The organism is Streptomyces sp. NPDC014882, from assembly GCF_043081325.1.
In the GTDB taxonomy this organism is placed as follows: Bacteria; Actinomycetota; Actinomycetes; order Streptomycetales; family Streptomycetaceae; genus Streptomyces.
Window position 1 is genome coordinate 1 of record NZ_JBIBWL010000024.1, and the last position, 50,135, is coordinate 50,135.

General features: G+C 70.1%; 50 protein-coding genes, 1 tRNA gene and 4 pseudogenes. 21 read left to right on the plus strand and 34 right to left on the minus strand.

Features of this window, described 5'->3' with window-relative positions; translation table 11 throughout:
• Nucleotides 1–348: 348 nt before the first annotated feature.
• Entirely contained in the window at nucleotides 349–543 is a 195-nt protein-coding gene (locus ACF09K_RS33485) for a hypothetical protein (RefSeq protein WP_392249112.1), read from the minus strand.
• A gap of 315 nt (nucleotides 544–858) precedes the next feature.
• Between ACF09K_RS33485 and ACF09K_RS33490 the strand changes: the two genes are divergently transcribed.
• From ACF09K_RS33490 to ACF09K_RS33500, 3 genes are read left to right on the plus strand one after another with little or no spacing between them, the layout of a single operon-like run.
• A complete protein-coding gene (locus tag ACF09K_RS33490; RefSeq protein WP_392249113.1) occupies nucleotides 859–1,173 on the plus strand; it encodes an ankyrin repeat domain-containing protein in 315 nt (104 codons plus the stop codon).
• Nucleotides 1,163–1,639: a hypothetical protein gene (locus tag ACF09K_RS33495; RefSeq protein WP_392249114.1), complete on the plus strand. Its 477-nt coding sequence runs from the start codon at nucleotides 1,163–1,165 to the stop codon at nucleotides 1,637–1,639. The genes ACF09K_RS33490 and ACF09K_RS33495 overlap by 11 nt, the downstream gene beginning before the upstream one ends.
• A complete protein-coding gene (locus ACF09K_RS33500) occupies nucleotides 1,636–4,422 on the plus strand; it encodes a Helicase associated domain protein (RefSeq protein WP_392249115.1) in 2,787 nt (928 codons plus the stop codon). The genes ACF09K_RS33495 and ACF09K_RS33500 overlap by 4 nt, the downstream gene beginning before the upstream one ends.
• 164 nt (nucleotides 4,423–4,586) lie before the next feature.
• Here the strand turns inward: ACF09K_RS33500 and ACF09K_RS33505 are convergent, their stop codons facing one another.
• Entirely contained in the window at nucleotides 4,587–5,594 is a 1,008-nt protein-coding gene (locus tag ACF09K_RS33505) for a DUF4238 domain-containing protein (RefSeq protein WP_392249116.1), read from the minus strand.
• 161 nt (nucleotides 5,595–5,755) lie between these two features.
• Nucleotides 5,756–6,220, minus strand: coding sequence for a hypothetical protein (locus tag ACF09K_RS33510; RefSeq protein ID WP_392249117.1), 465 nt, complete (start codon nucleotides 6,218–6,220; stop codon nucleotides 5,756–5,758).
• A 561-nt stretch (nucleotides 6,221–6,781) separates the two neighbouring features.
• On the opposite strand from ACF09K_RS33510, the gene ACF09K_RS33515 reads away from it, so the two are divergent.
• Entirely contained in the window at nucleotides 6,782–8,275 is a 1,494-nt protein-coding gene (locus ACF09K_RS33515) for a PIN domain-containing protein (protein WP_392249156.1), read from the plus strand.
• A gap of 191 nt (nucleotides 8,276–8,466) precedes the next feature.
• Here ACF09K_RS33515 and ACF09K_RS33520 read toward each other — a convergent pair whose 3' ends face one another.
• From ACF09K_RS33520 to ACF09K_RS33535, 4 genes are all read right to left on the minus strand, one after another.
• Nucleotides 8,467–9,186, minus strand: a complete 720-nt coding sequence (locus ACF09K_RS33520; protein ID WP_392249118.1) for a hypothetical protein — start codon at nucleotides 9,184–9,186, stop codon at nucleotides 8,467–8,469.
• 49 nt (nucleotides 9,187–9,235) lie between these two features.
• The gene (locus tag ACF09K_RS33525; protein WP_392249119.1) at nucleotides 9,236–9,580 is read right to left on the minus strand and encodes a hypothetical protein; all 345 of its coding nucleotides are present in this window, start codon (nucleotides 9,578–9,580) and stop codon (nucleotides 9,236–9,238) included.
• A gap of 243 nt (nucleotides 9,581–9,823) precedes the next feature.
• The gene (locus ACF09K_RS33530) at nucleotides 9,824–10,432 is read right to left on the minus strand and encodes a hypothetical protein (RefSeq protein ID WP_392249120.1); all 609 of its coding nucleotides are present in this window, start codon (nucleotides 10,430–10,432) and stop codon (nucleotides 9,824–9,826) included.
• Between the two features lie 85 nt (nucleotides 10,433–10,517).
• Entirely contained in the window at nucleotides 10,518–10,865 is a 348-nt protein-coding gene (locus tag ACF09K_RS33535) for a hypothetical protein (RefSeq protein ID WP_392249157.1), read from the minus strand.
• Nucleotides 10,866–11,908: 1,043 nt separating this feature from the next.
• Between ACF09K_RS33535 and ACF09K_RS33540 the strand changes: the two genes are divergently transcribed.
• Nucleotides 11,909–12,160, plus strand: a complete 252-nt coding sequence (locus ACF09K_RS33540) for a hypothetical protein (protein ID WP_392249121.1) — start codon at nucleotides 11,909–11,911, stop codon at nucleotides 12,158–12,160.
• Between the two features lie 302 nt (nucleotides 12,161–12,462).
• On the opposite strand, the gene ACF09K_RS33545 is transcribed toward ACF09K_RS33540, so the two are convergent.
• Together ACF09K_RS33545 and ACF09K_RS33550 are read right to left on the minus strand one after the other, a co-directional pair.
• Entirely contained in the window at nucleotides 12,463–13,344 is an 882-nt protein-coding gene (locus ACF09K_RS33545; RefSeq protein WP_392249122.1) for an arylamine N-acetyltransferase, read from the minus strand.
• A gap of 183 nt (nucleotides 13,345–13,527) precedes the next feature.
• A complete protein-coding gene (locus ACF09K_RS33550; RefSeq protein WP_392249123.1) occupies nucleotides 13,528–14,556 on the minus strand; it encodes a recombinase family protein in 1,029 nt (342 codons plus the stop codon).
• Nucleotides 14,557–14,813: 257 nt separating this feature from the next.
• Between ACF09K_RS33550 and ACF09K_RS33555 the strand changes: the two genes are divergently transcribed.
• Entirely contained in the window at nucleotides 14,814–15,911 is a 1,098-nt protein-coding gene (locus ACF09K_RS33555) for a MerR family DNA-binding transcriptional regulator (RefSeq protein ID WP_392249158.1), read from the plus strand.
• Nucleotides 15,912–15,970: 59 nt separating this feature from the next.
• On the opposite strand, the pseudogene ACF09K_RS33560 reads toward ACF09K_RS33555, so the two are convergent.
• Nucleotides 15,971–16,252: pseudogene (locus tag ACF09K_RS33560) on the minus strand (Tn3 family transposase); the annotation flags it as partial.
• A 98-nt stretch (nucleotides 16,253–16,350) separates the two neighbouring features.
• Nucleotides 16,351–16,830 (minus strand): nuclear transport factor 2 family protein, encoded by a 480-nt coding sequence (locus ACF09K_RS33565; protein ID WP_392249124.1) that lies wholly within the window; start codon nucleotides 16,828–16,830, stop codon nucleotides 16,351–16,353.
• A 210-nt stretch (nucleotides 16,831–17,040) separates the two neighbouring features.
• On the opposite strand from ACF09K_RS33565, the gene ACF09K_RS33570 reads away from it, so the two are divergent.
• Complete coding sequence (locus ACF09K_RS33570) at nucleotides 17,041–17,814, plus strand: transposase (protein ID WP_392249125.1); 774 nt, start codon at nucleotides 17,041–17,043, stop codon at nucleotides 17,812–17,814.
• A gap of 212 nt (nucleotides 17,815–18,026) precedes the next feature.
• On the opposite strand, the gene ACF09K_RS33575 is transcribed toward ACF09K_RS33570, so the two are convergent.
• Nucleotides 18,027–19,211, minus strand: coding sequence for a serine hydrolase domain-containing protein (locus tag ACF09K_RS33575; RefSeq protein WP_392249126.1), 1,185 nt, complete (start codon nucleotides 19,209–19,211; stop codon nucleotides 18,027–18,029).
• A gap of 370 nt (nucleotides 19,212–19,581) precedes the next feature.
• Between ACF09K_RS33575 and ACF09K_RS33580 the strand changes: the two genes are divergently transcribed.
• The 4 genes from ACF09K_RS33580 to ACF09K_RS33595 all read left to right on the plus strand — a co-directional run bounded on the left by ACF09K_RS33580 (nucleotide 19,582) and on the right by ACF09K_RS33595 (nucleotide 21,918).
• A complete protein-coding gene (locus ACF09K_RS33580; RefSeq protein WP_392249127.1) occupies nucleotides 19,582–19,887 on the plus strand; it encodes a hypothetical protein in 306 nt (101 codons plus the stop codon).
• 42 nt (nucleotides 19,888–19,929) lie between these two features.
• Nucleotides 19,930–20,406: a hypothetical protein gene (locus tag ACF09K_RS33585; protein WP_392249128.1), complete on the plus strand. Its 477-nt coding sequence runs from the start codon at nucleotides 19,930–19,932 to the stop codon at nucleotides 20,404–20,406.
• A 401-nt stretch (nucleotides 20,407–20,807) separates the two neighbouring features.
• Nucleotides 20,808–21,467, plus strand: coding sequence for a hypothetical protein (locus ACF09K_RS33590; protein ID WP_392249129.1), 660 nt, complete (start codon nucleotides 20,808–20,810; stop codon nucleotides 21,465–21,467).
• An 82-nt stretch (nucleotides 21,468–21,549) separates the two neighbouring features.
• On the plus strand, nucleotides 21,550–21,918 hold the full coding sequence (locus ACF09K_RS33595) for a peptidoglycan-binding protein (protein ID WP_392249130.1): 369 nt from the start codon (nucleotides 21,550–21,552) through the stop codon (nucleotides 21,916–21,918).
• 40 nt (nucleotides 21,919–21,958) lie between these two features.
• Here the strand turns inward: ACF09K_RS33595 and ACF09K_RS33600 are convergent, their stop codons facing one another.
• Nucleotides 21,959–22,603 (minus strand): response regulator, encoded by a 645-nt coding sequence (locus ACF09K_RS33600; RefSeq protein ID WP_392249131.1) that lies wholly within the window; start codon nucleotides 22,601–22,603, stop codon nucleotides 21,959–21,961.
• Nucleotides 22,594–22,890 (minus strand): sensor histidine kinase, encoded by a 297-nt coding sequence (locus ACF09K_RS33605; RefSeq protein WP_392249132.1) that lies wholly within the window; start codon nucleotides 22,888–22,890, stop codon nucleotides 22,594–22,596. The genes ACF09K_RS33600 and ACF09K_RS33605 overlap by 10 nt, the downstream gene beginning before the upstream one ends.
• Before the next feature lie 280 nt (nucleotides 22,891–23,170).
• On the opposite strand from ACF09K_RS33605, the gene ACF09K_RS33610 reads away from it, so the two are divergent.
• The gene (locus ACF09K_RS33610) at nucleotides 23,171–23,578 is read left to right on the plus strand and encodes a hypothetical protein (protein WP_392249133.1); all 408 of its coding nucleotides are present in this window, start codon (nucleotides 23,171–23,173) and stop codon (nucleotides 23,576–23,578) included.
• 587 nt (nucleotides 23,579–24,165) lie between these two features.
• Here the strand turns inward: ACF09K_RS33610 and ACF09K_RS33615 are convergent.
• The 12 genes and pseudogenes from ACF09K_RS33615 to ACF09K_RS33670 form a co-directional block, all read right to left on the minus strand.
• A pseudogene (locus tag ACF09K_RS33615) lies at nucleotides 24,166–24,249 on the minus strand (transposase); the annotation flags it as partial.
• 250 nt (nucleotides 24,250–24,499) lie between these two features.
• Nucleotides 24,500–26,257: an ABC transporter ATP-binding protein gene (locus tag ACF09K_RS33620; protein WP_392249134.1), complete on the minus strand. Its 1,758-nt coding sequence runs from the start codon at nucleotides 26,255–26,257 to the stop codon at nucleotides 24,500–24,502.
• Nucleotides 26,254–27,993 carry an ABC transporter ATP-binding protein/permease gene (locus tag ACF09K_RS33625; RefSeq protein ID WP_392249135.1) on the minus strand — a complete coding sequence of 580 codons (1,740 nt, stop codon included), beginning with the start codon at nucleotides 27,991–27,993 and terminating at the stop codon, nucleotides 26,254–26,256. Before ACF09K_RS33625 ends, ACF09K_RS33620 begins: the two co-directional genes overlap by 4 nt.
• A complete protein-coding gene (locus tag ACF09K_RS33630; RefSeq protein WP_392249136.1) occupies nucleotides 27,990–28,883 on the minus strand; it encodes a SagB/ThcOx family dehydrogenase in 894 nt (297 codons plus the stop codon). Before ACF09K_RS33630 ends, ACF09K_RS33625 begins: the two co-directional genes overlap by 4 nt.
• Before the next feature lie 389 nt (nucleotides 28,884–29,272).
• Nucleotides 29,273–30,652 (minus strand): YcaO-like family protein, encoded by a 1,380-nt coding sequence (locus ACF09K_RS33635; protein ID WP_392249137.1) that lies wholly within the window; start codon nucleotides 30,650–30,652, stop codon nucleotides 29,273–29,275.
• Nucleotides 30,649–32,130: a CocE/NonD family hydrolase gene (locus tag ACF09K_RS33640; RefSeq protein WP_392249138.1), complete on the minus strand. Its 1,482-nt coding sequence runs from the start codon at nucleotides 32,128–32,130 to the stop codon at nucleotides 30,649–30,651. The genes ACF09K_RS33635 and ACF09K_RS33640 overlap by 4 nt, the downstream gene beginning before the upstream one ends.
• Nucleotides 32,127–32,981, minus strand: a complete 855-nt coding sequence (locus tag ACF09K_RS33645) for a hypothetical protein (protein WP_392249139.1) — start codon at nucleotides 32,979–32,981, stop codon at nucleotides 32,127–32,129. Before ACF09K_RS33645 ends, ACF09K_RS33640 begins: the two co-directional genes overlap by 4 nt.
• 90 nt (nucleotides 32,982–33,071) lie before the next feature.
• On the minus strand, nucleotides 33,072–33,185 hold the full coding sequence (gene amiA, locus ACF09K_RS33650) for a streptamidine family RiPP (RefSeq protein WP_256525211.1): 114 nt from the start codon (nucleotides 33,183–33,185) through the stop codon (nucleotides 33,072–33,074).
• A gap of 58 nt (nucleotides 33,186–33,243) precedes the next feature.
• Entirely contained in the window at nucleotides 33,244–34,065 is an 822-nt protein-coding gene (locus tag ACF09K_RS33655) for an ABC transporter ATP-binding protein (RefSeq protein WP_392249159.1), read from the minus strand.
• 26 nt (nucleotides 34,066–34,091) lie between these two features.
• Entirely contained in the window at nucleotides 34,092–35,099 is a 1,008-nt protein-coding gene (locus ACF09K_RS33660) for a FecCD family ABC transporter permease (RefSeq protein WP_392249140.1), read from the minus strand.
• Complete coding sequence (locus ACF09K_RS33665) at nucleotides 35,096–36,160, minus strand: FecCD family ABC transporter permease (protein WP_392249141.1); 1,065 nt, start codon at nucleotides 36,158–36,160, stop codon at nucleotides 35,096–35,098. Before ACF09K_RS33665 ends, ACF09K_RS33660 begins: the two co-directional genes overlap by 4 nt.
• 92 nt (nucleotides 36,161–36,252) lie before the next feature.
• Nucleotides 36,253–37,230: an ABC transporter substrate-binding protein gene (locus ACF09K_RS33670; protein WP_392249160.1), complete on the minus strand. Its 978-nt coding sequence runs from the start codon at nucleotides 37,228–37,230 to the stop codon at nucleotides 36,253–36,255.
• A gap of 84 nt (nucleotides 37,231–37,314) precedes the next feature.
• Here ACF09K_RS33670 and ACF09K_RS33675 point away from each other — a divergent pair, with 84 nt between their 5' ends.
• On the plus strand, nucleotides 37,315–38,514 hold the full coding sequence (locus ACF09K_RS33675) for a hypothetical protein (protein ID WP_392249142.1): 1,200 nt from the start codon (nucleotides 37,315–37,317) through the stop codon (nucleotides 38,512–38,514).
• 285 nt (nucleotides 38,515–38,799) lie between these two features.
• Here the strand turns inward: ACF09K_RS33675 and ACF09K_RS33680 are convergent, their stop codons facing one another.
• Nucleotides 38,800–38,991, minus strand: coding sequence for a hypothetical protein (locus tag ACF09K_RS33680; protein ID WP_392249143.1), 192 nt, complete (start codon nucleotides 38,989–38,991; stop codon nucleotides 38,800–38,802).
• Between ACF09K_RS33680 and ACF09K_RS33685 the strand changes: the two are divergent.
• The 4 genes and pseudogenes from ACF09K_RS33685 to ACF09K_RS33700 all read left to right on the plus strand — a co-directional run.
• Nucleotides 38,969–39,783 (plus strand): annotated as a pseudogene (locus tag ACF09K_RS33685) (integrase core domain-containing protein); the annotation flags it as partial. The gene ACF09K_RS33680 and the pseudogene ACF09K_RS33685 overlap by 23 nt on opposite strands.
• A 58-nt stretch (nucleotides 39,784–39,841) precedes the next feature.
• Nucleotides 39,842–40,249 (plus strand): hypothetical protein, encoded by a 408-nt coding sequence (locus tag ACF09K_RS33690; RefSeq protein WP_392249144.1) that lies wholly within the window; start codon nucleotides 39,842–39,844, stop codon nucleotides 40,247–40,249.
• Entirely contained in the window at nucleotides 40,246–41,211 is a 966-nt protein-coding gene (locus ACF09K_RS33695; RefSeq protein WP_392249145.1) for an IS5 family transposase, read from the plus strand. The genes ACF09K_RS33690 and ACF09K_RS33695 overlap by 4 nt, the downstream gene beginning before the upstream one ends.
• Nucleotides 41,208–41,606, plus strand: a complete 399-nt coding sequence (locus ACF09K_RS33700; protein ID WP_392249146.1) for a hypothetical protein — start codon at nucleotides 41,208–41,210, stop codon at nucleotides 41,604–41,606. Before ACF09K_RS33695 ends, ACF09K_RS33700 begins: the two co-directional genes overlap by 4 nt.
• A gap of 8 nt (nucleotides 41,607–41,614) precedes the next feature.
• On the opposite strand, the gene ACF09K_RS33705 is transcribed toward ACF09K_RS33700, so the two are convergent.
• Nucleotides 41,615–42,022 carry a hypothetical protein gene (locus ACF09K_RS33705; protein ID WP_392249147.1) on the minus strand — a complete coding sequence of 136 codons (408 nt, stop codon included), beginning with the start codon at nucleotides 42,020–42,022 and terminating at the stop codon, nucleotides 41,615–41,617.
• Between the two features lie 85 nt (nucleotides 42,023–42,107).
• Here ACF09K_RS33705 and ACF09K_RS33710 point away from each other — a divergent pair, with 85 nt between their 5' ends.
• Together ACF09K_RS33710 and ACF09K_RS33715 are read left to right on the plus strand one after the other, a co-directional pair.
• The gene (locus ACF09K_RS33710) at nucleotides 42,108–42,515 is read left to right on the plus strand and encodes a hypothetical protein (RefSeq protein WP_392249148.1); all 408 of its coding nucleotides are present in this window, start codon (nucleotides 42,108–42,110) and stop codon (nucleotides 42,513–42,515) included.
• Nucleotides 42,482–43,048, plus strand: a pseudogene (locus ACF09K_RS33715) (transcriptional regulator); the annotation flags it as partial. The gene ACF09K_RS33710 and the pseudogene ACF09K_RS33715, both read left to right, overlap by 34 nt.
• Nucleotides 43,049–43,223: 175 nt before the next feature.
• Here ACF09K_RS33715 and ACF09K_RS33720 read toward each other — a convergent pair.
• Nucleotides 43,224–43,880, minus strand: a complete 657-nt coding sequence (locus tag ACF09K_RS33720) for a TetR/AcrR family transcriptional regulator (protein WP_392249149.1) — start codon at nucleotides 43,878–43,880, stop codon at nucleotides 43,224–43,226.
• A gap of 132 nt (nucleotides 43,881–44,012) precedes the next feature.
• On the opposite strand from ACF09K_RS33720, the gene ACF09K_RS33725 reads away from it, so the two are divergent.
• Nucleotides 44,013–45,023, plus strand: a complete 1,011-nt coding sequence (locus ACF09K_RS33725; protein WP_392249150.1) for a hypothetical protein — start codon at nucleotides 44,013–44,015, stop codon at nucleotides 45,021–45,023.
• Nucleotides 45,024–45,625: 602 nt separating this feature from the next.
• Here ACF09K_RS33725 and ACF09K_RS33730 read toward each other — a convergent pair.
• Together ACF09K_RS33730 and ACF09K_RS33735 are read right to left on the minus strand one after the other, a co-directional pair.
• Nucleotides 45,626–45,973, minus strand: coding sequence for a DUF952 domain-containing protein (locus tag ACF09K_RS33730; protein ID WP_392249151.1), 348 nt, complete (start codon nucleotides 45,971–45,973; stop codon nucleotides 45,626–45,628).
• A complete protein-coding gene (locus ACF09K_RS33735; RefSeq protein WP_392249152.1) occupies nucleotides 45,886–47,265 on the minus strand; it encodes a hypothetical protein in 1,380 nt (459 codons plus the stop codon). The genes ACF09K_RS33730 and ACF09K_RS33735 overlap by 88 nt, the downstream gene beginning before the upstream one ends.
• 376 nt (nucleotides 47,266–47,641) lie before the next feature.
• On the opposite strand from ACF09K_RS33735, the gene ACF09K_RS33740 reads away from it, so the two are divergent.
• The gene (locus ACF09K_RS33740) at nucleotides 47,642–47,941 is read left to right on the plus strand and encodes a hypothetical protein (protein WP_392249153.1); all 300 of its coding nucleotides are present in this window, start codon (nucleotides 47,642–47,644) and stop codon (nucleotides 47,939–47,941) included.
• Between the two features lie 354 nt (nucleotides 47,942–48,295).
• Here ACF09K_RS33740 and ACF09K_RS33745 read toward each other — a convergent pair.
• From ACF09K_RS33745 to ACF09K_RS33755, 3 genes are all read right to left on the minus strand, one after another.
• A tRNA-Gly gene (locus tag ACF09K_RS33745) sits at nucleotides 48,296–48,415 on the minus strand.
• A 319-nt stretch (nucleotides 48,416–48,734) separates the two neighbouring features.
• On the minus strand, nucleotides 48,735–49,592 hold the full coding sequence (locus ACF09K_RS33750; RefSeq protein ID WP_392249154.1) for a polysaccharide deacetylase family protein: 858 nt from the start codon (nucleotides 49,590–49,592) through the stop codon (nucleotides 48,735–48,737).
• Nucleotides 49,593–49,673: 81 nt separating this feature from the next.
• A partial coding sequence (locus tag ACF09K_RS33755) for a hypothetical protein (protein ID WP_392249155.1) occupies nucleotides 49,674–50,135 on the minus strand: 462 nt, incomplete at its 5' end.

Genomic DNA, 50,135 nt, shown 5'->3' on the forward strand with positions numbered 1-50,135 from the left:
CCCGCGGAGCGGGTACCACATCGCTGCGCGATGTGCAAGCGAACACCCGCGCTGCGCGCGGGTGTTGCGCTCCCGCTCCGCGGGAGCGCTGGCGGGACGCTGCGCGTCCCGCTCACCGTGCCTGCTTTGCAGGCACGGTGATGCTCCGTTCGCTGCGCTCTCGGAGCTGCGGGGGCTGCGCCCCCTTGGGGTCTTTCGCTTCGCTCCAGACTCCAGGGCGGGTCCGCTGCGCTCCCCCGCCCTGGAGTCCTTACGGCTGCGCCTTCAGGACTGAAGGCCCGCTGACGCGGGCCTGGCTGGCTGCGAGGGGCGTGGGTACTCTGAGGGTTCTCGCTTCGGGTTGTTCGATCACTTGTGTTCTTGCGGGTGAGTCTGTGTCTCGAACTCACGTCGTACTCCTGCACCTTGGTCTTCGACCAGTCCGGCATCGTCGGGTAGGTCCAGGACGGTGCCGCAGTGCTTGCAGAGTTTCCCGTCTTCGGCCGGCGTACCGCACGCTTTGCAGAATCGGTTGCCCTGGGTGTTTCCGGTCTGGGGGGTCATGGCTCTCTCCTTGAAGTGGTGGATGGTGATGGGTGGGGAGTACCCGTGATGTAAGGGTTGATTCTCTGTGAGGTCTTGGCTGTGTTGATTTGATGCAGCATGTAGTGTTGGCGTAAGGCGGGGGCACCCGGTGGCAGGGTTCAGGGGACGGACGTATCAACCGGCGCGTTGTGCCCGTGGTCCGTCTGCTGCTCTGACGGTCATGACCTGGCCGGGTCGATGGAGAAGGGGAAGGGCGCAATGGGTCCCGATGTACTGAGGCCGGACTTCTCTGCTGAGGTGGAGTCGTGGACACCGGCGCACGAAGCCGTGGAGATGAGTGACTACGAGACCCTCGCCGTGCTCCTGGACTCCGAGGCCGACCCGAACGAGGTGTGCTTCGGCCTCACGCTGCTGACTCATGCGATCGACCTGGAAGGGGACAGTCATCTGCAGTCGGGGCATCCCCTGCACACGGCAGGCACGGCGCTGCTGTTGGCCTATGGTGCCGACCCGCGCTTGCCGGCTGCCGATGGGCGGACTCCGCTGCAGATCGCCGAGTGCTACGGCCACGAGCCGGCCAAGCGGCTGCTCCAGCACTTCCTTGGCCTCGCAGCGGAGGGAACTCCAGGGAGTGCGCGTGGCAAATGATCGCGGGTCTTCGCCCTTCGGCTCGGGTTCCGTTTACAGCGACGCCCTGATCTACGTGGATGCGGTGGCCGCCTCGCGGGTCGTGGGCCGGCTTCGGGAGGCCCTCGGCCTCGAGGACGACGGTCCGGAGCTGACCGTCGGGCCAGTGCGCATGGCCGGCGAGCACAACGACTACGCCACAGGCCGGCGCGCCCACCCCTTCGACTTCCTTCAATGGCCGACCGTGCTCGAGTGCGAGGCCCCCGCAGCAGCACCGGCCGAGGTGGTGCAGGCCGTCACGGCTGCGCTCGAAGCGCTGTGGCGCTGCGGCTTCAAAGCCGTAGCCACCTGCGACTTCGAGGACGAGTTGCCCGCGCGCGGCGGGATCGACCGGTACCCGCTACCTGCTTCTGCCTCCACCGGGCCCGCGGCTTCTTCTAGCTCGTGGTGGAGGAATCTGATGTCCCCCGGAAAAAGAAAGAGATGAGTTCCGTGATCAGCCTCCGGGAACATCAGGTGACCCAAAAGAAAGCAATTCGAGAATGGGTCAAATTCTTTGCAAGATCATCTGTCCTCGCACGGGGGGCGCGAGGCACACTGGTGTCTGCCACCGGATCAGGTAAGACGATCACCACCGCCGCGAGCGCCCTTGAGTGCTTCCCGGGCGGGCGGATCCTCGTCACCGTACCGACCCTGGACCTGCTCGTGCAGACCGCCCAGGCGTGGCGCCTTGTGGGGCACCGGGCCCCGATGGTTGCGGTGTGCTCACTGGAGAATGACGCGGTGCTGAACGAGCTGGGGGTGCGCACCACCACCAACCCGATCCAGCTCGCCTTGTGGGCCGGGCACGGGCCGGTCATCGTGTTCGCCACGTACGCCTCTCTCGTGGACCGCGAGGACTTCGAGGACACAACGGGCCAGGGACGCGTTCGCGGGCCGCTGGAGGCCGCTCTGGCGGGCGGAGAGCGGCTGTACGGCCAGCGCATGGACGGTTTTTCGCTCGCCATCATCGATGAGGCCCACTCAACCGCAGGCGATCTTGGCAGGCCATGGGCAGCGATCCACGACAACACCCGCATCTCCGCTGACTTCCGGCTCTACCTCACCGCCACCCCACGCATCCTCGCCTCGCCCCGGCCACAGAAGGGGACGGCCGGCCAGGAGCTGGAAATCGCGAGCATGGCCGACGACCCGGAGGGCACCTACGGCGCATGGCTCCCCGGAGCGGAGCTCGGGCTCTCGGAGGCGATCGAGCGCGAGATCCTCGCCGGGTTCGAGATCGACGTACTCGAGATCCACGACCCCTCCCCCGCCCTCGGGGAATCCGAGGAAGCCCGGCGGGGCCGGCGCCTGGCACTCCTGCAGACCGCACTCCTAGAACACGCCGCCGCGTACAACCTGCGTACGGTCATGACCTTCCACCAGAAAGTCGAGGAAGCCGCCGCGTTCGCAGAGAAGCTGCCCGAGACCGCCGCCGCGCTGTACGTCAACGACGCCACCGACGCCGGCCTGGCCGCCGCCGACAAGCTCCCTGCGTCGTCGATCGACGCCGGATTCTACGAACTCGAGGCCGGCCGCCACGTACCCCCGGACCGGGTGTGGTCGGCATGGCTGTGCGGCGACCACCTCGTGTCCGAACGGCGCGAGGTGCTGCGGCAGTTCGCCAACGGCATCGACGCGGCCGGCCGCCGGGTGCACCGGGCGTTCCTCGCCAGCGTTCGCGTGCTCGGGGAGGGCGTCGACATCACCGGCGAACGGGGTGTAGAAGCCGTCTGCTTCGCGGACACCCGCGGCTCCCAGGTCGAGATCGTGCAGAACATCGGCCGCGCGCTCAGGCTGAACCGCGACGGCTCCACGAAGGTCGCTCGCATCATCGTGCCGGTGTTCCTGGAGCCCGGCGAGGACCCCACTGACATGGTCGCCTCCGCCAGCTTCAAGCCGCTCGTGGCGGTGCTCCAGGGCCTGCGCTCGCATGATGAGCGCCTGGTCGAGCAGCTCGCCTCCCGCGCCCTCACCCACGGGCAGCGCAAGGTCCACCTCCAGCGCGATGAGGACGGGCGGATCGTCGGGGCCGGCGGAGAGGGCAACGGCGAGGACCAGGAGCAGGACGACACCGACGCCGCTGCCGAGTCCGCCCTGCTCCACTTCTCCAGCCCGCGCGACGCCGCGACCATCGCGGCCTTCCTGCGCACCCGGGTCTACCGGCCGGAGTCGCTGGTGTGGCTGGAGGGCTACCAGGCCCTGATCCGCTGGCGGAAGGAGAACGAGATCACCGGCGTCTACGCCGTCCCCTACGACGTCGAGGTCGAAGTCGGAGCGACGAAGGCGTTTCCACTTGGGCGATGGGTCCACCAGCAGCGCAAAGCGCTGCGGGCCGGGGAACTGGAGGACCGGCGCAAGGTCCTCCTCGAAGCGCCGGAGGCCGGGATGGTCTGGGAACCCGGCGAGGAAGCGTGGGAGAACAAGCTCGCCGCGCTCCGCTCGTACCGGCGGGCAACCGGGCACCTCGCGCCGCGGCAGGATGCCGTGTGGGGAGAGGGCGAGGCGATGGTCCCGGTCGGCCAGCACATGGCGAACCTCCGCCGGAAGGGCGGTCTGGGCAAGGACCCGGAGCGGGCCGCCGCACGCGCGGCGCAGCTGACGGAGATCGACCCGGACTGGAACTGCCCCTGGCCGCTCAACTGGCAGCGCCACTACCGCCACCTCGCCGACCTCGCGGAAGACGAGCCTGGTGGTGTACTGCCCGACCTCCAGCCCGGCGTGCGCATGGACGGCGACGACATCGGCAAGTGGCTCCAACAGCAGAAACAACCAGGCACCTGGGCACGGCTCCTGCCCGAGCAGCAGGAACGGCTGACCGCGCTGGGCATCGTGCCGCTCGAGACGCCCTCTCCCGCCCCGGCCACCAAGAGGGCGACGAAGGGGCAGAGCAAGGCATCGCAGGCGTTCCAACGCGGGCTGGCGGCCCTCACGCAGTGGATCCAGCGCGAGGGCGCCCACAAGGTAGTACCGAGAGAACACGTCGAACGCGTCGTCATCGACGGCCAGGAACACCACCACAAGCTCGGCGTATGGGTCTCCAACACCAAGACCCGTCGTGACAAACTCACCGCCGAACAGCGGGCAGCGCTTGCTGGGCTGGGCGTGGAGTGGGCGGGCGTGGTGCCGGCCGTCGAGACCGCTCCGGAACCGCCGACCCCGCAGCCCGCGCCGACGGCGACCCCGACGAAGCGGCGGGTGCGGGAGCACCACGAGGAGTGCGACGGGTAGCTGTACGAAGGCGGTACGTGCACCTGCGACCTCATCGAGCAGCTCGGACCGCCCTCCGATCGGGAGGGCTACGGGGACGACTTCTGACCGCTCCTGTGCAGCCGTGAGACCCCTGGCCCTGTGCGGGCCCGGGGTCTCATGCCGCCGAAGCTGACTGTCCGGTCCTAGCCGCCCAGTTTCCTAACCAGCTGCGCAAGTCTTTGATGAGCGATCGGCGCATGACTCATCGGCTGCTCAGGTCCCTGTTCCGCGGCTAGGGAGATCGTGATGGAGGGAGGACGCAAGGACGGGGGCTCCGCCAACAATGTCGCGCCCTTCGGCCAGGAGTGCTCCGGATGCCGGTAGATGGCGTCATGGCACAGGGCCAGGGCCCCACGGTTTGCCCTGCCGGCTTTCTTCGGCGTGAGCTGTCGGTCAGCATGGCGTTCAGGTCGCTGCGTAAGGACCAGCAGAAGGTGAGGGGCCAGTGGTGCAAGCAGTTCTGCATCCTCAGGCAGCACCGGCGGATAGGGGGAAAATGCGCCATCCGCCTGTTTCACCACGACTCCACCATCAGCCAGGAGAAGGAGCGGACGGTCGGCGCGCAGCAGAACCATCTGCCAGTTCGCCAGTTCCTGCTCCAGCTGATCAGCGGTTCTAAGCTGCTGACGCAGGTCGCGCCGCGGATCGAGAAGCCCCTCCAGGGCGGGAGGGTTGCGCATGATGCTTTCGATGACGCGCTTGCGGTCCCGAGGCGAGAGGGGCTGATCGGCCTTCTCGTCCATGTAACTCGCGATCTCGCTCGCGGTGATGAGCGGCAGCAGGTGGTCTTCCACGTGCTTGCCCAGCTTGCGGAACGCCTGCGAGCGAGCCAGTTGATGCGCCAGGAGACGGACCAGCGCAGATTCATCGTCCCGCTCCACTGGCCAGCAGCCCGCGCGTATGGCCTGGAGGGCTGTGCCACCAGGCCCTTCGATCTCGACAGCCAGGAACCTCTCGACCTCCTGGCCGTCTTCCCCTTGCTCCGGCATGGGATTGCTGTAGAACTGGCCGATCACCGTGGCGTCCACGACTGAGATGGGAAAGTCATGGCTGGCTGCTCTGCGTCTGCCGGTGAGGAGCCCGTTTCGTGCGAAGCCCTCCAGCCACGTTTGCGGAAGCAGGTGGTGGCGCCTGGACACGTTGTTTCCCATAGCGGCCAAGGTAAGTGGACACGGCGGCCAGGACTAGAAAGTTTCGTCGCGTTCGGAACCGGCATCGTGACGGCGTAAGCCTCCGAGGTCCTTCCGCCCGCCCGCGTCCCGCACCGTCCGGAAGGGCGGTGTAGGACGCGGGCGTTCTTCTCGCGTGCCGCTCACGTGTGCCCGGCAGCCGGCTCCCACAGGAGGCGGGCACGTCCGGTCCCGCTGCAGTGGAAGCACAGGCCGCTTCCCGACGTGCTGCGGGCGCCGACGGTGCCGGCGGCGTGACGGAAGAGCCGGGTAAGGCCCACCATGTGGGCCTCGTGGAGCGGGAGCTCCTGCCGTCTGCCGAGGGTGACCTCCAGCGCGACGCCGGGGCCGGTGAAGTGGGCCTGCATGCCCCCGGTGACCGCGCGGAGCGTCTCGTTCACCTCGCGCATCGACTCCGCGCCGGACAACTGCACGCGGGCCGCGAGGACGGTGTCGTCGGCCGCGGCGAAGGACAGCAGCCCGGCCGGGCGGGCGAGCGGCCCGACGCGGCCCACGATGTCGGGATGGGTGTGATGGAGCTGGGCCAGGGCGTGCCACAGGTCGCCCGGCAGATCCTGGAGCGCGGTCTCTTCTCGGCTACGTCTCATACAGCCCTGTGTAGGGCCTCCTCGGGCCGTGCCCGCTGGGTGGGCCCGCCCGTCCCGCGCGGTGGCACGGGGACTTCGGTGCCTGTTCCGCGCGACGGGCAGCCCGCCCCACGCCGTGTGAGAGGAGAAGGACACCTCCCCTGCCCCTACAGGGAAGGTGTCGGCGGCCAGATCGACTGACCCACGGCCCCTGGCCTGCGCAGACGCGGGACCGACTTGGTAAGGCGTGCAACCCGTGACGCAACCGGCGGCGCAGCCTACCGCGCAACCGATGGCGCAACCTGAGCCGTACGCGCACCAGGCGCCGGGTCAGTACCCGGGCACAGCGGGCGCGGCAAGGCCGGCCCTTTGCGTCAGACGCCGTGGTGAGTGACCCAAGCAATGACCCTCGCAGGTCACAGCAGTGCGGGGCGGGCTGCGCCAAGGCCGGGGGTGAGCGTGATGGTAAGCCTGTGGTGAGTGCCGTCGGCGGCCCTCACCACAGGCTCGGGGCACCGTTCCGGGTTGCGGATCCGACCTAGAGCCGGTGGGGAGTCGCACGAGATGATGCCTGTCAGCACAATGGAGGCACGGTTGATCATCTTTGATACGAACGCGGTGAACCTTCTCCCCCCGTCCGGTCCTCGGGCCGACATCATCCGCAAGCTGCGGCAGTCGGGCCATCACAAGGTGGCCGTACCGTGGATGGTCATGGAGGAGCTGGTCGCCCACCAGACGAAGCACTACCCCGACAAGTACCGAACTGTCGTGAACACCCTGGCGAAGCTGAACGAAGCACTGCCATGGGAGTTGGAGAGCTCCCTGGAGCCGCTCGATCTGGAACGTCTCGTTGCACACTGGCGCAGCGCGTACGAGGAGATCTTCGAGGTCATCGACACCAGCGGGGAGGCCGCCCGCAGGGCTCTGTCGCGAGAGGCCATGGCCCTTCCGCCGGCGAAGGCGACCAAGGACCGGTCGGAGGGCGGCCGTGACGCGGCGGTCTGGTTCTCCATCCTCGAGTACATGAGGGAAAACCCGGACGAGGAAGTCTGTTTCGTCACGAACAACACCAAGGACTTCGGCGACGGGGTCACCTATCCCTATCCGATGAACGAGGACGTACGCGGTCTGGAGGGCCGGCTCAATCGGCTCACCGACTTCAACGCGGTCGTCTCGAAGTTCACCAAGGAGGTGTCCGGTCAGGACGCCGAAGCAGCCGCCGAGGAGCTGCTGAAGTCGCTGTCCGTCCGCAAGCGGGTGGCACAGACCGCGGTCGAGGTACTCAGCTCGCCGATCGGATTCATCGGCCTGGACAGCTCCGAAGCTTCCGTGCAGTGGCGCCAGTGGCTGGCCTCTCCCGAAGCCGAGCTGCTGAGCATCACGAACGTCCTCGGCCACGAGATCGAGGACAGCATCTGGTACACGGCCAACACCCGATGGCTGCTGTACGGGGCAGCCGTCAACGGCGACAGCGAGGACGTGCGGTACGTGTCGTGCGTCTGGGAGATGAAGGTCCTCTTCTCCGCGAACGACGGGGACGAGGCGCCGACCCTGCTGACCCCCGGCGAGCCCGCGCTCCCGGACACGGCGGACGCGCGGTGCATGGAGATCCTGAAGAAGCTGAAGGCAAGAGCTGCCCGCATGGCGCAGGTCGTGCGCAACCAGATGTTCCACTCTTCCGGTGGCAACCTGTTCGCCGATGTCATGCCCACACTCGATGTCGCCAGCGCCCTGACCCGCAGCCTCTCCGGCGTGGTCCCCCCGGTCGATCTGGGCTTCTTCGAGCAGATCAGAGCGTCAATGCCCACGCTCGACATCGCCAGCGTGCTGCCCAAGCCCGACTTCAGCGGGCTGGTCCCCCCGATGGACTTCAGTTACCTCGTACCAAAGGTCGACTACAGCGGCCTCTTCCCGCAGACAGACCTCAACCAGATCGCAGCAGCAGCGCTGGCAGCGGGAATCCAAACCACTGACACAGACGACGATGACGAAGATGCCTTCAACTCCGACGTCGACGACAGCTCGGATCCGAAGGCCGAACCAAGCGACACAGACACCCCGGACACAGACGACTGACGGGTCGGGTCGTCCTGGCACAGCGCCGACCGAAGCCACGAACCACCGGTTCCCTTACGGCCCTGTGCAGGACCTGCGGTGGGCTGGCGCCGTTAGATCGGCCAGCCCGTCCCGCCCGGTGACGCGGTGACTTCGAGACCGGCCCCGCTGTGCGGCCTGGCGGCTGCCGACCGCACAGCGGGCTTGCACGGTCAGGTCCGCCGGCGGAACCAGCCGCGGCCCCTCTCCGGCTCGCGACCGTCCTGCGGCTCCGACGGCGCGGCGGCCGCGAGGCGGGCGGCTTCGGCGGCGGCCTCCTGGCGGGCGACATCGTCGGCGCGACACAGACCGCACACCGCCCTGTCCCCGGCCCGGACGGCGGTCCGGTGCACGGTGATCTCTTCCCATCGCTCGTCGCTGAACTTCCGCCCGCACCGCGTGCACACCGGGCGCTGCGCCTCTCGCTCGGCGGCCCGGCGCTGCTTGTCCTCCTCGTCGGCGCGGGCTTCCTGGGCGCGGTAGAGGGCGTGGCCGTCGGGGTTGTCGAGCGCGTCCGTCAGCGTCTGCTCCCCGGTCCGTCCCAGGCGCCGCCACACCGCCGCCCCGGCGCCGTGCTCCTGGAGCTTTTCCAGGGTGGTGACGACGACGGGGACCGCCTGGCGGTAGTCGAGCGCGGTGATGGCCTTCTCGTAGAGGGAGTCGTACCGGCGCGGCGCCCAGTAGCGGCGGCCGGCCTCCTCCGGCGCGGCGACCGTGTGGGCGACCTTGGCCTCGGTGGTGTCGGCGAACACGAACGCGAGGGGGACCAGGCCCTCGCGGCCGGTGGGCGGGTAGACGCGGCGCCACAGCCGCTTGTCGTGGTCGACGTGCTCGATCGCGTCCGGCCGACATCTGCGCGTCTGTCCAGGGGCAGGCAGCAGTGCTGCTCCCACAGCAAAGACGGGCGGCGCGGTTCGGAAGATTCTTTCGTCATAGGAGGCATCATGCCCGTGCCTCACCGGTTTGGGGCTCGGCGCCTCCGGCCTTGAGGTCAGCTGGCGGAGTTCTATGCTGCGGCTCGGGCCCGGGCGAGGGCGAGTCGGCAGGATTCGGTACGTCGCCGAAGTCGACCCCGGCCTCGGCCCCCGGCATGTGGGTCTGTGGGATGAACGCGTTCAGCGGCCCGCGTTCCGCCTCGATCCGTATCTGCGGCCGGCGAGCAGCGAGATGAGCCCGCACCATCGGACAGGTCACCTCCACCGCACCGTGCTCGTCCAGCAGCCGGTCGAAGATCCGCTTGACGGTATGCCGCTGCTTGCGCGGCGCGTCCGGATCCGCCCACAGCATCTGGTCGATGGCCGGCTTGAAGGCGTCGAGCCACGCTTGCGGGGCGGCAGCGTCTTGCGGGGCTCCGGCCAGACGGCCTCCATGGCGCCTCCACCGTCCGGAATCCCACCTCGCACTTGCGCTGCACGGCCCGGCTCGGCATCCCCGCCCGGACATCACGGCGGATCGCCGCGAACAGATCGACCTTCGACTTCGGACTTTCCGCGAACACCGGATGGTGTCGTCACCGATCGACAACCGGTGTCAGGACTCGTCGATAAAGCCAGGCAAGTCCCCACGCAACAAGGCGGTCACCAGGGGACAGAGCATCGAACGCCGCTGACGCACGGCGCGAGACGGCGCCCCTCTTGCCCGCATGCGGGACAGCATGAGACCCCGAGCCTCTGTAGCTCGGGGTCGAGGTCTCTCGGTGTTCTGGAACACCCGGGCAGCTGGTCGATGAGGACCACTCCGGCGCCGAACGCAGCCGTCATCCGGGCGCGTTCGGGCGAGTTGCCCGGTGGCGCAGACGATGGCCAGGCCGGTGCCGCGCCGTCCCGCCGGCGGCTTCGGCAGCCCTGCCACGAACATTGCAAGATCGGACGCTTGAGGCGGCGCCTGCTCATGCAGAAACCGCTGGTAGTGGTCAGTGACGAGACGGCGCAGATCTGCCTCGGCCGGCTCATCACCCGTGAGCTCAAGGGTGACCTGATGTGGCTCACCCGTCATGCGCAACGGTCTGGCCAGAGCATCGAACCCGCAGACGTACTCATCGGGCATCTCCCACCATGCCTCGGCGAAGGCTCGGTCTTGGAGGACATACATGTAGTAATCGTCATCGAAGAGGATCACGGGGCCGATCGGCATAGTCACTCGTGGAGTATTGCGCACCCTGCAGGTCAGATACATGCCTCGGTAAACCTGAGCTCCAGGTCAATACGGCCAAATGAGATGACGTCTAAATGCCGTGTCCGTAACCGGGGTGGGGAGGTTGGCGGGGAGTCCACCACTCCAGAAGTCCCCACACTCCAAGGGCGAGCGCGGCCAGGGCGGCGAGTGTCGCAATCCAGGGACGGCCCACCCAGCGGGTTGTCATCACCCAGGCCAGAAGCGGAACCAGAGCACCGCCGAGCAGAACGAGCGGGAGATCGATGACGAGCACGCTCAGATCACGGGCATGCCCCTCGAACCCACCCTCGACATTGACCGCAGCCCGGGGTGCCCACGCAAGGGCGGCAGTGGCCGCGCCCAAGCCGGCAAGGAGGCATCCGACGGCGCCGGTGCTGGTGCCTGAAGAGGGGTTCATGTCCTGTCCAGTAGATGTGCGCTCTTGTCGGCGACAGACGCCGGTGGCAGGGCGCGCGGTTCCGCCTGCACGGTCAAGCGCTTGCTTCGGCTCCTGCGCGCCCACCCTGTCGTCGGCCAAGCCGGTAGTGCCGGGCAGGGGCGTTGCCGGGGCGCCGACGGGCGGCGGTGGGGCGGGGCGGGTGAGGGGCTCAGCGAGGAAGTGCAGGTGGTTGAGGACAGCCGACTGGTCACCGCCGAGGCCGGTACCGGTGCGCCACACGAAGCTCAGCAGACCGGACCACGCCCGGCCGGCGAACTCCGCCGCGTCGGGAACCTGGGAGACGGGGGCAGGCAGGGCGCGGCTCAGCGTGAGAGCGGCGAGAGCGGCCTTGGCCACCCCGGTGGGAAAGGCGCCGGAGTGGCGAGCGGCGTTCGCGGCGGCGAGGTAGAACGCGGCAAGCTCCGGCCGGGCCAGAACGGCGAGCACATGGGGGACGTCGGCGGTCCAGGCAGCGGGGGCGGCCGCCATGAGACGCAGCAGCACGATCGCGTAGCCGACGGCGCCCGCTTCCGGGGCGAAGACAAGGGCGGCGACCGCGAGCGGGCCGGCCTAGGCGGCCGGCTCCCGCAGATCCCCAACGGCGACATTGGTGTGATGGCGCGAGTGCGGGCGGACGGCGGTCCACGGGGCGTGCCGACCGGCCCCCACTGGCGCAGCGCGGCCAGCAGCAGCGCGAAGCCGGCCAGCAGCGGCACGAGGAGGACCGGCGACCAGGCCCAGACACGTAACCAGGAGGCGAGCAGTTCGTCCCGGCAACCGGCCTCGTCCATGCCGGCGGCGGGCAGGACCTGGTCGATCTCCTCGACGGCGGAGGCCGGACCGAGTACCGCCTGCGCCCGATGATGCAGGCCGACAGCCCGCTCGGACGGGCAGGCATCCGACACGAGGGCGGCCAGCCAGGCGCCTACCGGGGTCGGGCAGCCGGCCAACAGCCGCACCGCGGCCTCGCCCGCCCGACCCCACCACTCCCCCACGTCCGCAGCGTCGGTGTCGGCAGGTGGGTGGGCGGCAAGCACCCGGTCGTGCAAGTGCTGATCCGCAGCAGCGATCCGCAGCCAGGCCCGCAGCCGCTCGGCGAGCGGGAGGTCGACCGCGGCGTCCACCGCGACGAGGTCGAGGACCACGCAGGCCAGGAACGGGCCCATCTCAAACACCAGGCCCAGGAAAACTCTCCCGTCCAGAACGCGGACCTCATCCAGGTCAACGAAAGCCTGCCAAGACTGCCGGACGGACGCCGCGATGACACGGCCTGATCACGCAACCAGCTAACTGACAAAGCCGCAGGCCAGATCCCCGCTCCCAGCCGCACCCACAAGCACTGCAACCACTGACACCCCCACTCACCGCCACACCACAAACTGATCAGTACAGGCCAGAGCACCAACTACAGATCAGAAAAACCGCTCCTGGACACGAACTGCTCTCCGCCATCGGCATGCGCTGGTAGTGATGGGCGTCGTCGTTACCGGGGTCGCCGCGCTCGCGGCGAGCTATCTTCTCGGGCGGCTGTGTCCGTGGCAGCGCCTGGGCGACTGAGCGGCTGATCAGAGCCGCTTCACCGGGGCGTGGGTTCGGGGCGGTGCCGGACAAAGTCCAGTTCCCTTAGCCGGGTCACCAGCAGGCTGGCTTCCTCAGGGTCCGTGCGGATCCCGAAGACGTCGTCGAGCAGCTTGGGCACCTCGTGCGGCACGACGGTTTCCGTCACCCGGTCCCGGCCCGGGCGTTCCGTCGTCCAGACCAGCGCGTCGAGCGTGTCGTACCGGTCCGTGCCCCGCCGCTGTATGTACGGGCGGGTGACGAACGGGGAGTGGTCATGCGTGGCCACGAAGTGGTTGCCGACCGCATAGTCGACGGGGTATTGGGGGGTTTCGGTGAAGACCTGCCGCACCACCCAGCCTTCTGACCCTTTCGAATCGCCCCTGCGATGGTGCACCGCCCAGCCTGGGGAGCCGTGAGTGATGTCCTGCCAGCGCAGTAGGTACGGCCACGGGTCCGCTTGGCTGCGGCCGCCGTCGACCAGTTCGATGGGCTCCAGAGGGCTGTCGCCGAAGCCGATGTCGTTCAGCCAGCGTGTGCCGTCCAGGTCCACGATCAGCATCGCGTGGGTCGCTGGGCGGGGGTTGGTGGAGTCCGCGCCCAGCTGCACCCGGCCGGAGACGGCGGTGAAGCGGAACCCGATCTTCTCCAGCGCGGCGGCGAAGAGCACGACGTGCTCGTAGCAATAACCGCCCCGGCTCCGGCGTACTAGCTTGTCCTGGACCGAGGGCACGTCGAGCCGCACCTGGCGGTATAGGAAGCTGTCGAGGGTGTCCCAGCGCACGGTCAGCACGTGTGCGCGCTGCAGGGCGCTCAGCGTCTCGAGAGTGGGCGTCCGGTCGCCCTCGTACCCGAGGCGGGCGAGGTAGGCGTCGAGGTCGAGGTGTTCGCTGCTCCACATGTTCGGGTCAACTTCATGGTTCTCGGCAGCTATTCCCTGTCCGGGGCGTCTGGCGATCGGACAACTCCACCACCAGGGGCCGTTGCGTGATCACGTTTCGTCCGGAGTGCTGTGCTGGCCCCGACGTTGGAGGAGAGATCCGGGTGTGAGTAGTTGCGGTACAGGAAGTGTCGCTGAGATCGATCATGGTCCGGCCGGTGTCGGGGTGAGCGGGTCGTCCGGGCGTCGGATGCGGACTCGGCGGGAGCGGGGGATGTCGTCGGCGTCCTGGAGGTCGGCGAAGTCCGCGTGCGCTTGGGCGACGGCTTCGGGGTACGCCTTCTGCTTCTCGTGCTCGGCGAGCGCCCGGTAGATGCTCGCGACGCTGGGGGCCTGCCCCTTGCGCTTGCCGGTGGGGATGATCAGGTCGGGCTGGATCTGCTCGACCGACTCCCCGTTCGCCCGGCGCCGGAGCACGGTGTGCAGCATGTCCTCGGTGATGACGGGCGGCCGGCCGCCGTGTTTGCCCTTGCGGGCTGCCGCGTCGAGTCCTTCGAGGGTCGACTCCCGGATGTTCTCCCGCTCGGTCTCCGCCATCGCGGCGAAGAACGCGAACAGCAGGCGGCCGGGCCCGCTGGGGTCGTACATCCCGGGCAGGGGTCCGGCAAGCATCTCCAGGACCAGGCCGTAAGCGGTGAGGTGGTCGGCGAGCGCGGTGAGTTCCGCGGCGTCCCGCCCGAGGCGCTTCATCTCGTACACGGTGAAGATGACCCGGCAGTGCGGGGCGTGGGCCTTGATCTGGCGGGCCAGCGCGAGCGCGGCCTCGAACTGGGGGCGGACCCGGACCCGGGTGCTGATCTTCTCGGAGAACACCTTGTCACGGTCGATGCCGTGCTTGGCGAGGGCGTCGAGCTGGGACTGGAGTTCCTGGGTGAGCGTCGAGCAGCGGGCGTACCCGATGCGGATGTCAGCGCTCGGGGTGTCCGGGGCGAGGGCGAGCGGGACCGGGGTACCGGGGCGCCACGGCTGGCCGGGCCCGCGGTCGGCGGGGGTGGGCACGCGTAGGAGCTTGGCGAGTCGGGGCACCTTGGTGAAGCGGCCGGTGTGGTAGGTGCCGGCGACCGCGCCGGAGCGCGAGCGGCACGGCGAGCCGGGTTCGGCCCGGCAGCGCGGGCAGGGGTGGCGCTCGACGTCGTCCGTGTCGCTCGAAGAAGCCTCTTGAGGGCCCGTCATGCTCCGGATGCTGTCACAAACCATTCTCAGAAGTGCTCCGGAATCACCTTTGCGTGAGAACGGGTTCTGCGAACCGGAACGACACTTCACGCCCGCCGGACCACCGCTTTTGATCTTGCTCGGGCAAAGGGCCGTTTCTGACAGTAACGCGGCGTGCGGCTACGGCTCCGCGTCGGCTCTTGCGGGTCATGAGTGCGGCTCTTGACCCTCACGTGACGTCAGGCTGCATAGTCGGTGCCGTGGAAGATCACTGGACCGTGGGGCGCGTGGCCGAACTGGCCGGCGTGAGCGTCCGCACGCTGCATCACTATGACGAGATCGGGCTCGTGCGTCCGTCGGCGCGAACCGCGGGTGGGTACCGGGCCTACTCAGCGGGTGACGTCGAGCGGCTGAGGGAAGTGCTGGCCTACCGGCGGCTGGGCTTCGGGTTGCGGGAGGTTGCGGAACTGGTCGGCGACTCGTCCACCGACGCGGTCGCGCACCTGCGCCGACTGCGTGGCCTGCTGGTGGAGCGGCGTGATCGTGCTGACGCCATGGTGGCGGCCATTGACAGGGAACTTGAGGCACGGGCGAGGGGACTGATGGTGACACCGGAGGAGCAACTGGGGATGCTTGGTGCACGGCTGTACGACGCGATCGGCGGCGCTTACACGGCGACGCGGCGTACCGAGCCGCGGATCGCAGCGCAGATCTCGGACGCGCTCGGGGACGCGCGGACGGTGCTGAATGTCGGTGCCGGCACCGGCTCCTACGAGCCGACTGATCGCGAGGTGACCGCGGTGGAGCCGTCGGAGGTCATGCGGCGTCAGCGGCCTGCCGGCTCGGCGCCGTGCGTGGCCGCCGCCGCGGAGAGCCTGCCGTTCGGGGACCACTCCTTCGACGTCGCGATGGCCGTCTCCACTGTTCACCACTGGGGGGACCCGATAGCGGGGCTGCGCGAGATGCGGCGCGTGGCCCGCCGCGTGGTGGTGCTGACGTTCGACACGGACGAGCCCGGATGGCAGGACCGGTTCTGGCTTACCCGCGACTACCTGCCCGAGTTCGCCACCGTCCTCGCAGAATTTCCCTCACTTGCGGGGATGGCCGACGCGATCGGCGCCCGCGCTGAGCCGGTGCCCATCCCCTGGGACTGCACTGACGGCCTGTTCGAGGCGTACTGGCGCAGACCGGGGGCGTATCTGGAGGAGCACGTCCGCCGTGCGATGTCGGTGTGGACGAGGGTCGGGCCGGATGCCGAGCAGCGGGCAGTGCGAAGCCTCCGCGACGACCTCGACTCCGGCCGGTGGGCCGAGCGCAACAGTGATCTCGCCCACCTCGACACGGCAGACCTCGGCCTCCGCCTGCTCATAGCTTGAATGGGCACCGCTCCGGACTGACCCGGGTTACTCCTCCTCGTCACCGTCCTCGGGCGCGTGACGTGCGAGAGCCGCGAGCGGGTCAGCGCCTTGTTGCTCGGGTCGATGACCGGGGTCAGCCCGATGTTGCAGCTCTGGGAGACCAACAGAGCGACCAGGGAGACGAGCAGACCCTCCATGCGGGTGCGCCGGTCGGAGACGTGCCTGAAGGAGTCGAGGAACCCGGTCCAGGAGTGGACCTCGAACAGCAGGTTCGGCAGGTCGATCCTGGGCAGCATCGCCTCCGTGGTGGCCTTCAGCCAGGTCAGCGACTCCGGCTCGCCCACCGCGCCGAGCTTGTCCCCGAGATCGGCCACGTCCTTCGCGCCTGCTTCGGCTGACCCTCACCGATCACCAGGGTCCGGCGACCTGAGGTCGCCGGACCAGGAAAGCGGTGTCGTCAGGCGGGTGATCCATCCGCGACGGGGAGCCGTTCCGTTCCGCCGCCGAAGGGAAGGAAGACAGTGCGGCTGGCGAGGAACCAGGCGCCGTCGATCTTCCGGAAGATGTCCTCGTAGTGGCCGACGTTCGCCGGGAGCCTGGGCTCGATCATTCCACCCGAGTAGCCATCGACCCGGTATGTCGTCAGATACGAGACCGCCCGCGCTGTCGCCTCGGACTCCACCGTGACCAGGATGTTCGTCATCAGACGGCGCGACAGCCTGTCCGCCGGGCGAGAGGCGAAGTAGGCGCGCAGGGCCTCGCGCCCCTCGATGCGCCGGTCCCCGAAAGGCCAGTCCCAGACACCATCGGGCGTGAACAGCTCGGCCACCGAACTTGGCTCGCCGAGGTCAAGGCGGTGGATGAAGTCCACAATGATGCGCTCGCAGGCGCGTTCCGCGAGCATCCGCTCGACCGAGGGCATGACCTTGTCGTCCATACCCCTGTCTATCAGCCCCAACAGGTCCCAGGGCAACGGCTTTTCCGCACCAGCACCGGCAGGACGCGCTCTTCGCTCCCCACCCTCCCCACTCGATTTACCAGCGAACGAACTGAGGCGAAGATCGGCCGTGGGGATTTTCGCGAAGCCTCATCAGAGATGCCTAGAGGTTGTCCCGTAACTGCTGTTCAGGGGTGAGATGATCTTGCCGTGGCTGGTGTGATCACGGCGTCGGAGCCCTCGTGGACAGGTCTGTTCACCGGGCTGAGTCCGCGGCAGTTCAACAAGCTGATCACCGCGCTGCGGCGCGAGGGAGCCGATCCGGTCCGCAAGGGCCGGCCGTGGTCGCTGCCGTTGGAGGACCGGGTGCTGCTGGTGGCCGCGTACTGGCGCACCAACCTCACCCTGCGCCAACTGGCCCCGCTGTTCGGCGTCTCGAAGTCGGCGGCCGACCGGATCGTCTCCCACCTCGGACCGGCTCTCGCGCTCCAGCCCCGACGGCGGTTCCGCAAGGACACCGTGCTCATCGTGGACGGCACACTGGTCCCCACCCGCGACCGGACCGTGGCCGCCTCCAGCAAGAACCACCGCTACTCCACCAACCACCAGGTCGTCATCGACGCCGACACCCGCCTGGTCGTCGCCGTCGGCAAGCCGCTGCCCGGCAACCGCAACGACTGCCGGGCCTGGGAAGACTCCGGCACGAAGACCGCCGCCGGCACCACCCCCACCGTGATCGCCGACGGCGGCTACCGCGGCACCGGCCTGACCATCCCGCACTACCGCCGACACAAGAACGAGGAACTGCCGACCTGGAAGGAGGAGCACAACGCCTCCCACCGCAAGGTCCGCGCCCGCGTCGAGCACACCTTCGCCCGCATGAAGACCTGGAAGATCCCGCGCGACTGCCGACTCAAAGGCGACGGCGTCCACCACGCCATGCCCGGCATCGCCCGCCTGCACAACCTCACCCTCACCGGATGACAGGCAAACGAGCAGGCCAGCCTGCATGCCTCAGAGCTTTTACGGGACAACCTCTAGACGGGCGCGTCGTCAGGGCTGACAGGGGCAGTGTGGACGGTGAAGACGGGCCATCGCCGGGGTGAGCCGAAAAGGGGCCATGAGAGGTAACGGGGTGCGCAGCGCAGGTCTGCGGCACCAGCGGAGCTAACCGCCCACAGCGACGACACCTCCGCTCACCGGGTGTTGGGGCCCCCGGCACACAGTGAGTGTTCGATCAGCGCGCTGGCCGCGTTCTCCTGCTCCAATATGTGCTCCTTGGTGTCGCCGCGGGCCTCGGACATGGAGACCACAGCGCTTCGACGCCCGTCATCGGTGACGCCGTTGAGGGTGATGTAGCCGCCGTCCCCGCCCTCATGGCTCCAGTAGGTTCCCCCGCATCCCAGGGGGCGTTCGACAAGGCCGAGTCCGTATCGGCCGTCCGGCCACAGCTCTTGGACGTCCGCACTCACGACGACGGTCTGCTTCATCTTGGCCAGCTGCCGTGCCGGCAGTAGGCGGCCGTCGAGCAGCGCGCGGAAGAAGCGGTTCTCATCCCGAGTGGTCGTGACCCACGAAAGGTTCGCGTAGTCCACCGGTATCTGGTCGGTGACATCCACCCGGGAACCGGGGCCGAAAAGCTGGTAAGCCTGGGCGTGAGGCCGGGGCAGGGTGGGCGAGGCGCCCATCCACCGGGTCTGGTCGAGGCCCAGCGGGCGCAGGATGCGGTTTTTGATCTCTTGGTGAGCGGGGTGACCGGTCGCCTTCTGGATGATCATGTCGAGCAGGACGTAGCCGGTGTTGGAGTACGCCCAGCCCTTGCCGGGCACGAAGTCCTCAGGCTCATGAGCCATGGCGAGGTCGACCAGCTGCTTGGGTTCGTAGATGATGTGGCGCTGCTGGTAGTACTCCTCAGGCGTGGTGTATCCGGGCAGGGCGTCCCGGATACCGCTGGTGTGCTGGAGCAGGTGGTGGATGGTGACCTGGCTGCCGTCGTTGCCGTTGCCCCGCACCACTCCGGGCAGCCAGTGGTCGACCGTGTCGTCCAGGGACAGTCTGCCCTCGGCCTCCAGTTGGAGGACCACGGTGGCGACCAGCGTCTTGGACGTGCTGGCCATGCGGAAGTAGCCGCTGGAAGATACCGGGCGGCCGGTGTTCAGGTCGGCGGTACCGCTGGTGGCGACCGACTGCCGACCGTCAGGCGCGATCACGCGGGCCTGCACACCGCTCACACCGAGGGCGTGGATCGCCTCGGTGTCCCGACGTAACTGCTCCGCAGGGGAGGGAGCGGCCGGCTGAGCGATGGCGGGGACTACGTCGGCGGCGAGCAGCATAGCGATACCGAATGCCATGACCGGGTGCTTTCTCAGAGTCGAAGTCATGGCTGGACGCTAGTTTCGCCCCCACCGGGGCGCGATCTGGCGCACCCCAAGATCCGAACGGGGGATAACCCCCCAACGCGGGCCGTCGCCAGTCTGGCGTCGATCTGCCGAGCGCGGTGTGACGGTTCGCGAATCCAAAACCACTGAACGGTCCCGCCGTCAGACGGGACCGCTCTCTTGTCGAAGGAGCCTCAACCTTGATCGTTTCCTTAGTCCGGAAAAGGGCCAGCGGTCTTACCGAACTACTTGCCCGAGAACTCCGCGACCGCGGCCGTGAGGTCGTAGTCGAGCACCTGCACGTCCATCTGCCGCGCATCCTCAAGACACCAGCCGGCCCCCGCACCGCCACCACCGAGCAGGAGACCGCGCGATGATCCGTCGCTTCCGCCGCTGCGGCCACGGCCCCGGCGCCCTCACACCCGAGGACCAGGCCGTCGTCGACCAGTTCCGCGCGATGCTCACCGCCCTGCACAACCCCGATCCCTGGACACCCGGCAGCGCCCGTGACATCGCCGTGCGCGTCGGCCCGTTCGTGGAACGCGCGCACACCCGGCCCGGCGACGACCACGACCCCGACATGATCGCCGTCGCCTTGGTCCACTCCGACACCCCGCACGCCGGCGCCTGCCTCCACGGCCGCCAGCTCGGCTACACCGAGCGCGGCTGGCTGCGCTGAGAGACGAGCGCGATCCTCGGCTTCTGGCAGCCCGGCTACGCGATGCTCACCCACGCCGCCGCCGGCCTGCCCCTGCCCGATGACCTCGGCATGGCGCCCACGCACTACGTCCTCTGCGTCGAGGCCCGCAAACGCGACGACAGCCGCGACGGCTACACCCTGCTGCGCGTCGGCCCGTACACCCAGACCCGGCACGTCCAGCAGGACCACGACCGGATCACCGCCGCGCTGGACGGACGGGAGACCACCCTCGTGCCCGGACACCGCGTCTCCGTCCGGTATGCGCCGTTCGACGTCAGCGACCACCGGCTGTTCGCCGACCCGTACGAGGCCGACGCCGTGGCGCACCGCGGACCGGTTCGACTCAGGGGTGGCCCCGATGTGCGCAGTGGTCGCGGTCCGTACGTTGGGCATCACCGGCAGCCGGGCACGAGGGCGGCCGCCGGGAGCCGGGCTTCCGCTGCGGCCGTGGCACCGGACCGGTGCACGGGTGGTGCGGGAGCAGACCGGTGCACATGACCGGGCACGGGCGGTCGCTCCTCACGCGCAGCCGTCACATGTCCGGCCATGACGGCCCCCAACGTTCCAGCGACAGACCGGAGGTACGGCCATGCCAGAGCGGATCGACGCACGTGCGATCGGCGCCGCCACATCGGCGGTTCCGCTCGGTGCCCCGGCATCACGGGCCGTTCCACGCGGGTGCCGGCACGGATTGCCGCACATCGCGCCGTTCCGCCCTGCGGTTCGCACCGCGCCACGGTTTACCGGGCCCGGCGGACCGCGATGTTCCGCGGTGACACGCACCGCCGGATAGCAGGCCCCGCCTGCCCCTCACCCACCGCGCGGCTCTCACCGATCCAGCGCGCCTCATCACCACCACTTCACTTCGGGCACGGCCTCTCACTTCAAGGAGACAGCAGATGCACAACGTCAAGCGCGTCCGGTACGCCGTCACGATGGCGGCCGCCGGGCTGGTCCTGTCGGGCACGGCCATCACCGCCGTGGCGGCCGACTCCTCGTCGGCCACCGCACCGACGGCGACCGCCGCCACCGGCACGCACAGTCCCGGCGTCGCGGCCGCGGGCAGGAGTTACACGTACCTGACGTTCAAGAAGAACTCCGGGAACCCGTCGAACTCCCGGCTGAGCCTGGTCTATGTGAACATGAACAACCCCGACCACCCGCACAGCTACACGGTGAACAGCTGGCGCGCCGGGTCGGGCAACGGCAGCAAGGACACCTGCGCCCGCAACCGGGGCTGGCTGCCCAACGGTGAGTACGCCGTCAAGGCCTTCTACGACCACCACAACGGCGGGTCGCGCGGCGTGAACGGCGTCTCCTGGCTGCTGAGCAACCACAAGTGCCACAGCGGCACATGGCGCACGGACCTGTTCATCCACGGCGAGATGCGCCCCAACGGCACACAGGGCCCGCGCACCGGGGGCGACAGCCCCTACCGCTGGGACGGCAACGGCGACTACAAGTCCAACGGCTGCATCAAGCTCAAGCCGTCCGACATCCGCGAGCTGAAGGGCTACCGCTCCGGCTACCCGAAGCCGACCAGGCTGTTCGTGTCCTGAGGCCCCGGCCCGGTCGCCGGCACACGGTCGGCGACCGGGCACGGCCGGCCGCGCCCGCGACCAGAACACAAGGAGATCGATCGTGAATGCATCCCGCACACTTCTCGCGGCGCTGCTGACCGCCGCCGTACTGACCGGTGCTCCGATGACCGCCGGTGCCGCGTCCGCGTCCTCAGCCGGTGCCCCGTCCTCCGCGGCGGTGGCCTCTGCCAACCGGTGTGCGAAGACCCGGCCGCTCCTCTCCCAGGGCGACCAGGGGACCTGCGTACGGTTCCTGCAGCGCAAGCTCGACGACAACGGCATCGCCACCCGGGTCGACGGCGTCTTCGGCCGGGGCACCGCCCATTCGGTGAAGGACTTCCAACGGGCCTGCGGCTTCCGGGGCAATGAGATCGACGGCCTGGTCGGTCCCCGCACCTGGGTCGGGCTGCTGGACCACTCCTGCGTATGAGCCCGTGAGGGCCGTATGAGCCCTGAGGGCGGGAAGTCGGTCATGCGCGCAGATACGTCAGCACGGCGAGCACCCGGCGGTTCGCGCTGACGTCCGGTTCGAGCCCAAGCTTCGTGAACACGCTCCGGATATGGGTCTCCAGCGTCTTCGCGCTGACCCGTAGCCGCCTGCCGATCTCCTCGTTCGACCAGCCCTCCGCCATCTGCCCCAGTACCTGCCGTTCGCGCGCGGTCAGCGCGTCCAGCGCCCCCTGGGTGCCACGCCGCCGCAGCAGCCGGGAGACTATCTCCGGATCGACCGCCGACTCTCCGGCCGCCACCCGTTTCAGGGCGGCACACAACTCCTCCGGGTCGGCGATCCGCTCCTTCAGCAGATACCCGAACCCCCGGGGGCTGCGGGCGAGCACCTGTACGGCCGCGCTCGTCTCGACGTACTGGGACAGCAGCAGCACGCCGGTGCCCGGGCGGCGGGTCAGGATCGCCTCCGCCGCCCGCACCCCCTCGTCGGTGTGGGTCGGCGGCATACGGATGTCGAGCAGCACCGCGTCCGGCCGCTCGGCCTCGACCAGTGCGAGCAGCCCCTCCGCCGAGCCGGTCTCGCCGACCACCTCGATACCGCAGTCGGCGAGCAGACGTACCAGCCCCCGGCGCAGCAGCACGGAGTCCTCGGCCACGATCACGCGCACGGCAGCTCCACACGGATCCGCGTGCCCCGCCCCCGAGGGCTGTCGACCCGCAGGTCGCCGCCCACCGCGGACACCCGGTCCCGGAGCCCGCTCAGCCCCGTGCCCCGCGAGGGGACCCTGTCCGACGACGGATCGTCCGCACCGCCGACCCCGTCGTCCGTCACCTCGACCACCAGACGGGCGCCGTGGCGCCGGGTGCGGACCTCGATGTGGCGGGCGGCGGCATGCCTGGCCGACTTCGGCGTGCGCGGCTCGCCACTCGTCGCGCATCTGGAACGATCAGTCATGCCTCGGGCCGCACCCGACTCGCCTTCGTTTCGTATCTACGGCCCGTCATACCTGGTGGGACGAGGTGGTGCGGCCCTCTCCGGGTCGGCGGTCCGGTCATTCCGGGCAGCCTCATGCTGCAGCGGGCATGACTCGGGAGACGCGCTCTGCGCCGAAGCGACGCGGCGGACTCCCCTTCGCGCGCCGGCCGCCCAGGACAGGAGGAAGCCCATGCCGAGATTTCGGATGACGTTGAGCCACAGGGGCGCCAGCTCCGCGGTGTCGGACACCGCTTCCCACATGAGCATCGGCACCACTGCGATGGAGATGCCCGAGGCCAGCGCGATCCGCCTGGCTGTCGTCAACCGTCTCCGTCCCTGGGCCGTGGTGGGCGAGAAGGCGCGGCCGCACAGCCAGCCCGTGAGCACCGCCGCGACGAAAAACGGAACGATGATGGACAGGTACGGCCGCTCACCGTCCTCCGATATGAGCGAGGCGAGAATCATGGCGGTGGACAGAAGGCCGAAGCATCCCCACGCGCCACAGGCCGCGCTTGCCTCCGCCGGCTTGGCCGAGGTGGTCGTCGAAGCCTTCGGTGAGCGTGATCGCGTACTGTCCGACGTCGATCGCGTCGGGATGCGTCGCGCCGATCCTGTGGAGCGTCCCCGCCCGGGCACGGCGAGCGGAGGTCTCCGCCCGGTCCAGTAGGTCCGGGTGTGCCGACGTACGTACGTCGTTCTCCCGTTGGGCAGGCGGCGCTTGTGGCCGCGTACCGACACGGGGGTCCTGCGTTTCCTCGCCACTCGGTTCTCCCCGGGCCGGACCACGGTCACGGCTCCTGGTGGAGCCGTTCTCCCCAAGAGGTACTTTATATTGCAACTACTTCGGAGGTGTTCGCAGGTCATGCCCCGTTCGGCACGACCGTGAGGCCGTTTGAGCCACAGAGGGCCAGACGGTTGAGGAGCGTTGTCCGCACGGCCGCCTGCCTCCTGCCAACGCACATGCCGCCGAAAACGGACATGCCAAGGTCATGGATTTCGTTGGGCAACCCGATCAGTGGGTCACATGGTTCGCCTGGTGCGAGAGGGCGTTGACCGATCGTTTCGGAATGAGGTTCGGAGGCGGCGGAGGCAAATGAGGCTGCAGGCCGGTTCGAGCAGGCCCTGGTGGAGGTCGGCGCGTCGTTCGTAGCGGATGCGGAGCCGTTTGAACAGCAGCCCACTACACTCCCGACGATGCCTCTGACCAGGCCAGATAGCGAAACGCTGCTGGAGTACTAAGCAGATGTGACGGTACTCGTAGTCCTTCGACAGGCGGCGGCACCGTCCCAGCCAGGCGAATGTCCGCTCCACCGCCCAACGACGCGGGACCACCGCGAACGGGGGCGCTGCCGGTGGTGGTGCCCCCCACCCGGGCCCGGGTCGAGCAGAAGCTGCCGTCGCGGCGCTGCACGATCTCCACCGTCATATCGGTGGCCTCCAGAGCTGCGGCGTGGAAGTCGGTACCGCAAGAGCCCTGATCCACCCACCTATGTCGCAGGCGTGGGAGGGCACCGGCCGCCCGGGCGAACAGCACCACAGCGCCGAGGTCGCCACCAGCACTACCACCGAGGAGACCCGCGGCCCAGGCTCAGGGGGCAATGTCGGGGAGGCTGCGGTTGAGTGCGCTGTCAGGGCGGTCGGTGAGCTCCCCCCAGGTACCCTCCTCAACGATGCGACCGGCTTCAAGGACAGCGATCCGGTCGGCCCGGCGGATGGTGGCGCGGCGGTGGGCGATGACGACGGTCGTACGGCCTGCCTGATGGAGCGCGGCGGCGAGGCGGGCATCGCTCGCGTTGTCCAGGTGGGCGGTGGATTCGTCCAGGATCAGGACTCTCGGCCGTGTCAGGAGGGCGCGGGCCAGGGCGATGCGAGCTCGCTGCCCCCCGGAGAGGGTGGAGCCGCGCTCACCGACCAGGGTGCTCATCGGGGCAATCTGGTCGACGCCGCACAGGCGGGCTGTCTCGGCGAGGAGGTCGTCGTCGGCTTCGGGGGCGGCGAGCCGCAGGTTCTCGGCGAGGATGCCGTGGAAGAGGGGTGTCTCCTGTCCAACCAGCGCGACGGTGCGGCGGAGTTCGGCGTCGCTCACCTCGCGCAGGTCGATGGGGTCCCCGTCGGCGGGTATCAGTTGGATCTCGCCCTGGATCGGGTCCCAGAAGCGGGCCAGGAGGTGGGCGCAGGTCGACTTTCCGGCGCCCGAGGCACCGACCAGGGCGAGCGTCTGCCCCGCGCGGACCGTCAGCTCGACGCCGTCGAGGACGGGGCTGCCGCCGTAGTCGAACTTCACCTGGTGCAGACGGATGCCCAGCGGTCCGGGGGGAAGCGGGCGGGGTGCGGCGGGTGGCGGGGCAAGCGCGGGAGCTTTGACGGCCGCACCGACACGGGATGCAGCGGCACGTAGGGACACGGCCTGGCTCAGGGAGCGGGCCAACTCCGCGACGGGGCCGAGGACGGCCAGGGCGAGCGCCATCGCCGCTGGTACCCATGCGCCGTGCAGGTGCCCCGAGGTCATGGACTGTGCCGCGGCGACCACTACGCCGAGGACGGCCCCCACGATGAGGAGATCGCGGACCGCGGCGGCGAAAACTTCCCAAGTGGCCTCGGCGCGCTGGGCGTCCCCGACCTGGCGTCCGCGCTCGGCCAGTCGGCGTCGGCGGGCGGAGAGGGTGCCGAAAGCGAGCAGTTCTCGCAGTCCGTCGATGCTCTCCACCGTGTCGGCGGAGAGCGTGGCGACGGCCGTACGGGTACGGGAGCCACGTACCGAGCGTCCGCGTGCGTCGGCGAAAGGGGCCGCCGCAAGCAGGGCCGCGATCGGCAGGACCACCGCGAGCAGCCACGGCTCCAGCACGGTGAGGACCGCCGCGCCGCCGGTGAAAACCGTCCCCGCCGCCAGGAGCTGGGCGGTGGTGTGGGCGTAGAAGAACTCCAGTGCCTCCACGTCTGCCATGGCGGTGGCCGCGAGGTCCCCGCTCCGTCGGCCCGCGACGCGGGCGGGTGCGCTGCGGGCGAGCCCGTCGAAGACGCGTACCCGCAGCGCGGCGAGTACCCGATACGCCAGGTCGTGCGAGAGGTCCATCTCGCGCCAGGTCATCACGGTCCGTACGAGGACCAGGGCGAGCAGGGCGATGACGGTGCCGGCTGAAGGTGCCTTCGTGTCGATGACGGCTGTGCCCACGGTGTGGGCGGCGAGCGTAACCAGCGCGACGAGCGAGCCTTGTTCGAGGAGTGCGGCGGCGCAGGTGCGGGCCGTCATGGCGCGGTGCCCGGCGAGGGCGGGGAGAAGGGCACGCAGTGAGCCTCGCTCGGGCACATCTGTCTCGGTGGTGACGGTGTCACTGGCGTGGCTCATGCGGCGAGTTCTCCTTGGTGGATACGGCCGGCTTCGACGAGTCGCGCGTAGATGCCCCCGGCCTCGACCAGGCCGGCGTGGTCGCCCATGGCGTCCACCCGCCCCTCGTCGAGGACGACGATGTGGTCGGCGTGCCGGACGGCGGCGAGCCGGTGGGCGATCACCAGGACGGTGCGGTCACCGGCGGCGTTCAGTAGTTCTCGGACGATGTCTGCCTCGCGGCGTTCGTCGACCGAGCTCGTCGCTTCGTCGAGGACGAGCACGGGTGCGTCCGCCAGAAGGGCCCGGGCGAGTGCGAGACGCTGTCGTTGCCCGCCGGACAGGGTGGCGCCGCGTTCCCCGAGCACCGTCTCGTAGCCGTCGGGGAGGGCGGCGATCTCGTCGTGGACGCCGGCGCTGCGGGCCGCCGCCGTCAGGTCGCCGTCCGTGGCATCCGGCCGGGCCATGCGCAGATTGTCGGCGATGGTGGCATGGAAGAGGTACGTGTTCTGCGACACCACGGCGATGCCCTGCCGTAGCGCGTCGAGGGAGTACTGGCTGGTGCGGTGCCCGTCGAGGGTGATCCGGCCTTCGTCCGGGTCGTGGTGGCGCAGGAGCAGGGCGAGCAGGGTGGACTTGCCCGCGCCGGAGGGCCCGACGATCGCGGTGGTGCGTCCCGCCGGTGCGGTAAAAGAGATGTCGTGAAGGGCGGGCGTCGACGCGCCGTCATAGGCGAACCGGACATTTTCGAAACGGAGTTCAGGGGGTGCCAGCCAGTTTGCGGGTGTCGTTCCGGTGTCGGGGACCGCGGGTTCGGCGGTGCGCAGCGTTGCGATCCCGTCTGCGGCCGACACGCCAAGGTATCCGGCGTGCCACTCGCGAGCGAGGTCGCGGACCGGCCGGAAGCATTCGGAGGCGAGGAGCAGCACCAGGTAGGTGCCGGTCGCCGTGGTGGATCCGCTGACGGCCGACCAGCAGGCAAGGAGCGCCGCGGCAGCGGTGCCGCCCTGGATGGCGAGGTCGGTAATGCCGGTGTCGACCAGGGAGACGCGGAGTTTGGCGACGGTCGCCCGGTGCAGCGCCGCCGAGCGCCTCTCCAGGCGTTCGCGGGTGCGGCCGACCGCGCCGGCGGCACGCAGAGCGGGCATTGCCTGCAGGGCTTCCAGGTAGTCGGCGCCCAGATCTTCGTACGTGTCCCAGTGTTCCTTGCCGCGGGCGGCGAGGAGGCGGTCCCAGGCCCGGGGGCCGAACAGGGCGAGAAGCAGGGCGGGGACGAGTCCCAGCAGCGCCGTTGGTTCCACTGCGGCCAGGATGGCAAGGACCAGGGGCGGCACTATCAAGGTGATCAGGAGTTGGGGCAGGTAGCGGGAGACGTAGGCGTCGACACCCTCCACGCCGTCGACGAGGGTGGTGCGGACGGCTCCGGCGCGTGCGGTCGTCAGGTATGCAGGGCCCAACATTCCTAGGTGGGAAAGGAGTTCGTCCCGCAGTGCGACTCTGGCCTCGGACCCGGCGAGGGTGGCGGTCCGCCGCTGCCACGTACTGAGCCCGGCGCGGGCGGCGACAACGGCAAGCACTGCGCTGAGCAGCCATGGGAGTCGTCCCGTGTGACCGCGGGCCAAGTCGGCGAGCGCGAGGGCCAGCAGAGCCGCCTGCGCCAGATGGGTGAGGGTGACGGCACCTTGCAAGAGAGTGGCGTTGAGCAGAGGGCGCCGTGCGCGTCGGGCAACGCGGCGCAGCTCGGGGTGGACGCTCACGGGGTGTTCTCCTTTTCGGCGCGAAGGGTACCGAGGGCCAGTCCGTGGACGATCCAGTCCTGGCCGGGTGCGGCGCCCAGTGCGGCACCGAGGTCCGCCTGCTGCCAGGACCCCACGGGCCGGGCGGCCAGACCGTGACGGCGGGCGGTGATGTGAGCGAGGTGGACGGCGAATCCGGCCCGCAGGTGGGTATGGCGGATGTGCGCCGCGTCGGCGTCCGTAGGGCAGCCGCGGGCGAGCAGGACGGCGCCCGCGTCCGCGATCCACGCCTGGCCCGCTGCCCAGGCCGCGAGCGTCGGGCGGGCCTCGCCCGCCGCGCACCGGCGCAGTGTCGCGCCGTCGGGGGCCAGTTCCATCAGGCCGGGTCGAGGGGAGCCGACAGCGGCGCACCACCGCAGATCGCCGCCGCCGGCACGGGCAGCAGTGGTGAGGATCGCCCGTAGCGTCTCCGGTGCCGGGGTGCCCGGCAGCGGGGGCGGAGCACTGCGACGGACGAGGAGTTCCTCGGGCGTGGGCGCGCTCGCCGACAGCAGGGGGCACAGGAGGCCGTCGGCCCGGTGCACCGGGCCAGGCGGGGCGACGTGGACGGAGGCGAGGGGCTGCTGGGAGCCTGCGGCCAAGCGGAGCCCGGGCTCCCCCGCGCCCAGCGCACGGCTCGCGAGGAAGAGCGCGGCGGCGGCGTGTCCGGTGTCGAGGAGCAGCAGCGGCCAGGCGCGGTGACCGTAGTGGGAGACCGTACGCCGCGCGGTGACGGAGAGTTCCGCGGTCACGCCCGGCGGCGTGCCGCCGGGGCGCCCACCGAGGCGGTGCACACGGTGGCGCAGCGGGTCGTAGCCGTAGCGACCGGGCGGCAGGGAGCAGCCGGCGCCGACGACGAGTTCGGTGTCCACCGGGTGCAGCGCACCGGCGGAGGGGGCCGGGCGCCGTCGTCCCGAGCTGTCCGAGGCAGCCAGGGAGAGGCGTAGCAGGGTCTGCAGATCGAGTTCGGCCGGGTGGCCTTCCGGGATCGGCAGTGACCCGCCCTGCCAGGCCGGGGTGGCTGGCCCTGCGGATGTGTCGGGATCGGGGCGCTGTGCGGAGCGAGCGTGCCCGAGAGCAGCGGCGAGGTCCACTGCACGGTCCTCCCCTACGTGGTCCCTGTCCACCGGACGGCCCTCCTCGAGGCGTTTCGTGTCCACCGGACGGCCATCGGCGAGGTGTCTCGTGCGTTCCGGGCGGTCCTCGGACAGGCGTTCTGTGTCCGTTTGGCGGTTGTGGTCGAGATGTTCCACGGTCGCCCTCACATGTGGGGCGGAGGCGCCAGCGTGAAGTCCTCGGGTGCGCCCGGTGCGGTCGTACGCCAGCCCCGTCGCACGGCGGTCTCGGCGAGCCGGGGGCAACCGAAATAGCCGAAGGCGGCGGGGGCATTGGGGAGGAGTCCGGAGACGAGGACCCTGGCCACTCGCAGGGGTGTTTCCGCCACGTCCTCGGTGGTGAGGTCGAACGTCATGAGACGGTGGCCGCCCGCGCGCAGCGCATTCTCCAGCCGATCTCGGCTGCCGGGCTCGACGGCGTTGACGGGCACGCTTGCGTGGGCGGGTTCGGTGAACCGCCTCGCTTCGTCTGCCATCCGTTCGTCCAGCCAGACCTGCACGTGCGCACCCAGGTCCCGCACGTGCTCGAACCGCTCGCCGCAGGAGTCGAGGTACCGGCCGTCAGGGCGGTGCTCCAGATAGAGGCCGCGGGCGAGCAGTCCGGCCTCGACAGCCTGGAAGACCCAGCCGTCGGAGTCCGTCAGGCCCTGGGTGAAGACCCAGGTGTGGACCGCTTCGAGTACCGCCTTGCGGGCAGCCTCGGCCGGGTCGTACTTGCAGGCGAAACCGGCCGCGTACAGACCGAGAGCGGGGTCATGGACGAGCGCGGCCATGCACGGGGCGAACTCCGAGGGCATCTCGACGAGGTGGACGTCGAGCGCGGATCCGGCCAGGTCGTCCATGAGGCCGGGCACGCTGGCCGGGTCGATGCCGCGGGTGGGCCCGTCAAGGTGCCACCACAGTTCCAGGGCGTCACGTTCGACGATCTCCAGCAGGCCGCGCTCGACGGCGTCGTCGAAGCCCTGCCCGGTGGCTATGCCCGCGTAGTTGAGGTGGTGGGTGCGGGGCAGTTCGCGCAGGTCTCCCTGGCGCCAGTTGAGGTGGGTGAGGGCAACAGGTGCCCAGACCTCGGTCGTGCGTCCGTCGGGCAGTCGCTCGGTACCGCGCGTCCACAAGGCCGGGGTGTCCGCGGTGAGGGGGCGGTAGGGGAACTTCTCCCGGCTGTACTGCCACGGCGCGTAGGCGGGCAGGTCGTCGGGGCCGTACAGCCGCAGGCCTTTCTCGGTGAGTTCGGCTGCGGTCGCGCGCAGGGGAGCGTCACGGTGGCCGGGCGGGGGCACACGGTTGCCGCAGTACCGCTCTATCCCCTCGGCTATCGCGGCGATCCGGGCTTGCTCGGGGTCGCCGAAGGTCGTGCCGAGAGAGACCCGGTCGGCGGGCCACAGACCGAGTCTGCGGGCGTCGGACACCTCGGCGGTGAACGCGGTGTAGCGGGGCGGGGCGCCCGTGAGGTGTTCGACGGGTTCGACCTCACGGATGATGCCGCAGACGGGGTCGACGAGTGCTTCCAGCGGCAGCGCCGTCATCGCAGGATCTCCTTGGCGGGATCGGTGGAGGTGGGGCGGAAAGGGAGGACGTGCAGGGTCAGCGTCACGCTCGTCGGGTCGACTTCCCGCCGGGAGGCGAGCAGCCGGTCGGCTGTGATCGGGTCGTCTCCCGTGTGGGGATTACGGGCGTGGGCGGGGAAATGGTGTCCGGCGATCTCGAGCCGCAGCCGCGTGCCGGCCCGCAGCCGACGCGTGAGGCGGCCGAGCCCGAGGGTGAGTTCACTGGCGGCCGGTTCCTCGCGGCGCAGAACGCCGACGGCGAGTTGCTCGGCGATCCCTTCCGGTGTGAGGGCGACGAGGCGGGCAGCCCAGTCGGCGGACGGGGTGTCGGAGGTGGCCCGCAGCCGTATCCGCACAGGCCCCACGGCGTCGAGCGGCCGCAAAAGCGGCGGGGTGACCAGGAGGCAACGGTCAGGTACTCCCCCGGTGGGTACGGTGAGGTCGTCGGAGCGGACCGGGCGGTCGGGGTCGGCGGTGAAACGAGAGCCGTGCAGCAGCCGCACCCGCTGTGTACGCGGTTCGCCCTCGGTGCCGGCGGGCAGCCACAGGTCGGCGTCGCCCAGCGCCTGCGCGCCGTGGCGGCCGGGGGTGAGGTCACCGGCCAGGGCGCGGTGGGCCCACCTCGCGTACAGCTCGCCGAGGACCATCCGGTGGGCGGGGCCGGCGTCGGATCCGGGCATGGTGAGGAGACCGTGCCCCCAGGGGCCGAGGAGCAGGCGGGCCGAGGGCCCTCCCCAGGCACGCCACAGCGCCAGGGTGTCCTCGGTGAAGTGGTCGTGATGGCCCCCGACCACGAGCAGAGGCACGTCGGCGTCCGCCGCTCGAGAGACGAGTCGGCCGCGCTCACGTTGCCGCCACAGTCCTGCCCAGGACGGCAGGATTCGGCCCAACCGCTTGGGAAGGCCGGTGAGCGGCAGGTGGGTGAGCAGGCCGGGATCCGCGGCGAGGGCCTGCTCCAGCGCACCCTCGTCCGAGTCGTGCCGGTCGCCGTGGGCGGCCCACCAACCGGCACGGGCCAGCAGCCGTTCCACACCGGAGGGCTCGCGCGCGGTCTCGGCGGCGCCCAGCGCAGGCACGGCGGCGATGACGGCGTCCGGCCGGACCGCCGCCTCACCGGGCGCTTCGAGGGCGAGAACGAGGGCGCAGTGGGCGGCGTAGGAGGCGCCGACAGCGACGTACCGGCCGTCGCTCCACGGCTGTCGCCGGATCCATCGAGCCGTCACCGCGCCGTCGGCGGCTTCGTTCTCGTAGGGGTGCCACTCCCCCGGCGAGGCGAACCGGCCCCTCACGTCCTGGACGACGGCGGCGAACCCGCGGCGGGCCCAGCCGCGCGCTTCGGCCAGGTGCCGGACGCGGTCGTAGGGGGTGCGGATGAGGACGGCGGGAAAGGGGCCGGAGCCTTCGGGAAGGTGCGCATCCGTGGCGAGACCTGCAGGGGTCGCATGGAGAGACGTCATCCGTCCTTCTTCGGCATCGAAGCGACGACGGGCACTGGCAGAACGGGGTGCTCGGTGACGGTCAGCGTGCGCAGGTCCACGTGTCGCAGTCGGCGCCGTGCCGGGAAGCCGGCCGTGTCGGGGGGCGCGGTGGCCCACCGGGCGAGATCGTCGGCCAGCAGGGCCGCAAGCAGTGCGGCGGCGGTAACGGTGAGCCGGGCCGGTGCGCCTGAGGTACGAGGTCCGCTCCAGTAGGCGGACAGTTCGCGGTGGGCGGGAGTGGCGGCGAGTCGGCGGGCCCGTACGTGGGCTGCGGTGACGTCGCCGGAGGTAGCGGCGAGGGGTTCGATGTACGCCTGCCAGCCCTCACGGTGGCAGCGGAGCCAGGCGACCTCGTGCTCGGGCAGCTGGTCGGCGGCCTCCCAGAGCCCGTCGGGGACGGGTCCGTCGAGACACCACACAACGGCGGCGGGGCTTTCGTCGAGGAGGTCCTCGATCTCCACCCGCGAGGGGCCGGGGCCGGTCGGGGCGGGTGTCGTTCGGGGCTCGGCTCCCAGGGCGGCCAGGTGCACGGCCAGCGGCCGGGTCAGGGCTGGGGCGCCGAGGAGGCGGATGTCGCGGCGATCGGCGGGCCACTGCGGAAGCTGCGGCTCGTCTGCCAGGTAGCCGGCCTCTTCGAAGGCCCGGACCACACGGCGTAGTTCCTTGTCCGGCGGGGCGCTGTCCGTGCCGGAGAGCAGGGAGAGCAACGCGCTCTCGTCCCCTTCCGGTGTCCTGACGCTGAGGAATTCTCCTTCGGTGGTACGGACGGCGAGACCCCGCCCGGGCACGGCGACGATTTCGACACCGGGTACGAGCCGGCTGCGGGACACGACGATCTCCTGTCGACAGGGGCTGAATGGGCATGGGCCCGCCCATAAGGCAACGGGCGGGCCCACGGTCGAGGGGGGTGAGGCCCTCGCTTACTCCTCGGTGTCCTCGAAGGGGTTCTCGACGAGGGCGTTGGAGTGGGTGGCCGAGGCGTGGGCCAGCTGACCCGGGTCGGCGATCGGGGTGAAGATCTGCTCGTTGTCCATGAACTCTCCTTGTTCGGAAGGGAGATGAGGCGTTCGGATGAGCGCCACAACCTGAACGTTAATGGAATTGATTTTCATTTTCTAGATCATGGAGGGGGTGATCTGGGTAACACACGGGCCACCCGCCCTCGGGGTCCCGGCCCACCCGGCCGGCCACCTTCAGCACGTCCGCGAGCAGTCCCGGCGTGACGACCTCCTTCGGTGCCCCGTCGGCCACCACACGGCCTTCACGCAGGGCGACGACGCGTTCGGCGAACCGGGCGGCGTGCGCCAAGTCGTGCAACACCATCACCACCGTGAGCCCGCGTTCCTCCCGCAGGCGGACCACCGTCTGCAGCACGTCGAGCTGGTGGTGCAGGTCCAGATAGGTGGTCGGCTCGTCGAGCAGCAGGATGCGGGTGTCCTGGGCGAGCGCCATCGCCAGCCGCACCCGCTGCCGCTCTCCCCCGGACAACGCATCAACGTCACGGTCGGCCCACTCCTGCACGCCGACGTCGCGCAATGCCCGGCGCACCACAGGGTCGTCACCCTCGCGCAGCATGCCCAGCGGGCCCCGTGCCGCGTACCGCCCCTGCCGCACCAGATGGCGGACCGTCATTCCCGGTACGGCGGGAGCCGACTGGTGCAAAAGCGCGACTCTCGCGGCCGTGGCCCGGCGGGAGAGGCCAGCGAGGTCGTCCCCACCGAGCAGCACGCGTCCCAGGTCCGGCCGCAGCAACCCGGCGGCCAGACGCAAAAGGGTCGACTTGCCGCAGCCGTTGAGTCCGACGAGCGCTGTCAGTTCCCCCGGCCTGACGGTCAGGTCGACTCCCCGCAGCACGGGTCTCGCGGGGTAACCGAAGTGGACCCCCTCGACATGTATTCCCATGGCCTCGCTCATGGTCATGCTCAGTCCTCCGTCGACTCTCAAAATGTGCTGCTCGGCGTGCGATGCACGACCAACAGCAGCAGGACGGCGCCCAGGCAGGCAGTGAGCGCCCCGACCGGAAGCGTGAGCCGCCCGGCGTCCAGCGCCCCGGCCAGCAACCGTGAGGACAACTGCGCCGCCGCATCCGCCCCGCACACGACGACCGCGCCCAGCAGGGCGGCACCGGGAAGACTCGCCCGCAGATCCGCACCGAAGACGGCGACGGCCAGATGCGGGACAAGCAGCCCCACGAAGCCCAGCGCTCCGACGGCAGCCACCGCACCTGCCGTCAACGCCACCGCGCACAACAGGGCAAGGCTGCGGGCCCGCCGCACAGGAAGCCCGGCAGCCAGGGCGACGCCGTCACCGCAGCGCAGCAGGGTCAGCGGCCCGGCAAGCAGCCAGGCCGCGGCCCCCCAGACCAGCGCCCACGGCCACAGCAGGTGCCAGTGCTCCCACACCCGGCCCTCCGTGGTGCCCACCAGCCACTGCACGACGCTGCCGAGTTCACCCGGCTCCACAAGCAGCACCATGGCGGTGAGTCCGCCCAGCACGGCCGATACCAACACCCCGTGCACGGCGGTCTGAGCGGGGTCGCCGCCTTTACGGCCGGCCAGCAGCCAGAGCAGCAGCGCTCCGGCGCATCCGCCCGCGCACGCGGCGAGCACCACAGCCAGCGGCGAGTCCCACCCGGCGAGTCCCAGCGCCGTCGCAGTGACGGCCCCCAGAACCGCCCCTGGTGTCACACCTGTCACTTCGGGGCCGGCAAGGGGGTTGCGCAGAGCGGACTGCAGGATCAGACCGGCCACGGCAAGGGACGCGCCCGCCCCCAAGGCCACCAGCATCCTGGGCAGCCGTAACTGCAGGAAAATGTGATGCTCCGTCGCATCACCGCCGCCACCCAGCACCTCCCAGACCGCGCCCGGCGACATGCCGCGTCCGGCCACCAGTTCCACCCCGACGCACACGGCAACCAGTGCCGCAAGAGCCGCGAAACGCCGCCTCACCGAGCTTCCTCCGTTCCAGCCTTCTCCACAGGGGGCAAGAAGGCGCCGCGGGCCTCGGGCATACCGCGAGGCACCGGACCGGCCGCCGGCCTGCGCCCGCCGGTGCGGCCACGGCGGCGACCCGCTCGCATCAACGCGACCCCGGCCGGAACTCCCAGCAGGGCCGTCCAAGCTCCGGCCGGGGTCTCCACGGGTGCCAGCACCAGCCGGGCGGGGAGATCGGCGACCGTCACGACGACCGCACCCCACGCGGCGGACCATGGGAGCCAACGCACCGCTCCCGAGCCGACGTTGAACCACCGGGCCAGGTGCGGGGCAAGGAATCCCACCCACGCGACAGGTCCGCACACGGCCGTGACGGGCGCGATCAGCACCACCGCGATGGCCAGCGCGGCCAGCCGGGCCCGTCGGACACGCACTCCCAGAGCCTCGGCGTCCTCGTCGCCCAGCCTCATCACCGAAAGTACCGGCGCGCAGAGCACGAGGGCGGGGACAGCGACGAGCAGCCACGGCCACAGCCCCGCGACGTCGGCCCAGGTCCGGGCGGAAAGGGAACCCAACAGGTAGCGGTAGATGAGCTGAAGGTCGAGCTGATCCGCCATGACCATCAGGACGAGGAGCGCGGCCTGCAGCGCGGCCGCGACGGCGGCGCCGGTCAGCAGCACCGCGGACGGGCTGCGCCCGAGCCCGGCGGCGAGCAGCGTCAGCCCGCCACCGAGGACGGCGCCGCCGAGGGCGAGGACGGGCTGGACCGCGGCAGGCAGCGACAGGGCCAGCACCAGCGGCGCGGCCACACCCAGCGCCGCCCCGGAGGAGACACCGAGCATTTCCGGCACCGCCAGGGGGTTACGGAGCGCCTCCTGGAGCACGAGCCCCGCCGCCCCCAGACAGGCTCCGGCGATCAGCGCCAGCACCAGACGTGGGAGGCGGAGTTCGGTCACAACGATCCCGGCGAGCGTGGCGTTCCCGTCCAGCACCACGCCGACGAGCCGGTGCGGCGGAACGTAAGGGGTGCCAAGACACAGCGCGCAGACCGAAGCGGCAATCAACAGCCCGCTCACCACGATGAGTTGCCGCGTCCGCGCCCGAGGCGGGTACCGCCGTTCCCCACCCGCCGGGCCGACCGGCGCGGCAGGAGCCGGTGAGGGCGCCCTCACCGCAGCACGGCCGTGGCCTCGTCGAGGACGATGCCCATCGAACGGGTACCGCGCCCCTTGGCCCACACTTCTGAGTTCACCTCGTGGACGTCGCCGTTCCTGACAGCCGGGATCTTGCTCCACAGAGGGTTCTTCGCCAGCTTCTCCGAGAGTTTGCCGTCCGCGCCGCCGAAGCTCATCGTCTCGACGAACAGGACATCGACCTCTTGGACGAGGATCTCTTCGAGGCTGTAACTTCCTTCCACCCCACGGGACTTCCAGGGATAGTCGGCGATCTTGGGGAACAGGCCGGCGGTCACGTCACCGCCCGGAGCCGCGACACCGAAGTTCTCGTCGCTGCCGTAGATGATGAGGGCAGTCTTGTCGCTCGGGGTCTTCTCAGCCTTTGCGAGCTTGAGCCGGAAGGCCCGTTCGGCCTTCTCTCCCTCGACGGTGCGGCCGGTCAGGGCTGCGGCGTCACGCAGGTAGCCGACACTGTCCTCCCAGGTCTCGGGCTGCATGGCCCAGAACGTGGTGGCGCCCTTCAGTGCGGGGGCGAGCTTGCCATGGGTGTCCCCCAGCCCGATCACGAGGTCCGGCTTGTGCGAGAGGATCGCTTCCACCTCCGGGGCGATGAATCCGCCGGGGACGACGTCGACCTTCTTGGCCCCGCTTTCCCCGAGGAAGCCGGGATGGGCGAGCAGTGCGCTGTTGGTGGCCGTCGGGACGATGCCGAGTTCGGTCAGGATGTCGTCACAGAGCGCGAACAGGCAGACGATCCGCTCCGGCTGCTTCTCCAGGGAGATCTTGACGCCGTTGACGTCGGTCAGCTCGGTCGCCGCCCTGATGGGTTCGACGCCGACCTCGATCTTCGCGGTGGGCCCGGTCTTGCCGCTAGCGGACCCGTCAGGGGCCGAGCCGCAGCCGATCAGGACGGAACCCGCCACAGCCGCGGTAAGCCAACTACGGACGAATCTGGACGGTGCGCGCAGCATCGACGCTCTCGCTTCCTCTTCAGGGATCTGGAACGCACCGAACATACATGATAATCATTTTCATCAAATAGTCCTGGAGGACCCGTGAACGCTGCCGCTTCCGTACTGCTCGTCTCCGACCACGTGGCCGGTTCCGTGTATGCGGTGACCGTGCCGGACGGCACCGTCACCGGACACCTCACCGGGCGTCATCTCTCCGAACACGCCGGGTTTTTGGTGCTGCCGGGAGGGCGAGTGGCCTGCGTGGACGATCGCCGGGGCGAGCTGCTGGTGCTCGACCCCTTCGGCGGCAAGCTCGTGGAACTCGCGGTCCCGGTCGCCGTGCCCGCCGAGCATGTGGCCTGCGATCCAACCGGCCGCCGACTGGCCGTCACGACCGGCCTGGGCGAGAACGCGGAGCCGTGGTCGGACCTTCTGACGGTCGTCGACCTGGCCACCGGGGAAGCCGCTCGGGTACGCACACGTGTCGGCGAACCGGGCGTGACGGTGCTGGGCGGCGGCGATCCGCTCGTCGTACTGCGCCACAGGGAACCGGGCGCGCTGGCGGTCCACCGGTTCGCGGAGCTCCTTGCCGCCCCGCCCGGCTGCCCGGTGGTGACGCCCCACGCCCTCCTGCCTCTGCCGGACGACGGGCACGGCGACGCCCAGGACCCCGGCTCCGGGCAGGTGTTCGCGGCCACCGGCACAGGAGTGCACTCGGCCCGAAGGAAGGGTGACGGGCTCGTGACCGAGACGGTGATTCCCTGGGAGTCGCCCGCCCGGGGTTGGTATCTCCGCTTCGACACCCGTCGGCGGGCACTGTGGACCACGCTGCGCGGGGGCACTCCGGACCCGTCGCGGTGGCCGGAGTGGACCAACCAGGCATGGCACCACGAGCTGGATACAGGCCGCACGCTCCTCACCGAGCTCGGTCCCGGCCTGGTCTTCCGGCTGGCGCTCGCCCGGAGCAACACCGCCTTCACCCGCGTCCACCCCGACGGCGACGAACTGGTGCTTCTGGGCGCCGACGACACCCTTCGCCGCGTCTCGCTCCCCGCCATGGACGGCGCGCCACGGCGCGGCTGTACCCCCTGGGAGGGCGTGGAACGCCGAGCGGTGGCCGCCTCACCGGGCTCCGACTGGGTGGCCGTCACCCGTGGCGGTCACGGCGAAGTGCACCTCATCGACATGGAGACAGGACACGAGGCGAACCGTCTGGGGCTGAGCACTCCGCTGCACCATGGCGGCCACGTGATACTGCTCAGCCGGGATGACGACGCTGACGGCGATCCCGTAGGCCGTTGACGCGGCGCCGGCAAGCAGGGACCGCCGAACGAAAACACGGCCGACCATCACACGGACGGTAACCGACGCGGAAGACAAGGGCGGCACCAACCCGTTGCACGTCGCCACAGAGGGCGAGCCCTACCTGCTCGAGGTCGTCACCGCTCCCCCGCTCACCATCCGCACCTGACCAGGTGTTCACAGCGGAAAGCAGCGGTCCTTCCGCAGGGCCCGGGCGGGCCGGAGCACCGCAGCTGTTGCGGTCCCGCTCACACAGTCACCGAACTGTCGGTGTGGTGAGTCCGTTCATGCACCGACCGTGCCGGTCAGCTTGATGAGGGCCTCGGCCACCGGCCCCGAGGACGCCGGGTTCTGGCCGGTGATCAGGAGGCCGTCCCGCACAACGCAGGGCTGCCAGTCCTCGGTCCTCGAATAGTCACCGCCGAGGCGCTCCAACTCGTCCCCGACCAGGAACGCGAAGAAGTGGGACTGTTCCAAACGCCGCGGCCGCACCGGTCGGCCCCCGGCCCCGGCCTCGCTGAAGAAGCTCGTCCTGCGCCTGGCCGAGGAGAATCCGAGGTGGGGCCATCGCCGGATCCAGGGCGAGCCGGCCCGGCTGGGGCACCCGATCCCACCGTCCACCGTCCGGCAGATCCTCAACGATGCGGGCACCGACCCGGCCCCACGCCGCTCCGGCCCCGGCCGGCGCACGTTCCTCACCGCCCAGGCCGAGGGGATCATTGCCGCGGACTTCTTCCACCTCGACACCGTCCCGGGCAAGCGCCTGCATGTGCCGGCGTTCCTCGAACACGGCACCCGGCGCCTGCACCTGACCGGCGTCACCGCCCACCCGACCGGCCAGCGGGCGGTGCAGCAGGCGCGCCACCTCGCCGCTGACTTCGGCACACGGACGGAGTCCCCGCGTTTCATGCCGCGCGACCGCGACACCAAGTACACCGAGGCCTTCGACGCCGTCTTCCCGTCAGAGGACGTGGAGGTGCTGCTCAGCGCCCCCGGGCGCCGCGCATGAACGCCCACTGCGAGCGCGTGACCGGCACGATCCGCAGGGAAGCCCTGGACCATGTGCTGATCGCGAACGAGGCCCATGCGCGCCGCGTCCTCGGCCAGTACCAAGATCACTACAACGGGCACCGGCCTCACCAGGCCCGGGACCAACTCCCGCCCGATGTGAGCGAGGAACCCACCACCGAACGCCAGCACGGCCATTCCGGCAAACTCCTACGCACCCGCATCCTCGGCGGAGCGGTCAACGCGTACCGATATGCGGCTCGACCAGCAGCGATGACTTTCCAAGCGGCACAGCAGGAAGGACGGGCAGGGTTACTCCATGAGTATCCTCTTGGTCCTCGTACCTGTCCTCGTCGGGCTCTGGTGTTATCCACTGTTCGACGGGAGATGGCGCCGCAGTCCCCTCTGGTTCGCCGTGACCGCCGTGATCCTCCTGCTGGGGACTGGGATCACCTACCTCATCGGCGCCCTCGCCGGCGGGCTGGACACGGAAGAGGAATGCCACAGCGCAGGCCAAGCCTACGACTCGGCGTATCGCAGTGCGCACTTCCGTGAATTCGGGCGGTGGTACCCGCTGCACGAGAAGTGCCACGCGGGCTACGACCTGGTCCCGGCCTGGGTGAACACCACCCTGCTCGTCCTCCCCGTCCTGGCCGCACTCTGCCTCGCGTACTCCGTCCGGCTGGCCGTCATTCATCGCCGTACCAAAAAGAAGGAATCTTCATGAACGATGTGAGCAGGCGCCGCGTAGTTGGCGCCGCCGGGGGCCTGGCCGGGGCTGTCGCCCTCGGCGGGCTCATGGCCCCGGCTGCCGTCGCCGACTCCCCGCCGGGCCGCTTCGGCAATGCGTCGACCAAATGGCGCGGCAGCCGCTCAGCCAACGGCTGGGAGATCCTCGACGAGGCGGAGCTGCACCCCATCGAGGGAAGCGACCGGTTCAGCGGGCATCAGGGCGCCTACGACGTGCGGGAGATCGTGAACGCGATCCTCTACCAGGGGCGGACCGGTTGCCAGTGGGCTTATCTCCCGCACGACCTGCCGCCCAAGAGCGCGACCTACTACTACTTCGCCGTCTGGCGGGACGACGGCACTGATCAGGTCATCCATGAACTCCTGCGCTGCCAGGTCCGTGAACGCGCCCGCCGATTAGAGGACCCGACCCTGGTGGTCCTGGACACCCAGAGTGTCCACGTGGCCGCCGGGGTCCCTGCTGTCACGACCGGTCACGATCCGGCCAAGCGGGTGCCCGGCCGCAAGCGCGGCCTGGCCGTGGACGTCCTCGGCCTGGTCATCGCAGTCGTCGTCCTCGCCGCGAACACCCACGACAACGCCGCGGGCGTCCTCCTGCTGGACCAGGTCGCCGAGCACACCGGCGGCACCGTCCGCAAGGCCCTGGTCGACCAGGGCTTCAAGAGCCAGGTCGTCGTGCACGGTGCCGGCCTGGGCGTCGACGTCGAGATCGTCGCACGCAACCCGCAGGACAAGGGGTTCGTGCCGCAGCCGAAGCGGTGGAGGGTCGAGCAGACCTACGGGATCCTGATACTGCACCGGCGCCTGGTCCGCGACTACGAGTACCGCCCCTCCTCCTCCGCCTCCCGCGTCTACTGGGCGATGACCCACGTCATGACCCGACGCCTCACCGGCACGAACACCCCCACCTGGCGCGAGACGCAGACGGCAGCAGCGTGAACCTCCAGCCCCTGCTCGACGTCCTGGAACTCCAGGAAGACGCCGCCCGGGCCCTGGCCGACGGTCTCCGTGCACAGATCGACGACCTGCAGAGCCGGTTGCAAAAGGCCGAGACCCGCCTCGAACACCTCGCGATCACCCGCAGGACCGTCACCGGCCTCGCCGACCGGCTCCCGGCCGTCGTGCCGGACCTGCCCGAGCACCCGGACTACCCCCGCATCCTCGACTCCTTCAACCACGCGACCAGGCCGCTACGGGCCAAGGACGTCTGCGAAGCCCTCGGCCACGAACTGCTGCCGAAGAACGTCGAAGGCACCCGCGCCAAGCTGAGACGCCTGGTCAAACTCGGCATCCTCACCGAGGCCGGCACCGGCCGCTTCGCGAGAAAGCCGTAGCCGGGCACCTATGTCCCGCAATCGCCGGCCACAATCTGGCGTGCGTACTGGTCCTCCGGGCCGATGTCCGCAACTACCTTCTGAGCTTCTCGCACCCGACCCGTCTCGCACATCAGTCGAACAAGGACGTACAGGGCGTCACGGTCGCCGTCTTCGGCGCGACCACACAGCGCCGCCTCCATACCCCGCTCTCGAAGCGATCTGTTAAGTCTTCGACGTGCGTGGCTATCCGTGAGGGCGCGCTTCGTAAGTTCTGAAATCCGTTCCGCTCGGACCAGCAGATCCATGTGCCACAGATGGTTGTCGTGCATGTCCGGGTCGTCGGAGAAGCATTCGGCGTGAGCGCTCACGAGCGCGATCGCCTCGTCCCGATCTCGAAGTTGTTCCGCCGCCCGAGCTCGCTCCAACCAGTCCACAAGACGAGTATCGCCTGTGGCCCCACTGGACAGCGCCTTTCGAAGTAACCGCTGATGAGCGCCCCTCAAGACAAAAAACGCCCAAATGATCACGAACCGCCCTCTCAGGGCTTGCTGGAATGAATCGCGTCAGGGCAATGAGCACGAGCACTCCCTGATAGCGGCCAAGCCGTCCGGACTGGTCAGAAGGCTGTCCGGGTTCATGTCCGAGACCGTGTCCAGGGGCCGAACAGGACTGGAGGCGACCTTGTGCGGTGCCGTGGCCTCAACAAGGATCCTGGACGTGGAGAGCCGGGGAGAGTTATCGCCGCAGGACACACGGAATGCCGCCGAGTTCGTTGAGCTGCTACGGAGACTCAAAGAGCAATCGGGGTTGACGTACCGGCAGATAGAGGAAAGGGCGGCCGAATCCGGCGAGGTACTGGCGCGCAGCACCCTGGCCGATGTCCTCGGCGGGAACACCAGGACCAGCACGGCACCGCTCAGCGCCTGATGTCCTCGGCGACCGACGGCCTGGAGGCGAGCGGGCTTCACACCGAGGCCACGGCCGCCGCCTACGCGCAGATGCTCTGCACCGTGGCCTACACCGCCGCCCGGGCCGGACGGCGCACCGAGGCCCTGGCGATGACCGAGGAGGCCCGCCGCGCCGCCCGCCGCCTGCCCCAGACCGCTCCACCGGGCCGGCTGCTCGCCATCAGCCCGGCCGCCGTCGACCTGTACGCGGTCGGCGTGCACTGGGCACTCGGCGACGCCGGCGACGCCCTGGACGCCGGGAAGAACCTTCGGCCCGAGCAGTTCCCGACCGCCGAACGCAAGGCCCGCCTGGGCACCGACATGGCGCGCGCCTGGTGGGCCTGGCAGCGGCCCGAGCAGACCGCCCGCGCCCTGCTGGACGCCTACCGGGCCAGCCCCGGCGAGGTCCGCGACCGGCCCGCGATCCGTCACATCGTCACCGAACTCGCCGAGCGGCACCCGCGCACCAGCGGCGTACGCGAACTGCGCACCGCAGTGGCACAGGCCCTCTGACGCCCGTTGCGACGCCCCGTTTGAGACGGCATACCCAACAGCGGCTCACTCGGCGGCGGCCGGCCCGTCGGGCGCAGCGGTTTCGGCGCCGTCGGGGAAGCAACGCTGAAAAACCTCAGTGGTCCCGTGGGAAACGCTCACTGATTGTTCAGCGGATGCCCCGGTTGGGTCGGCTTCACGGCTGGGTGCGTTGCTCGGCGGCGTCGAACGCGGGCGCGAGCGGGGCCAGCGCCGTGCGGAGCTGGTCGGGCAGTGGGCCGGAGGGCACGACCAGTCCTCCGGCGGCGAAACTCTCGGCGGCCTCTGCCTTCCCGGCCGGCCGGAGCCAGCCTTCCAGCGCGATGCGAACCGCCGCGGCCACGCTTGCCGCGAGGACGCGGGCCGTGTGCGATTCGGCGTCGGCCAGGCGTTCGGCGATCACCGCCGTGAGGGGGAGCTCGATGCCGGCGGTGGTGTCGAGGAACGCGTCGCGCAGCGCGGTGTGGGTGGTGATCAGCAGCAGCGCCTTGTGTTCGCGCTCGCCGGTGTTCGTGTACTGCTCGACCACTGCTTCGGTGACGGCGTCGGCCAGGCGCACTCCTGCGGGCCGGGCCGCGACCGCCGCCGCGATGCGCGCCTCCCGGTCCGCGGTAACAGCGGAGACGATCGCCTGCTCGCGGCTGGCGAAGTAGTTGTTGTAAGTGCGCGGCGAGACCCCGGCCGCCTCAGCAATGTCCTCGACCCGCACCCGGTCGGGTCCGCGCTCCACGGCCAGGCGCAGGGCCGCCTCGCGTAGCGCCTCGCGCGTGGCCTGCTTCTTCCGCTCCCGCAGCCCTCGTGGTGGTGTCGTCACGACGTCAGCGTTCCACACAGGGCTACGCACGCGCAAAATTGCGCTTACGCAAATTTGCGTGCACGCATTTTCCCTGTCAGCCTCGACCCGACCGAGACCGACAGGGAGGACGTCATCATGCGAGCAAGAGGAATGACCTACGACACCGGATTCGTCGTGCACGGCCAGATATCCCGCGAGTACTTCGACCCCGCGGTGGTCCGGCGCGAGCTCGCCATCATCCGCGACGACCTGCACTGCAACGCGGTCCAGATCATCGGCGGCGACCCGGGCCGACTGGAGTCGGCCGCCGGTGCCGCCGCCGAGCTCGGCCTGGAGGTCTGGTTCTCGCCCTATCCGCTGGAGCTGGATCCGGAGCAGATCCTCACGTTCTTCCGCGACTGCGCCGAACGAGCGGAACGGCTCCGGCAGCAGGGGGCCGCAGTCGTGTTCGTCGCAGGGGTCGAGCTGAGCGTGATGAACCGCGGGTTCCTGCCCGGAGACAGTCCCGAGGAGCGGGTCGAGCAGTTGATGAGCCAACCCGAGCGGCGGGCCGAAGCGATGCGCGAGCTCGGCGTGCGCATCAACGCATTCCTCCGCGACGCCGCGGCCACGGTCCGCGAGTGCTTCCAGGGCGAACTCACCTACGCATCCATCCAGTTTGAGCAGGTCGACTGGACTCCCTTCGACTTCGTGACGTTCGAGCTGATCCGCTCCGCCGAAGTCGCCGACCGGTTCCGGGACGCGGTGCGCGCCCTGGCCCAGGGCTTGAAGCCACTCGCCATCACCGGGTTCGGCACCGCGGCCTACCGTGGCGCGGGAGACCGCGGCGGGCGGGTGCTGGAAGTGGTCGAGCACGACCCCAAGACCAAGGCCCCTGTACGGCTGAACGGCGTATACGAGCGTGACGAGGCCGGCCAGGCCGCATATCTGAGTGAACTGCTGGAGATCTTCGAGACCGAGGGCGTGGACAGCGCGTTCGTGTTCCTGTTCGCCTTGCCCGGCTACCCGCACCGCCCGGACGGCGACCCCAGGGACGACCTGGACCGGGCCGGCCTGGGCATCGTCAAACTCCTCGAAGGGCGCACGGGACAGACCTACCCCGACATGGAATGGGAACCCAAGGCCGCCTTCACCGCAGTGGCGCAGCGGTATCGGAGGTGACAGGACCCGCGCACGATGACCACGGCTCGGGATCTGCACCGCGGCGCAGTGCAGATCCCGAGCAGATGGAAGCGGTATTCGCCGAACTCGCCGCAGCCCTCGCGCCGGTATATCGCCGCCGTGACCTGCGGGCCAACAGCGTGTTGTACCTGCGCGGGTCACTGATGCCGGGCGTTGCGGGCAACTGCTGGTCGACCGCGGAGACGGTCGGCCTGGACCGGCCGTATCGCCTGCGCCACCTGCTCGAACGCGCCCACTGGGAGGAGGACACCGCGAGAGACGTGGTGCGCGCGTTCCTGACCCGGCACCTCGGCACCCGGCACCTCGGTGCCGACGGCGGGGTCCTGATCTTCGACGTTCCTGGCGGTTGCAGGTCTGGTCGGTCTTGTCCGGGACGGTGCAGCGGTTCGCCGTTCTCGTCGGGTGTGGCGTCCGCGCACGCCGTCTCCCGCTCCTCGGGGAGCGACGGCGTCGGGCCGGACTTCTCCCGGGCGGGCCGCTGCGCCTCTTCCGGGTCCTGCCACCACAGGGTCAGCCCGCCCGCCGCGGTCACCAGGACCAGCCACACCGCCGCCGCCCACCGCGTCACCTGCGGCCGTCCGTCACCGCCACGGCTCCACCCGGGTCACCGCGTCCACCGGAATCGGGCCGTACACCTGCGGGAACCTCTCAGCCCCGGTCTCCAGGGCCTCGTACCGCACCGGCGCCTCCAGCCGCGCGGGGTCCACGACGAGCGCCGGCGTGCTGCGGCCGTGGACGTGCCGCGGCTCCCGCCCGGCATGGAGGACCCCGGGATCGATGCCCGCGGGGAAGCCGGCCGGGCGCCGGGCGCCGTATCGGCAGGCGACAACGCAGGGGCGGTCTACTCCCCCGCCCCCTCGGCGCACGCCGACCGGATCTCTTCCAGCAGTTCCGGGTAGTGCTCGCCGTAGGTGTTCAGGGCGTGCCACACCGCGTCCAGTGCCGCCTTGAGCGGGACGGGCTCGGCTGCCGCCAGTACCGCGGGGAGGGCGAAGTAGGGCTGTGCGATCTGCGAGGGTTCGCGCGGGCTGCCGCAGGTGTGGACCACCACGGCGGCCTCGTGTCCCGTGCCTGCGGCCGGTGTCGTGCTCCGGTCGGCGGGCGCCGCCGGTACGAGCGCGCCCAGTCCCCGGCCGAGGCCCGGCCGGCTCGGTGTGCCCTCCCCCGACTGCGTGGCCGAGACCCACTTCCTCTTTCTTCCGGCCGTCACCGCCGCAGTGGCCTGCTGCTGGTGCAGCGCCCGGTCCGCAGGGATCGGCGGCCGGTACGGCGGTCGCTCCGGAGGTATCGCCTCGAGCACCGAACGCTCCGGTACGCGCGGATCGCAGCGCAGGGTCTCCCACATCCGGGTCGTGTCGTCGAACGGCGGCGGCAGCGGACGCTTGTGCGCCAACGCGGTGAGCGCCTCGGCGACCCACGACACGTCGGTCAGGCCCGCCGCCTCGCAGGCCCGCCGCGCGGCCAGCAACGCCACCGCACGCTGAACGCCTGGACCCGCCGCGTCGAGGGCGTGCACCAGGTCGCTGTCGAAGCGGAGCAGACCGAGGACGTTGCTCTCGCGGGCGTCGCGCAGTGCCTGGCTCGGCAGTCGTCCGCCCCACTGCCACTGCTCGTGGTGCACTCGCCGTTCCTCGGCGGCCCGTTCCTGCGCCTGGCGGGCCAGGCGCTCGGTCTCGGCGCGCTGCTCGGGGGTGGGCGGGGGCGGAAGGTCGCGCGCGTAGCGGTGCCAGTACGCGGCGTTTTGCGAGGTCTGGCGGACGACCCGGTCCGGGCGGGGTGGCGCGGGCCAGAACTGCAGGAGGTAGCTGTCCGCCTGCGGCTCCCCTCTCACTCGGGTGTCGCGTTCGCGTCCCCGGTCCATCCCCCGGGCGCAGTACCGCACCCGGTAGTCGGTCCGAGGAAGGTCCAGGTCCCACGCGGCCTCACCCGCCCACTGCACCAGGCTGGTGCGTTCCGACACCGGCCGGAAGGACACCTCCACCACGTCCTCCCAAGCCGGGTCCAGCGCCGGGGGTGTGTCGTGGACCTCCACGACGAAGCCGACGTCGCCCGTGTGCAGTCCGGTGTGCAGCCAGAGCGCGCCCGGGACCGCGGCCCCGCACAACCCGCCGTTCTGGCCCGCGAACGCCTCCGGGAGACCCGGGGTCGTGCCGGCCGGATCGCTCTCGACGTAGATCTGACCGTAGTGAACGTGCACCTCGCCCGTGACCGGTCTGCGCACAGCACCCCCTCGTCCAGGACGGCCTCGAAAGCCCCTTGTCGGGCAGGCCGTCACCTGTCCCGCATCATGCTGCAGACCACTGACAACCGGGCCGACGAGGCCGTGAGGCCGGCGACTGCGCCGGCGACGGCTGCCGGTCGAGGACGGGCAGCCGGCCGAACACGCCGCGCACCGGCACAGCGATGCTCCGGCCCGACTCGCGCACGGCGACGACAGCCGCGAGACCGGGGCAGGGTGGGCGGTGGCGGAGAGGAGCAGGGCCGCGAGCACAGCGGCGGCGACCGCGGTTCGGGTGCGGCGCACGGCCCAGTCCTCACCGGATCACGCACAGTGGCGCACCCGCCGGCCTGCGCAAAAAACCCGGATCTTCCAGGCCGTGCCCGGACAGCTCCCGCGCGACGTGCCCGTCATCGACCTCCTCTCCGCACACAAGTGGCAGAAGGACTGCACCAACGAGAAGGTGCCCGGCGTCGGCCTGCTGTCGATCCGGCAGGCATCGGGCGCGAAAGACAACAAGGCGTCGAACAGCTGGTGGGAGGCCTGGCTGGTCCGGGACGACAACACCGTGCTGTCCATCAGGAACTGGACGGGCATCCATGGCCCCGGGAAGGAGGGGCCGCCGCTGAAGACCTACCCGCTGACGAAGGCGCAGCTGCGGCAACTGGCTTTGGAATAAGCCCTGTTGGCCTGAGTGACCCCGCGCGGGAGGGGGCGGTGCGGGGAAACCTCCGCACCGCCTCCTCTGCGCGTGCCGTACTCAAACAGCAGGTTGCCCGCGAGCACGGCGTCGGCCTGGTCGGACCCGTCCGGGCCAGGAGCACCCGCCAGTCCCGCACGGGCACCGTTTTCCACCGCGAGGCGTTCACCATCGGCTGGGACGCGAAGCAGGCACCTGCCCGCGGGGCGAGGTCAGTCGCCGATGGTCGACGCCGCCTTCTGGCTCTGTTCACGAGAACGGGTTCTGGCACACCTTCTGTGGATCTGGCGCGGGGCGGCAGGTCCGTGCGCCGTGCTACGTCCTGGCCGGCTGCGGTGCCGACGGGATGTGAACCCGCGAGACAGATGGGAGCAGGTCCGCCCCGTCTCCGTCAGTCGCCGTGGGAGGGACCTCGCCCACGGCGATCGCAATGGACCGCTCTGCCACGGCACCGCAACCTGCGGCAATGCGCGCACTCCCGCTCTGGCCAAGCGTAGAGACATCATTCTCCGCGGACGAATCTTTGTCCGGTCGCCGGCAACCGCTGCCACGTATCCGCAGAAGTCGTGCCAGAACCCGAGACGCGACAGCGGATGTTCACCGCTTCGGGAGGCACCACGGTCGGTAGCTGTTCGAATTGCTGGTCACTGCGCTGGCACCGCACGGGCCGGCCGCGCTGTGGGGCGGGCTCGGCTCGGCGACGCTCGTGTCCGTGTCCGTGTCCGCCTCGGCCGTGGCCGCGGAGAAGGACCGGGGGGCGGCGCGGTGATCGTCAGAGGTAGTCCTCCAGGCGGGCCACCGTGAACCCCTGTTCCTCGATGTGCCGCAGGAGGTTGGCGGTCATCTCCGTCACCGTCGTGCCCTTGAGCTCGGACGGGCCGCGGAAGTGCGCCAGGATGATGTCGCCCGGCCGGAGCTTCTCGCCGGGCAGCTGGTACTGCATGTTCTTGATCTGCATGGACTCGCGCCACAGCACGATCGCCTCGATGCCGCAGGACGCGGCGGCGGTGCGGGTGGCCTCGTTCCAGTTGCCGTAGGGCGGCCGGAACAGCCTGGGCGCGGTGCCGTAGTGGTCCTTCAGCCGGCTCTGCTGGCCGCATATCTCCCGCGTTTGGGCAGCGGGCCCCAGGTCAGGCAGATTCGGGTGGGTCAAGGTGTGGTTCTGGACGCCGTTGCCGAGGGCCTGGAGGGGCTTGAAGTAGCCGTAGTCGGACCGGATGGCGGCGTCGGTGAGGAACATGGTGAAGGGGACGCCCAGCTCTCGCATCATCGTCAGGAACCGGGGGTCCTTCTCCGCCCCGTCGTCGAACGTGAGGAAGACGATCTTCTCCTCGGTGGGTATCTCACTGATCACCGGCACCTGCCCCGCACCGGTGCCCGGCAGTGCCGGCTTGGTCGCCGGCGGACCCGGCGGGGCGGCCGGCGGCTCGATCCCCCACTTGCGGTAGGCGGCCGCGCGGTCGGGCCCGCCACCGGCCGCGGGGGACGGGTCCGCCGTGGGGCGGTTCGGCGTGGTGCGCTCCGGCGTGGTGCGCTCCGGCGCGGCCGACGACTGCGCCGTACACCCGGTGACGGCCACCGCCGCCAGCAGCCCCCAGGCCAGCAACGCCCGCCCGATCCGCCCGTCCATCCTGCCGCCCCCCTAGGGGGTGTGTGATGTCGTGATCACGCGGTGGTCACGAGGCCTCCGGGACAGGCCGAACCGCAGAAATCAGCCCAACCAGTAGTGCTCGACCTTGTCGAACCGTCTGGCGTGAAGGTCGTCGCGGCTGATCAACCAGCTGATGTCGCCGTCCATCCAGTCGTACTGGAGCGACTCCATGTTGAAGGTCGCGAGGTGCAACAGCGGTTGTCCGGGCAGCTCCCGCCATGCCCGGTCGTAGACCTCGTCGAACCGCTCCGGGGCGTCCCTGAGTTCGCGGACCGCCTCCTCCCGCAGGCGCTGGAACGCCTCTGTGCTCTTGTCCCAGCTGTGGTGGATGTTCCCCTGCACTCCCCGCAGCTTGTCGGTGCTGTTGTCCATGGCCGGTCTGACGCCGACCTTGGCGGCGTACTCCTCGACGGCGGCCTCCAGCCGAGCGTGCCACTCGGCTTCCTCCCCTTCCGGCTCACCCCAGATGCCCCCGTGGTCCTCGCCGATGAGCCAGGCGTGGGCGTCCCATGCGTCGTTGTG

Bases quoted from the DNA above. Each gene is read 5' to 3' on its own strand.
- ACF09K_RS33545 (WP_392249122.1), bottom strand. From the start codon at position 13,344: ATGTGGAGCAGCGAACACCTCGACCTCGACGCCTACCTCGCCCGCCTC.
- ACF09K_RS33510 (WP_392249117.1), bottom strand. From the start codon at position 6,220: ATGAGACGTAGCCGAGAAGAGACCGCGCTCCAGGATCTGCCGGGCGAC.
- ACF09K_RS33525 (WP_392249119.1), bottom strand. From the start codon at position 9,580: ATGCTGTGGGCGGATCCGGACGCGCCGCGCAAGCAGCGGCATACCGTC.
- ACF09K_RS33710 (WP_392249148.1), top strand. From the start codon at position 42,108: ATGATCACGAACCGCCCTCTCAGGGCTTGCTGGAATGAATCGCGTCAG.
- ACF09K_RS33535 (WP_392249157.1), bottom strand. From the start codon at position 10,865: ATGAACCCCTCTTCAGGCACCAGCACCGGCGCCGTCGGATGCCTCCTT.
- ACF09K_RS33655 (WP_392249159.1), bottom strand. From the start codon at position 34,065: ATGAGCGAGGCCATGGGAATACATGTCGAGGGGGTCCACTTCGGTTAC.
- ACF09K_RS33590 (WP_392249129.1), top strand. From the start codon at position 20,808: ATGCACAACGTCAAGCGCGTCCGGTACGCCGTCACGATGGCGGCCGCC.
- ACF09K_RS33640 (WP_392249138.1), bottom strand. From the start codon at position 32,130: ATGACGTCTCTCCATGCGACCCCTGCAGGTCTCGCCACGGATGCGCAC.
- ACF09K_RS33485 (WP_392249112.1), bottom strand. From the start codon at position 543: ATGACCCCCCAGACCGGAAACACCCAGGGCAACCGATTCTGCAAAGCG.
- ACF09K_RS33585 (WP_392249128.1), top strand. From the start codon at position 19,930: ATGCTCACCCACGCCGCCGCCGGCCTGCCCCTGCCCGATGACCTCGGC.
- ACF09K_RS33670 (WP_392249160.1), bottom strand. From the start codon at position 37,230: ATGCTGCGCGCACCGTCCAGATTCGTCCGTAGTTGGCTTACCGCGGCT.
- ACF09K_RS33695 (WP_392249145.1), top strand. From the start codon at position 40,246: ATGAACGATGTGAGCAGGCGCCGCGTAGTTGGCGCCGCCGGGGGCCTG.
- ACF09K_RS33725 (WP_392249150.1), top strand. From the start codon at position 44,013: ATGACCTACGACACCGGATTCGTCGTGCACGGCCAGATATCCCGCGAG.
- ACF09K_RS33750 (WP_392249154.1), bottom strand. From the start codon at position 49,592: ATGGACGGGCGGATCGGGCGGGCGTTGCTGGCCTGGGGGCTGCTGGCG.
- ACF09K_RS33605 (WP_392249132.1), bottom strand. From the start codon at position 22,890: ATGACTGATCGTTCCAGATGCGCGACGAGTGGCGAGCCGCGCACGCCG.
- ACF09K_RS33575 (WP_392249126.1), bottom strand. From the start codon at position 19,211: ATGACTTCGACTCTGAGAAAGCACCCGGTCATGGCATTCGGTATCGCT.
- ACF09K_RS33610 (WP_392249133.1), top strand. From the start codon at position 23,171: ATGAGCATCGGCACCACTGCGATGGAGATGCCCGAGGCCAGCGCGATC.
- ACF09K_RS33515 (WP_392249156.1), top strand. From the start codon at position 6,782: ATGGAGGCACGGTTGATCATCTTTGATACGAACGCGGTGAACCTTCTC.
- ACF09K_RS33490 (WP_392249113.1), top strand. From the start codon at position 859: ATGAGTGACTACGAGACCCTCGCCGTGCTCCTGGACTCCGAGGCCGAC.
- ACF09K_RS33505 (WP_392249116.1), bottom strand. From the start codon at position 5,594: ATGGGAAACAACGTGTCCAGGCGCCACCACCTGCTTCCGCAAACGTGG.
- ACF09K_RS33565 (WP_392249124.1), bottom strand. From the start codon at position 16,830: ATGGACGACAAGGTCATGCCCTCGGTCGAGCGGATGCTCGCGGAACGC.
- ACF09K_RS33690 (WP_392249144.1), top strand. From the start codon at position 39,842: ATGAGTATCCTCTTGGTCCTCGTACCTGTCCTCGTCGGGCTCTGGTGT.
- ACF09K_RS33620 (WP_392249134.1), bottom strand. From the start codon at position 26,257: ATGAGCCACGCCAGTGACACCGTCACCACCGAGACAGATGTGCCCGAG.
- ACF09K_RS33550 (WP_392249123.1), bottom strand. From the start codon at position 14,556: ATGACGGGCCCTCAAGAGGCTTCTTCGAGCGACACGGACGACGTCGAG.
- ACF09K_RS33500 (WP_392249115.1), top strand. From the start codon at position 1,636: ATGAGTTCCGTGATCAGCCTCCGGGAACATCAGGTGACCCAAAAGAAA.
- amiA (WP_256525211.1), bottom strand. From the start codon at position 33,185: ATGGACAACGAGCAGATCTTCACCCCGATCGCCGACCCGGGTCAGCTG.
- ACF09K_RS33580 (WP_392249127.1), top strand. From the start codon at position 19,582: ATGATCCGTCGCTTCCGCCGCTGCGGCCACGGCCCCGGCGCCCTCACA.
- ACF09K_RS33635 (WP_392249137.1), bottom strand. From the start codon at position 30,652: ATGACGGCGCTGCCGCTGGAAGCACTCGTCGACCCCGTCTGCGGCATC.